Source organism: Gordonia sp. NPDC003585, assembly GCF_040610755.1.
Classification (GTDB): domain Bacteria; phylum Actinomycetota; class Actinomycetes; order Mycobacteriales; family Mycobacteriaceae; genus Gordonia.
On the sequence record NZ_JBEXMX010000037.1, the window covers coordinates 1 to 54,103 of the forward strand.

The following is a 54,103-nucleotide window of genomic DNA, read 5'->3' on the forward strand; positions in this document are numbered from 1 at the left end:
GCCAGCGTGCCGTCGGCCGCGCGGAGCCGGCCGGCCGCCTCGTGCAGGCGTCGACGCTGGATCAGCCACTTCGGCGTCAACCCCAGTCGGCGTCGGGTCAACCGTTGCAGACTTCGTTCGGTGAGATGGAATCGCGCACAGATCTGACCGATCGCGACCACCGACGAATCGTTCTCCACGTAGTCGACGATCTCGTTGATCAGCCGCCCGTCGTCGTCGAGTGGGAGGATCGGACGCAACCAGTCCTCGACCACGCCGGTCGCTGCGCGCTGCGTACTCTCGGCGCTCGGTTCGGTGGCCATCGTCGCGCGCACACGGTCCGCGAGTTCGGCGCCTCGCGCACCGAACACCTCCGACAGTTCGGCGTATCGGTCCGTCCACTCGTCGACCGGACCGTCGAGCACCAGTCCACCGGCCGCCGGCGTGAGCATCACACCGACCGCCCAACCCTGGCCGCTCAGCGTCGTCTCACTCAGACCGGTCGCCACTCCGTAGAACCGGGCGTACTCGTTGCTCACCACCATGAGACAGACGGGATACTGCAAGACCCTCTGCGGTGCTTCGGCGCCGGCCGGCACCGACCAGACCGGCACCCAGAATCGGCGGATCACCTCGGCCAGGTCGGGCGTCGGACCCCAACGGCCGATCTGGAACGACGTGTCGGCGGGGTCGACGAGATGTGCTCGTTCGACGTCGTCGAGGCCGTCTCGCCCCGATCTGTCGCGAATGTTCAATCCCGGACCGCCTTGTTCGCTGTTGACTGACATCATGACCACTTCCACTGACACCACACCAACCATCGCCGACCAGTACGCCGAACTCGCGACCGGTTTCGGCGCCATCCTCGACACCGTCGACGCCGACGCGTGGGCGGCCGCGTCGCCGTGCCCGGGCTGGACCGTCCGCGACGTCGTCGGCCACGTGATCGGCACGCAGCGAGACTTCTTCGGCGGCCACGACGTCGACCTCGGTGCGGCGCCCGACCTCGACGATCCCGCGGCGGCCTGGCGAACACATCGCGAGAAGGTCGAGAGCGCCCTGGCCGACCCGCAGGTCGCCGAGTTGACCTTCGACGGCCACTTCGGCCCGACGACCGTCGGCGAAACACTTCTGCGCTTCTACGGATTCGACATGATCGCCCACCGCTGGGATGTCGCGTCCGCAGCAGGGCTCGACCTTCGATTCACCGACGACGAACTCGCGCAGATGGAGAGCGCCGCCGACGGATTCGGCGACGCCCTCTACAGCGAGGGCGTGTGTGAACGCATCGAGATCCCCGACGACGCCGACCGTCAGACCCGGCTCCTCGCACGTCTCGGTCGACGCAGCGATCAGCGGTAGGCGGCCTCGGGCGAGTCGGAGGGCACGATCTCCGCGCCGAGGGGCAACAGCGAGATCGGCACCATCTTGAAGCTGGCGATCCCCAGCGGAATCCCGATGATGGTGATGCACATCAGGATTCCGGCCGTGATGTGGGCGATGGCGAGCCACCAGCCGGCCACGACGATCCAGATGATGTTGCCGATCAGCGACATCGCACCGGCACCGGGCTTGCGCACGACAGTGCGCCCGAACGGCCAGAGTGCGTAGTTCGCCATCCGGAAGGACGCGATCCCGAACGGGATCGTGATGATCAGGATGAAGCACACGATGCCGGCCAGCACATAGCCAATGGCCAGCCAGATACCGCACAGGATCAGCCAGATCACGTTCAGAATTGTTCGCATGCCCGCATTCTCCCCCGGAAACGTCTCCCAGGCGTCGATATGCTGAGGACATGGCAGGACCGGGACGGGGACGCGAGGTTGCCTGGGCGATCCTGACCACGCTCACCCTGGTCGTCCGGATCCTCGCCACCATCGCCCTCGTGCTCCTCGCGATCGGCTGGGCGGTCGCGTCGATCCGCTCCTCGATCGACAACGACTTCCTCTGGCCCGCGGTCGCGAGCGCCGCCGCCCTGCTCGTCAGCACCTATCTCTACAGTCATCTGCGGGCGCGGTACCCACGCCGAAATGGCTGGATTCCGTGACTCCGATCACCCATCCACCAGGGGTTCGGGGTCCGAATACCGGGCATGACACTCACCGGTGAGCCCGGCCCACGATCGATCGCCGTCATCGGCAGCGGCGTCGCGGGTCTGACGGCGGCACATGTCCTGTCCTCGACCGCTCGCGTCACCCTCTACGAGTCCGACGACCGGCTCGGCGGTCATGCCCACACCCACGCGGTGACGATGCCGTCGGGCGCGACGGTCCCGGTGGACTCCGGCTTCATCGTCCACAACGACCGCACCTACCCGACCCTGCTGCGGCTGTTCGATGAACTCCGCGTCGCGACCCAGCCGACCGACATGTCGATGTCGGTGTCGTCGAGGATCACCGGCCTGGAGTACGCCGGCGCGCTCGGTGTGTCGGGCCTGTTCCCCACCGCGCGGAACCTGACCCGGCCACGGTATGTGCTCATGCTCGCGGAGGTGAAGCGGTTCCATCGGGCGGCGCGAACGCTGCTCGACGAGCCCGACGACTCCGGCCGCGACATCGCGCTCGCCGAGTTCGCCGAGCAACAGGGCTTCTCGACGTACTTTCGCGACAACTTCCTGAACCCGCTGGTTGCTGCCGTGTGGTCGTGCGACGAGTCGGCTGCGGCCCGCTATCCGGCGCGCTACCTGTTCACCTTCCTCGACCACCACGGCATGCTCTCGGTGTTCGGTTCGCCGCAGTGGCGGACGGTGGTCGGCGGGTCGATCAGCTACGTGTCCGCCGTCGCCGACGAGATCGGCTCGCGCGGCGGCGACGTCCGCACCAACGCACCGGTCACCCGCGTCACCGAGTCCGACGGTGGGGTCGAGGTGACCGCCGACGACGGCGCGGGCCCGTCGAGGTTCGACGCGGTGGTGATCGCAACTCACCCGCACCAGGCGCTGGGCATGCTCGCCGACGCGACCCCGCTACGGCGCAAGGTTCTCGGCGACATCACCTACCTGTCCAAACCGGCTGCGCTGCACACGGATACATCGCTCATGCCCCGCGCGCGTCGGGCCTGGGCGTCGTGGAACTACCAGATCCGTTCCGACGGCGACGAGGTCGCGGTGACCTACGACCTGACGCGACTGATGCGGTTGCCGACGACAGACCCGCGGATGCTCGTCACCCTGGGCCGTACCGATCTGATCGACCCCACTCAGATTCGCGCGCAGATGACCTACGAGCATCCGCTGTACACCACCGAATCCGTCGCTGCTCAGGCACTTCTCCCCCAGATCGACTCCGACACCATCGTGTTCGCGGGGGCCTATCACGGTTGGGGCTTCCACGAGGACGGCGCCGCCTCCGGCGCACGTGCCGCCGCTCGACTGGGCGTGACCTGGGGTCCGCACACGGATCGTCGGGTGATGGCATGACGGGCGCCGGGAGCGAAGCGAGCGGGCCCAATGTGACGACCGGCGCCGGGAGCGAAGCGAGCGGGCCCAATGTGATGACCTCCCTGATCAAGCCTTCGCTGGTTCCGTGCACGATCGGCCACACTCGTCGGACGCCGATCCGGCACGCCTTCACCTACCGCAGTTACACCTGGTTCGTCGACATCGACGACTTGCCGCAGCTGCCGCGCCATCTGCGTCCATTTGCCCGCTTCGTCCCCGACGATCACTTCCCCGAACCACCGACTCCCGGTGCGTCCCTGCGTGATCGGCTCGACCGTCACGTGCGTGACGCGGGTGTCGAGCCGGTGGATGGCCGGGTGACCGCGTTGCTCGCGGCGCGCGTCGCCGCGCATGTGTTCAATCCGCTGAGCGTCTTCTGGTGTCATCACGCCGACGGTTCGCTCGCCTATGTGGTCGCCGAAGTGCACAACACCTACGGCCAGCGACACTGCTACATCGTCGCCACCGACACCGCCGGGCGCGCAACCGTCGACAAGCGTTTCTACGTGTCGCCGTTCCATCCGGTCGACGGGCATTACACGCTGTCGCTCCCCGAACCCGATGCGTCGGGCCGGGTGTCGATCTCGGTGACCTTGCACCGCGAGGGCCAGGGACCGTTCGTCGCGACTCTGCGCGGTCGCGCGACGCCGGCCACCCGCCGGGCGATCGTCGCCGCCCAGCTGCGAATGCCGCTCGCGCCGCTGGCGGTCTCGGCACGAATTCGACTGCACGGCATACGACTCTGGTTGCGGCGGCTGCCCGTCGCGTCGCGGCCGACACATCCTGAAACCACCACCGTCCACCTCGAGGAGGTCAACCGATGAGCACCCCCACCCAGAATCACGGCGGCAACCCGACCCCATCCGTCGACGCCGCGCGCTGGCCGGACGTCGCCTCCCTTCCCGGCGGCATCTCGTCGCGCGTGCGAGCGCGCGCGGCCGCAATGCTGTTCCGACGCAATGTAAATGCCCTCGACATCCGCGTAGAGTATCCCGACGGATCGCTCGGCGGACGACGCGCCGACGAGTTGCAGCCGCGGATGATCGTGCGCAGGCCCGACGAGTTCTGGCGCCGGCTCGGCTCCGGTGGTCTGATCGGTTTCGGCGAGGCGTTCATGGCCGGCGATTGGAGCACCGACGACCTGGTCGGCGTCCTGACGCCATTCGCCACCCGTGCGGCCCGGCTGGTTCCTCGCGCACTGCAGCCACTGCGCTCCCTGGTGTTGCCGAGACATCCTGCGGCAGAGGAGAACACGACCGCCAATACGCGCAGCAACATCGCGCGGCACTACGACCTCTCCAACGAGATGTTCGCCACCTTCCTTGACGAGACGATGACCTACTCCAGCGCCGTCTTCGACCAGCTCTCGCCCGAATCACCGCCCGCGTGGGCGGATCTCGCGGATGCGCAGCGCCGCAAGATCGATCGGCTCCTCGACCTGGCGGGCGTCGGGCCCGGCTCCCGCGTCCTCGAGATCGGCACCGGCTGGGGCGAACTGTGCATCCGTGCCGCCCAACGTGGTGCCACCGTGCGATCGGTGACCCTGTCGAGTGAACAGCGCGACCTCGCGCGTCGCCGCGTCGCCGCGGCCGGCTTGTCCGAGCGGGTGCAGATCGATCTCCTCGACTACCGCCATGTGCAGGGCAGCTACGACGCGGTGGTCTCTGTGGAGATGATCGAGGCCGTTGGCGAAAAGTATTGGTCCACATATTTTTCCACCATCGATTCGGTGCTCGCCCCGGGTGGTCGGGTGGCCATCCAGGCGATCACCATGCCGCACGACCGCATGATGGCCTCCCGCAACACGCACACCTGGATCCACAAGTACATCTTCCCCGGTGGCCAGTTGACTTCCGTGCCAGCCTTGCGCGCCGTCGTGCGTCGTCACACGGAACTTGGTCTCACCCATGGGATCTCGCTCGGCCCGCACTATGCGGAGACCCTGCGGCTGTGGCGCGAGCGCTTTCTCGCCCACAGCGACGAGGTCACGCGGCTCGGCTTCGACCAGACGTTCCTGCGCATGTGGCAGTTCTATCTCGCCTACTCCGAGGCCGGATTCCGCGCCGGTTACCTCGACGTGTACCAACTGGTCTTCACCCGGGAGCCGTCCTGATGTCCGGGTGGTCAGGGTTCGTCGTTGTCACCGTCGCCGCACTCCTGCTGCTGACGGTGATCCAGGGTGTGGCGATGCTGATCGGCCATCGCATCGGTCGCTACAACGTCGTCGACGTCGTCTGGGGACTCGGTTTCGTCGGCGTCGCCTGGCTTGCGGTGGCGATCGGCGACGGCGACGCCACCCGTCGCTGGCTGCTGGCGATCCTGACCTCCGTCTGGGGGTTGCGCCTGTCCTGGCACATGCACGTCAAGTCCCGCGGTAGGGGCGAGGACCCGCGCTATACCGCGCTACTCGAACGTGCCGGCGCCGGGAGCGCAGCGAGCGGGCCGAATTTGGCCGGCGCCGGGAGCGCAGCGAGCGGGCCGAATGTAGCCGGCGGCAACGGCCTCGGGATCGTGGCGCGCAAGATCTTCGCGACACAGGGCGCATCGCAATGGTTTGTCTCGTTGCCGATCCAGGTGTCGGCGGTACTGGGATCTGGCGGAACCCTGGCCACGGTCCTGACCGTCGTCGGGACCCTGCTCTGGGTCGGCGGGTTCGGTTTCGAGGCGATCGGCGACGCGCAGTTGCGGCGGTTCAAATCCGACCCCGCCAACAAGGGCGTCATCATGGACCGCGGGCTGTGGTCGTGGACCCGCCACCCCAACTACTTCGGCGACGCGTGCGTCTGGTGGGGCATGTGGATCATCGCCGCGTCGGTGTGGCCGGGCGTGCTCACCCTGCTCTCACCGATCGCAATGACGTACTTCCTCGTGTACGCGACCGGCGCACGGCTCCTCGAGCAGTCGATGAGCAAGCGACCGGGCTATCCCGAGTACCAGGCACGCACGTCGTACTTCTTGCCTCGGCCGCCGCGCAAGGTCACGGCAGCGCCATGATTCTCGCGCCGGGTCTGTTCTCGAGCGTCGTCGGCGCGCCCGCGTTGTTGAGCGCCTCGGGCGGGCGCACTAATGTGACCCTCGATGACCGCGTTGAGATTCGGCCCGCTCGCGTGACCGCACAGTCCTCCACCGAGGTGGCGAGGCTTGCCGGGCTGCTCGCGCGGGTCGCGGCCCGGGATCAGGCGGCATTCGCGGACTTCTACGACGCCACGAGCGACCGGGTGTACGGAATGGTACTGCGCGTACTGCGCGACCCCGGATACAGCGAGGAGACCACCCAAGAGGTGTTTCTGCAGGTCTGGCGCACCGCGGATTCCTACTCCCCCGACGCCGGGTCCCCGCTGTCGTGGCTTCTCACCCTGGCGCACCGTCGCGCGGTCGACCGGGTTCGCAGCGAGACCGCCAGTTCCGCGCGCGAGGCGCGCTATGGCGCGGAGAACTACGAATCCACCTTCGACACGGTGAGCGAGGCGGCCGGGTCGGCCGAGACCACCGAGGCGGTCCTGGGGTGCCTGGACTCGCTGACCGACACGCAGCGCCAGTCCGTCGACCTCGCCTACTACCAGGGACTCACCTATCGGGAGGTCGCCGAGCGGCTCGCGGTCGCGCTGCCGACGGTCAAGAGCCGCATTCGCGACGGTCTCACCCGGCTGCGACGCTGTCTGGGAGATCGTGATGTCTGACGACGAGCTCCTCGAACTAGCACCCGTGGTCGGACTCAACGCGCTGTCCGACGACGAGCTCCGCGAGGTCGAAGCACAACTGGCCGACGCCTCACCCGCGACGCGCGACGAGTTCGCGCGCCAGGTCCGCGCCACCAGGGAGGCGATGGCCTCGGTCAGTTCGGTCACCGCGACCGCACCTCCGTCGACGCTCCGCGACCGAATCCTCTCGTCGGTGACCGAGGGTGACGAAACCGCGACCAGCGAGACGTCGAACGTGGTGTCACTGCCGAATCGGCGCCGACGGATCATCTATTCGGCTGCAGCCGCGGTGGTCGCCATCGCGGTCGGTGCGGTCGGCTGGGCGATCGGGTACTCGATGACCGACGACGACGCGCCGCCACCCGGGCCCGAGCAGGTGTTCGCCGCCAAGGATGTCCAGTCCTCCGCCGGCGCTGTCGCCACCGGAACCGCAACCGTCTACTTCTCGCACAGCACTGATTCCGGTGTCCTGGTCATGAATTCGGTCCCACCGCCCAAACCCGGCACCGTGTACCAGATGTGGCTGGTCGGCCCCGAAGGTGCACGATCGGCCGGCACCATGACCGAGAAGGACGTCCAACCGGTCACCACCGCGGTCATCCCGAACCTGCAATCGGCGACAGCGCTCGCCTTCACCGTCGAACCGCCCGGCGGGTCCGCCAGTCCGACGACTCCGTTCGTCGCGCAACTCCCGCTGAGCTGATCCGACGAGCTTGGTGACCGCCGCGCGAACTGCGGAAATCCGTACCTGGGAGGCGCGCCGAGTCACAATGCATGTGGTCGGGTTGAGGTGTACAGCCATCCGACGGGTCGCGATCTGAATGCGTCGCCCTCGGCAACCACGCTCTTCCCACCTCCACGATCGCCGACGTAGCAACGCTGACTCGAGAGATTCGGTGAGCGACGCTGTGAACTGGGGAAATGCGTCAGCGTCCTGCCGAAAAATCTAGGGGAAGAACTTTCTTCCCCGGGGTTCACAGTCCTCCGCGAGTAATTTCTGGGGGAAGACACCAAGGGTAGGGGACGAATCTTCGTCCCCTAGTTTCCCGGGCGAATCGGTGAGACGACAACGCAGACTCACCACGTTTCGGGGCTGCACAAACACCAGCACTCGCGTTCTCCGATTCGGCACCGGCGACACTTCGCACGCCCCACTTGACACGTGACCTCACGGATCGCACACTTGTTGCGTACACCGCTCTATGTTGCATATGACGCAACTTACCCGTGTCGGACCGCCGCCGATCCGATCACCGTCAATCACGAACATCCGTCACAGAGATTGGTACCCGCTGTCACGATGACCCCTCACCTCGTCTCGAGTGCAGACAGCAGCGTCACACCAGCCACCCAGCGCCTCATCCGCGACCGGGTCGTCGGGCAGAGTCTGCCTGCGCCCTTCTACGTCGACGACGAGTTCTTCACGCTCGATCTCGACGAGGTGTTCTCCAAACGCTGGATCTTCGTCGCCACCGAGGCCGAGATCCGCGAGCCGGGCGACTACGTGACCATCGACTTCGGCACCCGTTCGGTCATCATCGCCCGCGACGACGACGGCCGAATCAAGGCGCACCACAACGTGTGTCGTCACCGCGGGGCCCGACTGCTCACCGAGCCGAGTGGCTCGACCGGCACAATCGTATGCACCTACCACTCCTGGACCTATGGGATGGACGGCCGGCTGATGTTCGCCGAGGCCCAGGCACCGGGCTTCCAGAAGTCCTGCTACACATTGCGTTCGGTCCACGTACGATCGATCGCCGGCCTCATCTTCATCTGCCTGGCTGCGGACCCGCCCACCGACATCGATGATGTCGCCGAGATCGTCGAGCCGTACCTTGCCCCGCACCGTCTCGCCGAGGCGAAGGTCGCAACGCAGACCGACCTCGTCGAAGACGGCAATTGGAAACTCACGATGGAGAACAACCGTGAGTGCTACCACTGCGCGGGGCATCCGGAACTGCTCAACGTCTTCTTCCCGACATGGGGTTACAGCACTGACGACGCAATCCCCGCGCGACTCGAACCCGTCTTCGCTCGCTACCGGAAGGCCACCGCGGAGGCGAGAGAGGTGTGGGATTCCTACGGCCTTCCTCACCCTCGCATCGAGCAGCTGGACACGCGCACAACGGGTTTCCACATCGAGCGTGATGCCATGGACCTCGCCGGAGAGTCGTTCACACTCGATGGCACGGCGGCCTGTACACGTCTGCTGACCGACATGGAAGAAAAGCGCCTCGGGCGGCTGTCGATGCACCTGCAGCCCAACATGTGGTTGCACGTCACGAGTGACCACGCTGTGCTGTTCTCGGCGATCCCGCTCGCCGCGGACAAGACCGTCGTGCGCACCACCTGGCTGGTGCACGCCGACGCGGTGGAAGGCATCGACTACGACCTCGATCGCCTGACCTCCGTGTGGGAGATCACCAACCAGCAGGATGCCGACCTCGTTGCGCTTGCCCAGCAGGGCATCCGCAGCCCCGCCTACGAGCCTGGTCCCTACGGTCCGTCCGAGTTCCAGGTCGAGGCATTCGTCAACTGGTACATCACCACTTTGCGCACCAACCTCGGAATACCCTCCATTGCAGCGCCAACGGGGCAGACCGCGTGACCGGCGCCGGGAGCGAAGCGAGCGGGCCGAATGTCACCGGCGCCGGGAGCGAAGCGAGCGGGCCGAATGGGAACAAGCCACGACCCACCGATCATCTCCTTGCCTGTGTCGATCGCAGCGACACCACCCGAGAGATGGCGACCTTCACTTTCCGGGTTCTCCCACACATCGCGGACGGGGAAGGCGGCGAGGAGGATTCGCAGACGATTGCCTTCGAGCCGGGACAGTTCTTGTCGTTCACCCTCGACATCGACGGACGTTCGGTCCAGCGCTGCTACAGCATCTCATCACCGCCGACGCGGCCGGGTACCCTGTCCATCTCCGTCAAACGTGTTGCCGGTGGCCATGTCTCGAACTGGCTGCACGACAACATGGCACCGGGGATGGTGATCGCGGCCAGCGGCCCCCTGGGCCGGTTCACCTACACTGCCCGTCCTGCCGAGAAGTACCTCTTCATCTCCGCGGGCAGCGGGATCACACCGGTGATGTCGATGGTTCGTGCCATCACCGACGCCAACGCTCCCACCGACATCGTCTTCGTCCACAGCGCGCGCAGTGTCGACGACATCCCGTTCCGCGACGAACTCGAAGACCTCGCCCAGCGGCATCCCAACCTCACTCTCGCGTTCGCCGCCACCCGCATGCCCGACGACGAGCTCCCGGAATGGACCGGTCATCGCGGCCGCGTCGATCGCGCGATGATCGAACGTGTCTGCCCCGAGCTTGCCGATCGCATCGTATTCCTCTGTGGACCAGGACAGTTCCGCAGCGGCGTCCGCTCCGCACTCGTTGCGGCCGGGGGCGACCTCGCACTCATCCACGAGGAGAGTTTCGGCAGCCGGATGCCCACCGTGCCGCCGGACGACGACGCCGGAGTCGTCGTCGACTTCACCCGCCGCGCACGACGTATCACCGTGACTCCAGGCACCACGATCCTCGCCGCGGCGGCCGCGGCAGGTGTCACCCTGCCGTCGACGTGCGGCATGGGTCTGTGCGGATCGTGCAAGGTGGTCAAGTTGTCCGGCGATGTCGTCATGAATCATCAGGGCGGAATCCGCGCCCGTGAGATCTCACAGGGCAAGATCCTGCTCTGCTGCTCCGAACCACTCTCCCCGGTCGAGATCGACTTCTGATGAGAGATCGACTTGTGAAAAGGACGACGATGCAACAGCCCGAACATCCCGGCCACCTGTGGCGCAACCCCGACCCCAAACCCTCCTACGACGTTGTCATCGTCGGCGGCGGAGGACACGGGCTCGCGACCGCGCACTACTTGGCGCGCAACCACGGAATCACCAACGTCGCAGTGCTGGAACGTGGTTGGCTGGCCGGCGGCAACATGGCCCGCAACACGACGCTCATCCGGTCCAACTACCTGTGGGACGAGAGCGCCGGCATCTACGAGCACTCGCTGAAGCTGTGGGAGACACTCGAGGAGGAACTGGGCTACCCGATCCTGTTCAGCCAGCGCGGAGTTCTCAATCTCGCGCACACCGAGCAGGACGTCCGCGATAGCGTCCGACGCGTGGAAGCCAACCGCCTCAACGGAATCGACGCGCAGTGGCTCGATCCCAAGCAGGTCGCCGAGGTGTGTCCGATCGTCAACACCTCGCAGGACATCCGCTACCCCGTGCTGGGCGCGACCTTCCAGCCACGTGGTGGTATCGCCAAGCACGACTATGTCGCTTGGGGATTCGCTCGCCGCGCGAGCGAGGCCGGTGTCGACATCATCCAGAACTGCGAGGTCACCGGGTTCGTCACCGACGGCGGGCGCGTCACCGCGGTCGAGACCAGCCTCGGGCGCATCGGAGCGGGTACCGTCGCCCTGTGCGCCGCCGGGCACACGTCGACACTCACCGACCAACTCGGCATCCCGGTCCCCGTACAGAGCCACCCATTGCAGGCGTTGGTTTCCGAACTGCTCGAACCCGTCCACCCGACGGTCGTCATGTCCAACGCGGTTCATGTCTATGTGTCCCAGGCACACAAGGGCGAGCTGGTCATGGGAGCGGGCGTGGACTCGTACAACGGCTACGGCCAGCGCGGCGCCTTCCACATCATCGAACGTCAGATGGCGGCCGCCGTCGAGTTGTTCCCCATCTTCGGCCGGGCCCGGCTCCTGCGGACCTGGGGTGGCATCGTCGACGTCACACCCGATGCATCTCCGATCGTCGGCGCCACCCCCTTCGACAACGTGTACCTCAATTGTGGCTGGGGAACAGGCGGATTCAAGGCCACCCCTGGTGTGGGCTGGTGCATGGCGCACACCGTCGCCACCGGTCGGCCACACGGCATCAACGCACCTTTCACCCTCGACCGTTTCGTCACCGGCGCACTCATCGACGAACACGGCGCAGCCGCCGTCGCACACTGATCCCCAACGGAGACAACCAGCCATGCAGATGATCCCCTGCCCGCACTGCGGACCACGCGAGGAGACCGAGTTCCATTACGGCGCGGCCGCGGGCATCGCCTATCCGGCCGAACCCGCTGGGCTCGACGACACGGCCTGGGCGCACTACCTGTTCTTCCGCCCCAATCCCAAAGGTGTGCTGCGTGAACGGTGGTGCCACAGCGCCGGATGCCGGCAGTGGTTCACCATCGAGCGAGACACCGTGTCGTACGCAGTCACCGGCCATCCCCTCCCATCGCGCGAGGTGAACCGATGAGCAACCGGTTACGTACCGCGAGCGGCGGCCGTATTGACCGTGACCGTCCGATCGACTTCGTCTTCGACGGCACCACCTACACCGGGTACGCAGGCGACACCCTGGCATCGGCGCTGCTGGCCAACGGGATTCGCCCCGTCACCACCAGTGTGAACCTCGGCCGCCCGCGTGGCATCACCGGATCGTGGGCCGAGGACCCGACAGCGCAGGTCGGCATCGACGCACCTTTTGCCGAACCGATGGTTCCTGCCACGACGGTCGAGTTGTGTCCGGGTCTCGTGGCGCACGGCGTGCCGGGTCGGGGCAAGCTCTCCGCCGATCCCGACAACGCCCGCTACGATGCCCTGCACCACCATCCGGACGTCCTCGTCATCGGTGCGGGCGCAGCGGGTTTGATGGCTGCACTCATCTCGGCTCGCGCGGGCCTCGAGGTGTTACTCGTCGATGATCGGGCCGAACCCGGCGGGGCCACCCCGTGGGCACCGTGGGTCGAGCACGCCGTGGCGGAGTTCGACGCGTTCCCCGAGACGCGCCGACTTGTCCGTACCACTGCATTCGGTGGCTACGAGGACGGATTCGTCCTCGCTGTCGAACGACGCACAGACCACTTCGGTGTCGATGCGCCGACGCATCTGTCCCGGCAGAGGGTGCACCGAATCCGGGCTCGACGCATCATCGTTGCCACGGGTTCGCACGAGCGTCCGATCGTGTTCGCCGACAACGACCTTCCCGGCGTGATGCTGGCCGGTTCGGCTCTCGACCACCTCCGCCGGCACGGTGTGCTGGTCGGCGGTCGCGCCGTTGTGTTCACCGCATGCGATTCCGCCTACGACGCTGCGTTCGCGCTCGCCGAAGCCGGGGTCGAGGTGCCGGCCATCGTCGACGTGCGGCCGGTCGTGTCGGCCGATCTCGTGGAAACCGCGCGGCGACTCGGTATTCCGCTGCACACCGACGCCGTGGCGCGTCGTGCCATCGGCGACGATGCTGTGGTCGGCGCAGAGATCACCGGCGCCGGGAGCGGAGCGAGCGGGCCGAATGTCACCGGCGCCGGGAGCGGAGCGAGCGGGCCGAATGTCACCGGCTCTGGAATCGAGGCGTCCTTCACCATCGACTGCGACACGATCCTGGTCAGCGGTGGATGGAATCCGGCCGCGCACCTGTGGAGCCAGCTGCGTGGTGCCATCGACTTCGACGAGCACTTGGGTGCCTTCGTCCCCACTGGATCTGTACCGAACACCGAGATCGTCGGGGCTGCAGCGGGTCTACTTACGGTCCAGGGTTGCCTCGCCGACGGGCGGCGCGGTGCGCTGGCAACCCTGCTCTCGTTGGGCACGGTGCTCCCCGAGTTCCGTGGGGTCCCCCGCGTCGACGAACGGACCCCTGCGGCCACCGCTGTCTGCTGGCGCGTCCCGGGAGATCCGGACGCCGCGACCACGTCGTTCGTCGACCTGCAGCGTGACGCCACCGTCGCCGACATCGCACGCGCGATCGGTGCCGGTATGCGTTCGGTTGAGCATGTGAAGCGCTACACCACCATCGGGACCGGACACGACCAGGGCAAGACATCGGGCGTCCTCGCCTCGGGTATCGTCGCGGAACTCCTCGGCATCCCCGTCGGAGATGCGGGAACCACCACCTTCCGACCGCCGTACACGCCGGTGTCTTTCGCCGCTCTCGCCGGTCGTGCGCGCGGCGAGCTCTACGATCCGGTGCGCCGAACACCTGTTCATGAGTGGCATGTCGACCGGGGTGCAGTCTTCGAGGACGTCGGTCAGTGGAAGCGGCCCCGCTACTATCCGCGCGGCGGGGAGGATATGGATTCCGCGGTGCTGCGCGAATGTGCCGCTGTCCGAAGCGGAGTCGGCATCCTCGACGGCTCCACCCTGGGTGTCATCGACGTCGCCGGGCCCGATGCCGGCGTCTTCCTGGACCTGCTCTACGCCAACATGATGAGCAGTCTGGCCGTCGGCAAGGTCCGCTACGGCGTGATGTGCGGCCCCGACGGGATGGTGCGCGACGACGGTACCGTGCTCCGCGCCGCCGACGATCGCTACACCGTCTACACGACCACCGGAAACGCGGCCGCCATCCTCGACTGGATGGAGGAATGGCATCAAACCGAATGGCCGCACCTGCGTGTCTTCACCACCTCACTGACCGACCAGGTCGCCACCTTCCCCGTCGTCGGTCCTCGTTCGCGCGACGTCGTCGGGACCGTCTTCGCGGAGCTCGATGTCAGCAACGACGCCTTCGAGTTCATGGGCTGGCGCGACACCACTTTCGGTCGCGTTCCCGTTCGCATCGCTCGGATCAGTTTCTCCGGCGAGCTCGCCTTCGAGGTCAACGTGGATGCCGGCCACGCCAGGGCCGTGTGGGACGCACTCATCACCGCCGGTGAGCCGCATGGGATCACGCCATACGGCACCGAGACGATGCACGTCCTGCGCGCCGAGAAGGGCTATCCGATCATCGGGCAAGACACCGATGGAACGGTCAGCCCGCACGATCTCGGGATGTCCTGGGTGGTGTCGAAGCGCAAGCCCGACTTCATCGGCAAGCGCTCGTTCGCCCGCGCGTCCAACCACGACCCTCGCCGCAAGCAGCTCGTCGGATTGCTCCCCACCGACCGGGTCACGCGGCTACCGGAGGGGTCGCAGATCATCGGCTACTCCGACGACCGCAGATTGCCGCCACCGCCGATTCCGATGCTGGGTCACGTCACGTCGAGCTACCAGAGCGCCGAACTGGGAAGACCGTTCGCGCTCGCACTCCTCCAGGGTGGATCGGCCTTGATCGGTGAGCGCCTCGACGTCCCCATTGGCGATGTCTTGTGCGAAGTCGAGGTCACCTCAACAGTTTTCGTCGATGCGCAAGGAGAACGCCGCGATGGATGAACTCACCATGGCCACCCCGCTGACCGCGTGGGCCGACCGGTTCGCGTCGCACGCCCCGGCGGTACTGCTGGCCGAAACCCCTTGCGCGCAAGTCAGTGTGCGCACCGACGACGCTGAGGCGATCAGTCGGCTCGGACTTCCCGGGGTCTGCCGCATCACACGTGATCGCCGCGGATCGGAAACCGCTGTGTGGCTCGGGCCCGACGAGTGGCTGTTGACGTCGACACACCGGACATCATCAGAGTGGCTCGCCGAGGTGGAGCGTCGTGCCGGAGCGAGCTGCTATGTCGCCGACGTCTCGGGCCAGCGAACACGCGTCGAACTCGGCGGCGCTCATGCGAGAACGATTCTCGCTCACGGTTGCTCCATCGACCTGTCTCCCCGCTCTTTCGCTCCCGACGAGGTGGCGCAGACCCTGATCGCCCAGACCGGAGTCATTCTGCATCGCAGCGAAGACCACGAACGGTTTGTGCTCTATGTGCGCAGCTCGTTTGCCGAGCACCTCGCCGCGTGGCTCGTCGACGCCGCCCACGAGTATGTCCATCCACTACCGACGCCCGGGAGTTGACCATGTCTCACGTGTTCACACTGACACTGCGCTGCCCGTCCCGCGCCGGGATCATGCATGCCATCAGTTCCTTTCTCTACAGCCACGGCTGCGAGGTGATCGATCACCGGCAGTTTGACGACCCGGTGACCCACACCCTGTTCGTGCGAACCGAATTCACGTCAGCGCGCACCTCCACCGGCGCGGAACTCGCCGCCGCCTTCGACTACCTCGCGACCGGGCTCGACGCCACCTACGAGGTCAGCGACAACAGTCCGCAGCGCATCCTGGTGATGGTGTCCACCCTCGGGCACTGCCTCAATGATCTCATCTTCCGCTGGCGCGCAGGCACTCTCGGTGGCGAGCTGGTCGGGGTGGTATCCAATCACACCGAGCTCGCCCCGATGGCCGAATCCGCAGGCCTCCCGTTCCACCACATACCCGTCGCACCGGATACCAAGTCGAGCGCGGAGACCGAGATGCTGAGCCTGGTCGATCGATACGACGCCGACCTGGTGGTGCTGGCCCGATACATGCAGATCCTGTCCGACGAGACCTGCTCGGCGCTACGCGGAAGAGCAATCAACATTCACCATTCGTTCCTCCCGGGATTCAAGGGCGCCAAGCCCTATCACCAGGCACATGAACGCGGCGTCAAGTACGTCGGCGCCACCGCGCATTACGTGACACCGGATCTCGACGAAGGACCGATCATCGAGCAGGAAGTGATCCGCATCGATCACACACACGACCCGCGGCGACTGGCAACTGTCGGAAGCGATGCCGAGGCACTTGCCCTGTCCCGCGCGGTGCGCTGGCACGCCGAGCGTCGCGTCCTCATGAACGGCACCAGCACCGTCGTCTTCAGTTGATCCCGTCTTCAGTTGATCCCGTCTTCAGTTGATCCCGATCCCCCAGAAGGATTCCTCATGACCACACCGAAAGTCGTCATCGTCGGCGCCGGCATCGTCGGGTCGTCACTGGCCGACGAACTGACCGCCCGCGGGTGGACGGACGTGACCGTCCTCGATCGCGGTCCTCTGTTCGCCACCGGCGGTTCGACCTCTCACGCCCCCGGCCTCGTCTTCGCCACCAACCCGTCGAAGACCATGACCGAGCTTGCCTCCTACACGCTCGAGAAGTTCTCGTCCCTGGAGCATCCGGACGGCTGGTGCTTCAACCATGTGGGCGGCCTGGAGGTGGCCACCACCGAGGCACGCTGGACCGACCTGCATCGCAAGGCCGGTTGGGCGGCTTCGCGAGGCGTCGAACACGAGTTGCTCGATCCAGCGGAATGCGTTGCGCTGCATCCGCTCATCGACCCCGACACCATCCTCGGCGGCCTGCACACGCCCCGCGACGGGCTGGCCAAGGCGCTGCGGGCCGTCGAGGCACAGGCCACTCGGGCGATGGCTCGCGGTGCCCGATTCCTACCGCATCAAGACGTCGTCGAGGTGGTCGAGTCCAACGGCGCCGTTCGTGGCGTGCGCACCACCACCGGCATCGTCGACGCCGACATCGTGGTGTGCTGCACCGGATTCTGGGGCCGCGAGTTCGGCCGGCGCGTGGGTCTGACGATCCCGCTGGTCCCGATGGCCCATCAGTACGCGATCACCACCCCGGTCGCCTCCCGAGCGGGCGTGAACTCCCCGCTCGCCGAGGCGTCGCTGCCGATCCTGCGTCACCAGGACCAGGATCTCTACTTCCGCGAGCACGGCGATCGCCTCGGCATCGGTTACTACGGTCACCGACCGATGCCGTCCGACGTCGGTGCACTCGACTACGACGCGGTGATCTCACTCGACGAGATGCCGTCCAAACTTGCTTTCACGCCAGGCGATTTCGAGGAAGCGTGGCTGCAGAGCGCGGCGCTGCTGCCCGAATTGGGCGACGGCAAGGTCGAGGAGGGTTTCAACGGCATCTTCTCCTTCACCCCCGACGGCCACTCGGTCATGGGCGAACACCGTGAGCTGTCGGGGTTCTGGGTCGCCGAGGCGGTGTGGGTCACCCACTCGGCGGGCGTCGCACGGACCATGGCCGAGTGGATGATCGACGGCACGCCCGGCATCGACGTCCACGAGACCGACCTGTACCGCTTCGAGGATGCCGCGCTCACCGACGACTTCATCCTGACGACGAGTTCCCAGTCGTTCGTCGAGGTGTACGACGTCATCCATCCGCACGACCAGCGCCAGGCGCCACGGCAGGTGCGTACCAGTCCGTTCTACGAACGTCAGGTCGCGCTCGGTGCCCAGTTCTGGGAGGCAGGTCTGTGGGAGCGCCCGGCCTGGTTCGAATCCAACGGTGCGCTGCTGGATTCGCTGATCGCAGATGGCCTGGAGATCCCCGCGCGGGACGCGTGGTCGGCGCGACACTGGTCGCCGATCGCGGTGGCCGAGGCCGCGTGGACGCGCAGTCACGTCGCCGCCTACGACATGACGCCGCTGACCCGTTACGAACTCTCGGGACCCGGCGCGCTCGACCTGCTGCAACGGTTGACCACCAACAACCTCGACAAGTCGGTCGGTTCGGTGACGTACACGCTGATGCTCGACGAGAAGGGTGGTGTGCGTTCCGATCTGACCGTCGCGCGCCTTCGTGAACAGACCTTCCAGGTCGGCGCAAACGGTCCCACCGACTTCGACTGGATCAGCCGCCATCTTCCCGACGACGGTTCGGTCTCCCTGCGCGACATCACCGGAGCCACCTGCTGTATCGGACTGTGGGGACCGCTGGCTCGCGATGTGCTGGGTCCGCTGACACCGCTCGATCTCACCAACGACGGATTGCGCTACTTCCGATCGGCCGCGACCACCATCGGGTCGATTCCGGTCACGCTGATGCGGGTGTCCTACGTCGGCGAACTGGGTTGGGAGATCTACACGTCGGCCGAATACGGCCGCGCACTGTGGGATCTGATCTTCGACGCCGGTGCGCCGCACGGCATCATCGCGGCCGGCCGAATCGCGTTCAACAGCTTGCGGATCGAGAAGGGCTACCGTTCGGCGGGTACCGACATGACCATCGAACACACTCCGTCGGCCGCCGGACTCGACTTCGCCGTCCGCATGTCGAAGGACACCTTCATCGGGAAAGAGGCACTTCCGCAGCGTGATTCGACGTCGCAGCTACGCACCCTGCGTCTCGCCGATCCAGCCGCCGTCGTGCTGGGCAAGGAGCCGGTCTCCTTCGGCGACGACGTCGTCGGCTATGTGACCAGTGCGGGCTGGTCGCCGACTGTCGGGGCCTGTCTCGCCTTCGCATGGCTGCCGTCGGACGTCTCCGACGGAACCGAGGTCCACGTCGCCTACCTGGAGACCACCTACCGTGCGACCGTCGTGGCCGATCCGGTGGTGGATCCGGAGATGAAACGCATCCGCCGATGAGCGAACCGGTCGTGGTCCCGGGCTTCGTCAACCGGCGCGGTAGTGTGGGTCTCGCCATGTCTGATGCGTCCGATTCCGAGAAGTCCGCAGGCGGCGCCGTCCAATCGGTTGACCGCGCGCTGCAGTTGCTCGAACTGATCGGACGCGCCGGCTCGGCAGGCGTCACCGAGCTGTCCGTCGAGCTGGGCGTACACAAATCGACTGTGTCGCGCCTGCTGGCGTCGCTCGAGTCCCGCGGGTTTGTCGAGCAGTTGTCCGGTAGCCGCAAGTACCGCATCGGATTCACGGTGGTGCGTCTCGCCGGGTCCACCACGGCCACGCTCGACTTGGCGCGGCACGGTCAGGACATCTGCGACGCCCTGGCGATGACGACCGGGGAGACGACCAACCTGGCGGTGCTCGGCGGCCCGCAAGCGATCAACGTGGTGGAGGCGCAGGGGTCGTCCAGCGTCGCGTTGCAGACGTGGGTCGGACAGTCGTCGCCGGCGCACGCCACGTCGTCGGGCAAGGTGTTGCTCAGCGCCCTGACCGCAGCGGAACTGCGCAAGACGCTGCCACGGAAACTGCCGCAGTACACCGAGCACACCATCACCGATTTCGACGCCCTGGTGACCGACCTCGCGACCATCACCGAACGCGGCTGGGCCATCGCCGAAGAGGAGTTGGAGGTGGGACTCGTCGCCGTCGCCGCGCCCGTGCGCGACCAGGCCGGCCGCGTGGTGTCTGCACTGAGCGTCTCCGGCCCGCGCTATCGCCTCGACCCCGACGACGCCCCCGACCTCGCCGACAGCATCATGCGGTCGGCCGCCGAACTGAGCGCCCGGTTCGGGTATCACGGCTCGCGCAAAATCTAGGGGAAGAAGTTTCTTCCCCTATCCTTGGAGTCCTCCCCACCAATTTTCGCGGGGAGGACTTGGAACTTGGGGGAAGAAGTTTCTTCCCCTAGATTTTGCGGGCAGGACACTGACGCATTTCCGCAGGTCAGCGGGATTGGACTCCTAGCCCTTCGTGTCAGAGCCTCTCCAGTTGATCATTTGAGCAACCCCCGAATCGTCTCGATCGTGTCCGCTTGATCAGCGGTCTTGTCCGGGCGATACCGCACCACCCGCGCGAAGCGCAGCGCCACCCCGCCCGGATAGCGCGAACTGCGTTGCACGCCATCGAGTTCGATCTCGACGACGATCTCCGGCCGAAGATAGACGGTGTGATCGTCCCGTCGGATTTCGTGTCGTGGGAATTCCTCTGTCTGCCAACGCAACAGCTCGTCGGTCAGTCCTTTGAAGGTCTTGCCCACCATGATCGGGGTGTCTGGACTCGCTGAATCTCGCGCTCCCAGATGGAGATTCGACAACCAGCCGCGCCGCCTGCCCGAGCCCCACTCCGCGGCAAGGACGACGAGGTCGAAGGTGTGGACCGGCTTCACCTTCTGCCACGCCTTACCGCGTCGGCCCGCAGTGTAGGTTCCCGACAGCGACTTCACCATCACGCCTTCGTGCCCGTCGGCAAGTGCCGCGTCGAAGTGGGTGCGTGCCTCGTCGGGAGTCGGTGCGGTCACCGACGGAATGCGCAGCGCGGGCGCGATCGAGTCGATGGCGGCGAGCCGTTCTGACAGTGGGCGGTCGATGAGGTCGGCACCGTCGAGGTGCAGACAGTCGAAGAAGAACGGCCGCAGCACACGTTGCACGTCGGCCTCTGCGCCGTCGGCGAATCCGGATCCGAAGCGGCTCATCGTCTCCTGGAACGGACGGGGCCGACCGTCAACATCCAGGGTCAGCGTCTCACCATCGAGAATGACTGATTCACAAGATAATTCGGCCACGACGGCGACGATGTCGGGAACCCGCTCCGTCACGTCGTGCAGCGTACGGGTGAAGACCTTGATGTCGGAACCCTGCCGATGAACCTGCACCCGGGCACCGTCGAGTTTGTAGTCGACCACGACGTCGGTGCCGAGCACAGCGAGCGCGTCGTCGAGGTTCTCGGCGGGTGTCGCCAGCATCGGTTGCACTCCGCGACCCACCTGCAGAGTTACCCCGGCCAACGCGTCGGCACCACCGAGAACAGCGAGACCGGCGGTCGCCGGCAGCGATCCGGTCAGCATGTGGGCCCGACGGACAAGCGCAAGGGGTTGGTGTGACGCCTTGGCGATGGCATCGGTCATCACACCCGCCAGCGCGCCCTGCCGAAGTTCCCCGGTCAGAAGCGCGATGAGGAATCTCTGTTCGGACTCGGTGGCGGCCGACATCAGCCCGCGCAAGGTCTCTGTGCGGCGCCCCGCCGAGCCGGCGCCGGTCGCCGTCGCCAGTGCGGTCAGCGCCGCGTCGACCTCTGTCACCGTGAGCGTCGGCGCGTCGCCCGGGGTGGCGTCGAGCTTGGCGATCGAACGCCACCCGACCCCCAGCCGTCCCTGCGGTATCTCGCCCGACAGCCAGGCCACCACTACCGGGAGTTCGGCAGCGCCGGCAGCAGACAACAGCTCGGCGAGCACCCCGGTTTTGCGCAGTCGCGACCGGTCCTGTGCAACACTCGCCGACGCGAGGACGACGTCGTCCAGATTCACCGAGAGCCTCCCTCGTCGATAGGCCGCACGATACGCCGCTCCGCCGACAGCAGCACTCGACCGCTCAGAGCAGCACCTGCGCGCAGTCGCCGGCTGCGCGATCCACGCTGGGCACATGAGTGACACACGACCGCATGTCCTGCGGAAACGCACAGCCGACAATCTGATCAATCAACGCATCCTGATGCTCGACACCGCACTCGACGACGAGATCGGCAGTCTGCTGTGCGCGCAGATGGTGATGCTCTCCGCCGAGGACCCGGTCGCCGACATCTCGCTCTGGATCAACTCGCCCGGCGGATCGGTGCCCGCGATGCTCGCCATCATGGACACCATGCGGTTGATCCCGAACGACGTCGTCACCGTCAACCTCGGCATGGCCTACAGCGCCGGACAATTCCTGCTCTGCACGGGGACCCGAGGCAAGCGGTACATCCTCCCGCACGCCAAAGTGCTTCTGCATCAAGGATCGGCAGGGATCGGCGGGTTCGCGCCCGACATCGAACTACAGGCCGACGACCTACGGCACGTCCGCGACACGGTGCTCGGCATCATCGCCGATCAGACCGGCCAACCGCTCGAGCGCATCTTCGACGACTCGCTGCGCGATCACGTGTTCACCGCCGCCGAGTCCGTCGAGTACGGCTTCGTCGATCACATCGTCGACAACCTCGCCCAGATACGCCCGCGCGCAACAGCTCCCACCGGATTTGGGGTGAAAACCGCATGAGCACCTACACCATCCCGAATGTCATCACCCGGACTCCGCAGGGCGAGCGGGTGATGGATGTCTACAGCCGGCTGCTCGATGATCGAATCCTGTACTTGGGAACCGAGATCGACGACGGGGTGGCCAACGCGCTGATCGCCCAGATCCTGCATCTCGACTCCGACAACCCCGAGACGCCCATCGAGCTGTACATCAATTCGCCAGGAGGGTCGGTGACCGCGACCTTTGCGCTCTACGACACCATGCAGTACTGCCACGCACCGATCGCGACCACCTGTGTGGGACAGGCGTTGTCGTCGACAGCGCTGCTACTGGCCGCCGGCGAACCCGGGCGTCGGTCGGTGCTGCCACATGCGCGGGTTCTGCTCCACCAACCGTCGGGTCAGGGGCGAGGCACCATTCCCGATCTGATCTTGGCCGCCGAAGAGATCCTGCGCATCCGCGCGGAGATCGAGACCGCGCTCAGTCATCACACCGGTCAGGATCTCGAAACCCTGCGGCGTGACACCGATCGTGATCGGGTTCTGCGTGCTGACGAGATCGTCGCCTACGGCCTCGCCGACCAGATCATCGACGCGCGTGCGCCGCTGGCGCGGACCTGACGTCGCGGGTCATCGACCGCTCCCGCTCCAAAGGGTGATCTCTTCCACTCCCGCTCCAAAGGCGCGGGATCCCTTCCGCTCCCTGAGGTGCTCGAGGCGCTAGCCGAGAGCCTCGAAGGGCTCGGCAAGACAAGGCAATTCGGCGACCAAGTAACGACGGTCACCAGGGCTTCGAGGCTCGTCGCTTGCGCTCCTCACACCTCAGCCATCGGGTGGGATCACGCGGCAAGCGCAACTGGTCCGCGGAAACCGTTGTGCGGCATATACCTCGGGCCGACCGTCGTGGTGGAGCGCAGCCGGACCGGGACCAACGACGACGCCCGGCTCAGTTCGGCGGCGACCTCCCGCGTCAGGTCCAGCAAGGTCAATTCGAGGGCACCTGCCACGGCGATCAGCAACTCTGACGACGCGTCCTTGCGACCACGTTCGAGCTCGGAGAGGTACTGGCTCGACACCCCGGCACGTCGGGCAGTCTCCACGAGTCGCTCGCCACGCTCATGTCGATGACGGCGCAGGACGCGCCCGGTCACTTCCCGCCAGAGGGGTTCGGGCTGCGGCGCATGGTCGACTGCCATGTGCACGATGGTATGCCTCCCTCATTCGGGTGGCTGCGGGTTCTGCTCTGAGCAGAACGCTTTCGTGGGCGGTTGTTCAGCTGCCGAGAGCCTCGGGGAACGCCTCCTCAAACGCGCGCACCGCAGCTCCAACAGTCGGATACACATGGTCGGGGTTGAGATCGGCGAGCACGCCATCACTGCGCAGTGCCGCAGAGAGTTCCGGGTCGACGCCGGCCAGCACGAAATGGGCGTTGCGGGAATGCACGAACTTGATCAGGTTGCTCAGCACCGTCGACGCCGAGTAGTCGACGTCGCCGATCACCGTGCAGTCGAGCACCAGCCAGCGCAACGGGTCCGGGGCCTGGCGAACCAGCGCACTGACGTCGTCGGCGAATCGACTTGCGTTGGCGTAGAACAGGTCCGCGTCGTACCGGAACACGATCAGACCGGGTAGCGACTGCAATCCCGGCTCCGCCGGTTGGTATCGGCGGTTGCGGCCGTGGTCGCTGACGCCGACCACGAACCGCTCCGGTCGATACTGGCGGCGGATGATCTCGAGCAGTGAGACCCCCATCGCCGTGATGATGCCAGTTTGCACACCGAACGCGATCACGACCACTGCCGTGACGATCGCGATACCGAACTCGATCCGCCGGACCTGCCAGATCCGTTTCAACGCATGCACATCGATCAAATTGACGGCGATGAGGAACACGATCGACGACAGCACCGCATGCGGGAGGTTGGCCAGCGCCGAATCGAGGAACACCACCACGAGCAGCGTCACACCAGCCATCGTGATGTTGGCGACCTGCGTCCGAGCGCGCTGCTCCTCGAGGATCTGCGTCTTGGTGGGACTGCCGTTGACCACGAACGTACCCGACACACCGGCAAGGGCATTCGCGCCGGTAAGGCCGAAGATGTCCCGGTTGACATCGGCAACGTCACCGTTCCGCTGGGCGAATCCTCGTGCCGTGGCGGCGCTTTGCGCCAAGATCACGATCGCGCAGCCGATGGCGACGGTCGCCGCCTTGGGGACCTCCGACCATCCGAGGCCATCCGGGAGGCCCAGTGGGGGCAGACCGCCGTCGAGGGCTCCTACAACGGCGAGATCGTCGGACCAGCCGAGCACCGAGACGAGCACGATCGACCCCACGACCACGATGATCGCCGCCGGAAGCTTGGGCGCAAACCGGCGCGCGCCCACCATGATTGCCAGTGTCGCCACCGCGAAACCGAGCGACCACGGATCGATGTCGCCGAGGTGCCGAAGGATCTGCCACCACCGGTCGACGAGCGAACCCTCCGAACCCTCGATGCCGAGCATGTCCGGGACCTGACCCGTGAGGACGGTGATTCCGGTGCCGGCGAGAAAGCCCACGAGTACCGCCGTCGACAGGAAGTCACCGAGGAACCCGAGCCTCAGCAGCCACGCCACCCCCAGCATGCCCGCGGTGACCAGGGCGATGAGACCGGCCCACGCCAGCCACTGTTGGCTGTCGGGTGCCAGACCCGCGATACCGAGCCCCGCGATGCCCGATGCAAGGAGGGCCGCAGTCGCCGAATCCGCCCCCACCACCATCAACTTGGAGGAGCCGAGAATCGCAAAGGCAAGTGCCGGCAAGATGATCGAGTACAGACCGGCGACGATCGGGACGTGGGCGATCGAGCTGTAGCCCATGCATTCCGGAATCGCCACGGCCGCCAGCGTCACGCCGGCGAGCACATCGGTCCGCAGCCACGCAGCTCGATATCCCACCAGCGCAGGCGGCACGAGCCGGGCCATCTTCTGCGCGGTGCTGCGATGCGTCGGCGGTGGTGTCACCGATCAAGAATAGGCGCGCAACCTAGTGGTCACCGACATTCTCGGCTCGCCAGGTTTCGATACGCGTCAGGCGGTTCCTGAGTAGCGAGCTTGCGAGCGTATCGAAGGGCGCAAGCTCGCGTGACGCCACTCAACCAGCAGATGAATTCCGCAGTTCAGAGGCGTCGGCTACCGGCCCTTTCGATTCAACTGCCGCGCTTGATCCATTCCTCCAGATGCGGCGACTCGGTGCCGACGGTGGTCCCGTCGCCATGCCCGGTGTAGACCTGGGTCTCCGGGTCGAGGGTGAAGATCTTCTCCTGGATGGACGCGATGATCGTCGGGAAGCTGGAGTAGCTGCGTCCCGTCGCGCCCGGGCCGCCGGAGAACAGGGTGTCGCCGGAGAAGAGGACACCGGCCTCCGGCACGTAGATCACCGACGACCCCGGTGAGTGCCCGGGAGTGTTGATCACCTTGAGACCGGTTCCGGCCACCGAGATCTCTTGTCCGTCTTCGAGATCGCCATGCTCGACGTCGGGATGCGTGTCGTTCCACAGCATGTCGTCACCGGGGTGCAGCAGGATCGGTGCACCCGTCTGCTCGGAAAGCTCAGGGGCGACGGTGATGTGGTCGTTGTGCCCGTGGGTCAGCACGATCGCCTTGACGGTGCGATCACCCACGCCGGCCAGGATCGGCGCGGCGGAATGCGCCGCGTCGATGATCACCACCTCGTCGTCGTCGCCGATCAGCCAGATGTTGTTGTCGACGTCCCACGTCCCGCCGTCGAGCGAGAACGTGCCGGACGTGACGACATTGTCGATGCGAAGTTCACCACTCATGTCAGATCAGATCTCCACCACGGAGCGCAGCACCTTGCCCGCGTGCATCGCCTCGAAGGCGGCCTCGATGTCGTTCAACCCGATGCGCTCGGTGACGAACTTCTCCAGCGGCAGACGGCCCTGTTCGTAGAGGTCGACGAGCATCGGGAAGTCGCGTTCGGGCAGGCAGTCGCCGTACCACGAGGACTTGAGTGCACCACCGCGAGAGAAGAAGTCGACCAGCGGCATCTCCAACGTCATCTCCGGTGTCGGCACCCCGACCAGAACCACGACGCCGGCGAGATCTCGCGCGTAGAAGGCCTGCTTGTAGGTTTCCGGCCGACCCACCGCGTCCACCACCACGTCGACGCCGAATCCGTCGGTGAGATCCTGCACGGCGGTGACGACGTCGTCGACCTCGCTCCCGTTGATGGTGTGCGTGGCACCAAGATCCTTCGCCCACTCGAGTTTGGCGTCGTCGCGGTCGATCGCGATGATCTTGGTCGCGCCCGCCAGCCGGGCACCGGCGATGGCCGCGTCACCCACACCGCCGCAACCGATTACGGCGACCGAGTCACCGCGTCCGACGTTACCGGTGTTCATGGCGGCACCGAGTCCGGCCATCACGCCGCAGCCCAGCAGGCCGGCCACGGCCGGGTCGGTCTCGGGATTGACCTTGGTGCACTGCAATTCGTGAATGAGGGTCTTCTCCGCGAACGCTCCGATACCCAGCGCCGGGGTGAGCTCGGTGCCGTCGGTCAGCGTCATCGGGACACTGGCGTTGAAAGTGTCGAAGCAGTACCACGGACGGCCGCGCTTACACGCCCGACACTGTCCGCAGACCGCACGCCAGTTGAGGACCACGAAGTCGCCGACCTCGACGTGTGTCACGTCCGAGCCCACCGACTCGACCACGCCGGCGGCCTCATGGCCGAGGAGGAACGGGTACTCGTCATTGATACCGCCCTCGCGGTAGGCGAGGTCGGTGTGGCAGACGCCGCACGCCTTGATCGCGACCACCACGTCGCGAGCGCCGGGATCGGGGATCACCACGTCGACGACCTCGGTCGGCGCCTTCTTGCTGCGTGAGATGACGCCCTTGACTGTCTGCGACATGTGCTGGAACTCCTGTGCGATCGGTCCATCAGTTCTCTTCACGCCGGGCACAACCCTGGCGTGGCCACCCATAAGAATGGTGCCATCTGACCACCCCGTCACCTAGACGATTGGCGGGGAAAACCTGGCCGTTGGTACGGTCGATGGGTGACCACAAGCTCCAAGCAGCCCGACGATTGGGCGCTGTTGCTGTCGGTCATCGACGGACCCCTGCCGGAGATCGCCAAGCGCTTCTCGCAGTTCCTCGCACCCCGGATCGCCCACGACGCCCTGGTGATCTTCACTCGCGAATGCACCGGACGACCACGCAAGGTCGCCGGTCGTACCAACATCGTGGAGCGGGTGACAGTCGACGAACTTGAGGTCGTGAAGAACGCCGTCGACGTCGGCGGTCCGATCACCATGACCGCGCGCGTCGCCGGCGAGCAGCGGCGCCTGCGCGTGGTACGCGACGCGACCGACACCTTGCTCGTTCTGATCCCGCGTCAGGAGACCGCGCGTCTGCCTGACCTGATCGACTCCTGGTTTGCCCTGGTGGCCATGTCGATTCGACATCGCGTCGCGCAGGCCAGCCCCGACTACCTGGCCGAATCGCGAGCCGCGTCGTCGGAGCGCGCCCGCACCATCACGCAGCTGACCGAGATGCACGAGTCAACCCTGACCTCGATTCTCGGCACCCTGCGCTCCCCCGACCTCGACGATCGCACCGCCCGCGTCATCGCGAGTGGGTCGGCGTCGGACGCGTTGATCGCCCTGCGTAGCGTCGGCGATGCCGATCGCGAACTGTCGGAGGAATCCCTCGATGCGACGATCGATCGGATCCAGACCGAGCTGATGCCACTGGTGCGGCATGCCGGGGTCGACGTCGAGCACGCCCGACCACCAGCGGCCGGGCAGTCCCTGCCGGGTGAAACCGCGCACGCCGTGCGCGCCATCGTTCGTGCGGTGACCGCGGCGTTCCTCGCGCAACCCACGCCAGCGCGCATGCGGATCGGATGGTCGGCCGACGGCGAGAGCCTGCTGGTGGAGATACGCGATCACGGCAGCGGCAAGGTGGATGGCAACGCTCTCCGACGGCAACTGGGCGGTCGGCTCCAGGCGCTCGACGGACACCTCGATGTCGAGGTGATCGACGACTGGGGCAGCCGCGTCACGGTGCGACTCCCGCTCGATTCACCGACGAGGAGTCCCGACGAACCGCTAGTCTCGACCCTCAACCCGCGTGAGCTCGAAGTGCTCGGCCATCTGGGAATGGGTAAGCGTAACAAGGCAATTGCCGCCGAACTGGGCGTCAGCGAATCGACGATCAAGTTCCACGTGACCGGCGTCCTGCAGAAGCTGCAGGTGTCCTCGCGCAGCGAGGCCGGACTGATCGCGGTGCGGGCGGGCATCGCTCCGCCACCCGCTCGATGACCCACCCCTGAGCTGAGGTGCCCGGCTCCGCCGGCTGATCCGAAGAGTTGGTGACCGACGCTCTGACCTGGGCAAACGCCGCAGTGCTCTGTCCCTGAAAATAGGGGAAGAACTTCTTCCCCGGGGTTCACAGTCGTCCCCTAGAAATTCCTAGGGGAGGACTCCAAGAGTAGGGGACGAGTTTTCTTCCCCTAGTTTCTTGGCGGCAAAGAGCGCTTTCTGTGCTCGACGACGATGTTCGGAGTCCGAGGTCTGCGCTCGAGGTGGACCTCGGTGAGGGTTGACCGCGACGGCGGCTTCGCCGACCTCCGAGGCGCGTCGTCGGCGTGTCGTGGTTTGAGAAACCGCGTGTCTGTTCAGAAACCCGTGGCGCACCAGCGGTTTCTGGCCACATCAGCGGTTTCTGGCGACCAATGCGGTTTCTGCGATGAGGCCGCACTCTTCCCGCCTTCACGATCGTCGGCAACGCCGACGGAGGGACGCTGACTCGACGAGCCTGATGTAAGGCATCGAAGGAGTTCGCAACGCTAACGAACAAGTCTCCACCGTCGATATCACCCCTGTACCGATTGGTCGGGCCACAACCCGAGGAGATCCGCATGGCTCACCCCGCTGTTCGCCGCTTGTCCGTCGCCGCCGCTACATCGGTCGCTGCGCTCACCGCCGTCATCCCGGCCACCGCCTTGGCTGCGCCCCACCCAACACCTGCCGGAACCTCCGGCGGCGGCGCGTGTCTGTCGGTCTCGTCGTCGGAGGTGCAGCGCGCCCTCCGGGTGATCGGTCCGCCGCTGGGCCGGCGCGATCTGCACTGGATTCTGCGATCCAAGTCGACCGCGCGGACGCCGAATTGCCCGCCGGTGATGTGGGCGGCCTTCGACACCTCGCGCGGCACCGTGTCGTCGCCGACGGCGGTGTTGCTGTTCCGCCCGGGGAAGTTCCTCGGCCCGACGACCCGAAAGACCGCGGGCTACGTGCAGGTCACCGGGTCGACACCGTTCAGCGTCACCGTCACCTACCGATGGCCCAAGCCGCAGGACGCCAATGCGAACCCGACAGGTGGGCCGGTATCGTCGACCTTTGTCGCACTGGGCGACTCGGTCTTCCGCTTCGGCGAGCTGCCGCCCGGGATCTACTGAGTCAGCCCAGCGCGTCGAGCAACTGCGCCTTGGTCATCGTCGAATAGCCCTTGAGGCCCTTCTCCTTTGCCTGTGCGCGTAGTTCGACGACGGTCGGACCCTTCGGCGCCGCAACCTTCTTGGCGGCGGGCTTGGTTGCGGGAGCCGCCTTCTTTGCTGTGGCCCTGCTCGCGGGAACTGCCGGGGCAGCGGGTTTTGTGGTTGCGGGTTTGGTGGTCGCGGGCTTCTGTGCGGGCGCCTTCGACTCTGCTGTCACCGTCTCTGCCACAACCTGTTTCGGGGCCAATTCCTCGAGGGCCTCGGTCTCGATCTCGTCCTCGGACGCCGTGGGCTTCTTGGCCTTGTTGGTTGCCTTGCTCACGAGCTTGAGCACCTCTTTGCGGAGAGCGGCAGCGTCCTTCTCTGCCTTCTTCACGCGCTTCTTGGCCTCTTTGTCGAGGCGCGCCAGCTCCTCGGAAAGGCGACCGACTTCGGCTTCCAGCCGCTCGACCAGTTCCTTCTTCTTGCCCATGAAAACCACCCGTCCTCGTCGTCAGACCGATAGTCACCCTACCCGGTAGGGTCGAACCTGAGGCTGAAGTCAGCGGCCGATCCGACGTCACGTCAGGAGGCTGACATGCCACAACGCGAACCCGGACCATCGGTCAAGGACGACGAGCTTTACGAAAAGCTGCGCGACGAAGGCAACTCCAAGGAGAAGTCCGCGCGCATAGCCAATGCCGCCGCCAACACCTCCCGATCGAAGGTCGGCAAGAAGGGCGGACGCTCCGCGTCGTACGAAGACTGGACCGTCACCGAACTACGTTCGCGTGCAAAGGAGCTCGGGCTCAGCGGTTACTCCTCGTTACGCAAGGGTGAACTCATCGACAAGTTGCGAGAACACTGAGACGCCCTAGGGCAACAGCCCGGCACGACGCGCCGTCACGACCGCCTCGAACCGCGTCGCGGCGTCGAGTTTGCGCATCGCCGCCTTGACGTAGCCCTTCGTCGTCTCCACGGTGATGCCCAACTCGGCGGCGATGCGCGCGTTGGGATATCCGAGCGCGGCAAGCGACAACACATCCTGCTCCCGCGAAGTCAGGCTCGGAAAAACCTGTGCGGAAACCGGATTCGAGGCCAAGTCGTCGGTGATGCGGTCCAGCTCCTCGGCAAGACGACGGTCACCGCTCGTCGCCGCGAGGACACGGAGGCGCGCGTATGCGGCTGCGACGCTGTCTCCGGCCGCGTCGGCACGATCCGCCGCAGCTTCCATTCGAATGCGCGCGGCGACGATCTCCTGCTCCACGGCCCGCGCCTCCATGGCCAGGACATCGAGGGTTCGACCGCCGATCGGGTCGGCCGCGCGCAAGGCGCCGTAGAGCACGGCGACCGGCTTGCGGTCGACGATCACCGGTGCCGCGGCCATCGCCCGGAGCCCTTCCCGCGCGATGATCGTGTTGTAGCGGTGGGTGATGCGAGGCGTCTTGAGATAGTCGTCGACCACCATCGGCCGGTTGACCGCGACGACCTTGCCGCCGAGTCCGTGACCGATGTCGACGGATACGCCATTCAGTGCTCCGACGGTGTCACCGGCGAAGTGGTCGAGTCGCAGGGCGCGTGGCCCGAGGACCACTCCACCGAAGGCCAGCGGCACACCGCTGTCGCGCTTGATCCGGCGCAGCGCGGCGACGACCGAGCCCGACAACGCGTCGCCCACTCGATCACCTCCGGTCCGACCCCTCTTCGGGGGGTGGTCAGCGGATGCCGACCGGTTCACACTGTGACCCAGCTTACTGCCCTGAATCTGGAGGTCGACGATGACACAAACCGCCACCACTCCCCTGGAGACGGTGACCCAATGGTTGGAGATGTACGGCGCCGGCGACGCCAACGCGGCGCACCTCCTCGTCGACCGCCACGATCCGACGGCCGTCGCGTTCACCACCATCGACGTCGACGACGCCGGCAACCCTCTGACCAGCGATATCACCTATGGCGAGCTTGCCGATCAGTCGAAGCGCTTCGCGTCGGCTCTGGCCCAGATGGGCGTCGGACGAGGCGACACGGTCGGCGTTCTCATGGGCAAGCGGACCGAACTCGTCGTCGCGCTTCTGGCCATCGCGCGCCTCGGCGCGGTCTACATCCCGCTGTTCACCGCGTTCGCGACCCCGGCCATCGAGATGCGGTTGCGTGCGGGCAACGCGTCGGTCGTCGTCACCGAACCGAGCCAGGCGAGCAAGCTCGACGGTCTCGACGGGATCACGACCGTGGTCGCAGGCGAGCAGTTCGACGGGCTCGTCACCGACAGCGCCCCCATCGAGGAGTCGGTCGCGGTCGGCGGCGACGGCGCGCTGATCCTGCTCTTCACCAGCGGTACGACGGGCGCACCCAAGGGCGTTCCGGTGCCGGTCAAGGCGCTGGCGTCGTTCGTCACCTACATGCACTACGGCCTCGACGTGTCGGCCGACGACGTGTTCTGGAATGCCGCCGACCCGGGCTGGGCGTACGGCCTGTACTACGGGGTGCTCGGTCCGCTCGCGATCGGCCGACCCAACCTGCTGCTGCACGCCGGCTTCTCCGCCGACCTCACCGCCCGCATCCTCACCGACCTCGAGGTCACCAACTTCGCCGCCGCCCCGACCGTCTATCGGACGCTCAGCAAGGACCCGAAGATCGACGGTTTCGCGCTGCGCCGGGCGTCGTCGGCCGGTGAGCCGTTGACGCCCGACGTGATCGAGTGGGCGAAGACGGCGCTCGGCACCGAGGTGCGCGACCACTACGGACAGACCGAGCACGGCATGTTCATCAACAATCACTGGCACGACGACGTCCGCGAGCCGCTCATCCCGGGCTCGATGGGTAAACCGATGCCGGGCTTCGCCGCGGGGATCGTCGAGGGCCAGATCGCGATCGACGTCCCGGCCAGCCCGCTGATGTGGTTCACCGGTTACCTCGACGCCCCGGAGAAGACCGCCGCCCGATTCACCGAGGACAAGCGGTGGTACCTGACCGGCGACACCGGCCGAGTTGACGACGAGGGTCGCTACTTTTTCACCGCCCGCGACGACGACGTGATCATCATGGCCGGCTACCGCATCGGACCGTTCGACGTCGAGAGCGTCCTCATCACCCACCCGTCGGTGATCGACGTCGCGGTGGTCGGACGCCCGGATCAGTTGCGCGGCGAGGTTCTCGAGGCGTTCGTCGTGCTCGCCGACGGTATGGCCGGCACCGACGAGCTGGAAACCGAACTGCAGCAACTGGTCAAAACCGAGTTCGCCGCACACGCCTACCCGCGGACGGTCCACTTCGTCGATTCACTGCCCAAGACCCCGAGCGGCAAGATTCAGCGGTTCATTCTACGTAAGAAGTGAAGTCTCGCTGATCGAGCCGACACCGAGCCCCCTGGGGCGAGGCGTCGTGTCGAGATCCGCCGGATCGAGCCGACACCGAGCGCAGCGAGGCGTCGTGTCGAGATCCGCCGGATCGAGCCGACACCGAGCGCAGCGAGGCGTCGTGTCGAGATCACACCAACCGCCGCACCGACTCCGGCACTTCGCCATCCGAGTAGCCGATCGGTTCGTCGAACACGGTTCGGACCGGTACGACGCCGGTCCATCCGTCGACGTCGACCCCGGGTCCGCCGGTGCGCGCCTTGGCCAGCCACTGACCGTCGACGATGGGCAGTCGCAGGGTGATGGTTGCGGCGATCTCCTTGGCCGTGGCGGCGGGGACTTCGGCAACGCGGCCGGGAATCATCTTGTCGGACATCATCTCCAGGACGTGGCGCGAGTCGTCGACCTTTACGCAGGTGCCTCGCACCACCGCCGACCGGTAGTTCGCGGAGTGGTTGAACAGCGTGTCGGCGATGACGATCCCGTCGAGTACGAACACCGTGAACGCGACGGGCGCACCAGCGGCGATGTGTCGGAGCAGTCCGGCTCCGGATGAGCCGTGCAGGAGGATGTCGTCGCCGTCGCGGGCGAACAGCATCGGCACCGACCAGGGCAGACGGTCGACGACGGTGGACAGGGTGCCGACCCGTGCCTCGTCGAGCACGCTGTCGAGGACTTCGCGGTCACCCGCACGGTCGGGTTTGCGTGTGAGGGCGACCAGCGGATCCGGGTGTGAGGGCATGCGGCAATGGTGGGCGCTGCGGGGTTCTCGCTCAAGGCATTTTCACGCGCTCGAGAATTGCGGACTGAAGCTGTCCGCAAAACGCCATAGCGTCGTTCTCAATCACCCCCACCACGAAAGAGGACATCATGGCCGGCACGTACACACCCGTTGAGTTGACCGTCACCGTGGACGGCGAGCGCGAGGACATCCTGACTCTCCTCGCAGATCAGCGCGCACTCTTCCGCGTCACACTCCGTGGACTCACCGACGATCAGGCCCGCACGAAGAGCACCGTCAGCGCGCTGACCCTCGGCGGACTCCTCAAGCACCTCGCGATGGGTGAGCGGGCGGCGGTCGGCGTGATCACCGAGCGCGACGAGAACGCCGAGTTCGACATGGAGGCAGCAGCTTTCGCCTATGAGCTGCTGCCGGACGAGACCGTGGAGTACTGGCTCGCCGAATACGAAGCTGCCGCCGAAGCATACGACCGTCTCGTCGCGGAAGCCGACAGCCTTGACGAGCTGATCCCGCAGCCGACCGCGCCGTGGCAGCCGGAGCGCGAGTGGTGGTCGATCCGCCGGATGGTGCTGCACAACCTGCGCGAGACCGCCCACCACAGCGGTCATGCCGACATCATCCGCGAGGCCCTCGACGGGCAGAGCACGATGGCCGCCATCTCCGAGGGCGCGGACTGGGCGGAGGGCTGGGCCGAGTAGCCCTCCCACAGACGAGGGTGCCCCACCACCCTCCCGCTGCGTGATCCGAAGAGTTCGGTGACCACCGCGCTGACCTGGGGAGATGCAGTCTGCCGCAGAGTCGCTCCGGACACTCTGTGTCCTGTTGGAGAATCTGTGTGCTGCAGCACACAGGTAAGCCGATTCGGCACAGGGTGTGGTCTGAGGGCACCCCAGGGCACATCACCGACCAGGTCGGGCGCGGACTGGGCTTGTGCCTGGTCACCTCATGCGTCGAACTGCGAGAACTCGAGTTGAGTTGGAGAATGCGAGTGCTGCAGCACTCGCATTCTCCAATTCGGCACTGGTTGTCGCGGTGCCGACCGCGCGGAAGCTCCCTGGCCGCTTGGTGGGCACGTTCTTCCCGCCTCCACGATCGCCGACGACGTCGTCGGGGTGGGTCGCTGATCCGCAAATGGGTCGGCTGAACTACTCGACGCGCAGCACCCGACTGTGCCAGCCGGTGGCGCCGTCGGGGATCGGTGCGACGCGCCGCTCGGGCTGCACGGCACCGGTCGCATCGGTGGCCCGACAGTAGAGCGTGTGCTGCCCCGGGGTGGCGTCCCACGTCCAATGCCATTGCCGCCACGTATCTGTCGAGTACTGGGTAGCCAGCGTCGCCTTCTGCCAGGGACCTTCGTCGACGCGGACCTCGACGGCCCGGATTCCGCGGTGCTGTGCCCAGGCCGTACCAGCCACCACCACCGGACCGGGCGGTGAGGTCGACAACGGAGCCGGCCGGTCGATGCGGGAGGCGGTCTTGATCGGCGCCTGCTCACCCCACCCTCGTTTCGTCCAGTACGCCGACGCCCTGTCGAATCGGGTTATCTCCCAGTCGATCACCCATTTGCACGCGGAGACGAAGCCATACAATCCGGGAACCACCTGTCGTACCGGGTAGCCGTGTTCCAGCGGAAGCGGCTCCCCGTTCATGCCGACGACGAGCAACGCATCACGACCATCGGTGACCGCCGACAAGGGAGTCCCCGACGTCCAGCCATCGACGCTGGTCGACAGCAGCATGTCGGCATCGGGCCGAATTCCAGCTCGCGACAAGATGTCCCGCATCGGATAGCCCAGCCAGCGCGCATTTCCGGCCAAGTCGCCGCCGACCTCGTTGGAGACACACGTCAGCGTGATGATGCGTTCCACCGCCGGGATGTCCATGAGGTCGTCCCACGTGAGCGTGAACTCCTCGTCGACCATCCCGTGGACATGCAGCTGCCAGTCGTCGGTGCTGAGCTGTGGCACCTGCAGTGCGGTGTCGATGCGGTAAAAGGCCGCGTTGGTTGTCTGAAAGGGCGTGACCCCGGGAACGGCCAAATCGGTGCCGTCGGGGATCGCCGGACTCGGCGATGCGGCCGTCGGGAGCCGCAGCTTCGCCCGCTCACGCAACACGCCGCCGGCCTCGGCAATCTGACGGGCCACCACAGCGGCCGTTCCGGCCGCGACCACCAGCAGGCCCACGACGCCGACGAACTTGCGGCGCGACCACTCCGGCGTCCCGGTCTCGTCGCCTTCTGTTGTCGCTCTTCGGCCGCCCCGGCACAGCACGACGAGGACGATCACCGCGACGACACCCGCCACCACGGACGGGATCGCGTACGCCAGGTCGGCGGTCGGCCGTGTCATGGCCGCGACGACGCCCACCGCGCCAAAACACGCGACCACCAGCGCACCGAGTGGCGGCCGACGTGCTTGCAACACCCCGGCCACGACCGTGATGAGCAGGATTCCGATCGCCATACCCACCAGTAGTGCGGTCTTGTCGGCGGTGCCGAAGCGTTCGATCGCGAACTCCCGCGCCCAGGCCGGTGAGTGGTCGACGAGAAACGCGCCCACCGCCCGATAGGGTGAGGCGAACGGCGATATCGCGGCGGCAACCAACTCGCCGACGGCCAGCCCCACCCCGACGGCGGCCACCCCGGAAATCGCTGCTCTGACATACTTTTCGCGATCCATCGGAACTGCTGCCTCTCATCAAAGACCATGCTCGCGGAAGGCGAGCGCTCAGAAGGGCATTCGCGCCACGGCGTCTATCGGATTGCCTCCGCACCCATCCGGTACCGGCCCCGCCGCGAATGACCTATGAGGACGGCCACTCGGCCGGCTCTATTGCCTACAGATTGGACCGATCATGGCCACCACAAGAGTTCCCCGGATCGCCGTTGCCCTGACGGGTCTCGCGCTGGCTGCCGGGGTTGTCGCCGGCTGTTCCAGCGACTCCGATTCCAGCAGTTCGAGTATGACGTCGGGCATGAGCTCGATGCCCGGAATGAGCAGTGGGACAATGGCTCCGGCTGCCGGTCCGGTAGGACCCGGCTGCGCTGCCTACGCGTCGGCCAACCCGAGCGGCCCCGGTTCCGTCGACGGTATGGCGACCGCACCCGTAGCGACCGCCGCAGCCGCCAATCCTGAACTGAGCACGCTCACCCAGGCGCTCTCAGGACAGCTGAATCCGCAGGTGAACCTGGTGGATACGCTCAACAACGGTCAGTACACCGTGTTCGCGCCGACCAACGCTGCGTTCGCAGCGCTACCTCCGGCGACTCTCGAGCAACTCAAGACCGACTCGGCGATGCTGACCAAAATCCTGACCTACCACGTGGTTTCGGGTCAGGCAGCACCCGACGCGGTGGTCGGCACACACAAGACGCTCGAAGGTCAGGACGTGACCGTCTCCGGCACGCCTGAGGCCCTCAAGGTCAACACTGCCAGCGTGGTCTGCGGCGGCGTGAAGACCGCGAACGCGCAGGTCTACATGATCGACGCAGTACTGACACCGCCGGCTTCCTGATCGGCAGCGCTGCGCTCCTGCGCAATCCCCGTCACCTCGATCGGCACACCGGTCATGTTCGCCATGCCCGCGAGCCGTTCGAGGTCGGCGGGGTCGGAGGAGATGAGTGCGTTGACGTTGGCGCCACCGGATCCGAGGTCGTTGCCTGCCGCGGCGTTGGCCTGGGTCCAACCGCCGGAACCGTTGTGTCCCCAGCCATGTGGGATCGCGGCCACGCCCGGTTTGATGTCGTCGATCAGCATGACCGGCAGCGAGATACGACCGTGACGTGAAGCGACGGTGACGAGTTCACCCTCGGCGATCCCGCGTTCGGCGGCATCGCGTGGGTGCATGCGAGCCGCGTGAACACGACCACCCCGCAACAGTAACGGCGCGTTGTGCTGCCAACTGTTCTCCGACCGGATCTCGCGCATCCCGATGAGCCGCAACGGGAAGTCCGGTAGCACCGCCGGTTGGATGCGATCGAGCTCGGCCAGCAATTCGGGTGCGTCGAGCCGGATCTTGCGGTCGCGGAAGGTGATGATCTTCGACAGCTGCCCGGGCGCGAGGTTGTCGGCGACCACCACACCGTGCGGGTGGTCCTCAACCAGCCGCCGATACGTGAGACCACCGCGTCGCAGTCCAAAGCGATTGCCACCCATTCCGATCCGCACCACAAGATCGGATACTCGACGCGGGGTGGCCGGGACACCCAAACGCTGTGACATCAGGTTACCGACGTGCATCAACCCGACCAGCGGATTGCGGCGTGCCAGCACGGCGATCAGCTCGTTGATCACCGTCCATTCCTCGCGGGCCTCGCCCTGCGCCGGGATCACCGCCTCGGTGGCCTGCTTGAACGGCGTGGTGAACAGCATCTGGAACGGAAGGAGAAAGTCGGACCGTTCGTACATCGTGGTCGCGGGCAGGATGTAGTCCGCGTGCGCGTTGGTCTCGTTGCGGTAGATGTCCAGCGACACCATCAGGTCGAGTTCGTCGAGGGCCGAACGTAATTCGTCGCCGTTGGGCACCGAGAGCACTGGGTTGCCCGCGCTGACGAACAACGCGCGGAGCTGTCCGTCGCCACGGGTGGTGATCTTCTTGGCCATCACCGACGCCGGGGACGTTCCGAGCACCTGGGGCAGGTCACCCACCCGGCTGCGTCGGCCGGCGTAGGCGAAGCTCGAGACACGCTGCAGCGCAGCCACACCCAATCGCTGACCAGGAATCCCGAGGTCACCGAACATCGACCCACCGACGACGTCGAGATTCCCGGCCACCAGATTCACCATGTCCAGCAGCGCGGTGGTGAGGGTTCCGGTGCGTCCGAGTGACGTCCCGATCCGGCCGTAGACAGCGGCCCGTTCGGTGGTCGCGAGCGCACGAGCAATCTCTCGCACACGGTCGGCGGGGATGTCGGTGTGGGGTGCGGTCTCCTCTGGCGAATACTCCGCGACGATCGTCTTCCAGCGGTCGAGACCCCTGGTGCGCTTGCGCAGATATGTCTCGTCGGCGAGACCCTCGTCGAACATGACGTGCAGCAGTGACAGCAGGAAGAGCGCATCGGTGTCGGGGGTGATGGGCAGCCAGTCGAATTCGCGTGCCGTCTCGGTGTGTCGGGGGTCGACCACGGTGACCGCGCCGCCGCGCTTGGTGATCGCCCGCAAGCCGTCACGGATCCGCGGTGAACTCATCACACTGCCGTGCGACACAATGGGATTCGCACCGATCACCAACAGATACTCGACGCGGTTGATGTCCGGGATGGGCGCCGCCACCGGGTTGCCGTAGAGGAAGTGGCTGGCGACGAACCGGTTGTTCACGTCCTGGGAGCCGGCCGAGTACACGTGCTGCGTGCCGAGCAGCGACATGAATACACCCGTCCACAGGGTGTGACCGGTGGAGAAGGTCGCCGGGTTGCCGAATTACCAGCCGATGGACTTGCTGCCGTGCCGTCGCTGGACATCGACCAACCGCTCACCGATCTCGCCGAGCGCGGTCTCCCACGAGATCTGGTCGAACCCGCCGTCGGACCGTCGTCGCAGCGGGTGCAGCACCCGGTCGGGGTCGTTGACGATCTCGGTGAACGCGATGCCCTTGGGGCAGGCGAATCCCTTGGAGAGTGGATGCTCCTTGTCGGGTCGCAGCGCGATCAGCTTGTCGTCCTCGACCGTCGCGATCATCCCGCACAGCGGCTCGCAGATCCGGCAGTAGGTGGGCTTGTCCTCCCGCATGGGCACTCCCTGGTCGGCGTTGGAGTTGTCGGCGATGGATCTCCAGCCGGGCTGCGGCTGTGATTCCGTTCACATCTGAGCACAAGTGTTGCATGATGACAGGGCCTGATGCGAACGCTGCCAAGGAGGTCTCGCGTGACCGAAACCAACCCCGACGTCACTGCCGTCTCTGACGTCACAGCGGACACCGACGTCATCATCATCGGCGCCGGGTTGTCGGGTATCGATTGCGCCTACCGGTTGCGCGAGGAGAACCCGGACGTCGAGTACACGATCCTGGAACGACGCAGCGGGATGGGTGGCACGTGGGATTTGTTTCGCTACCCCGGCGTCCGGTCAGACAGCGACATCTACACCCTGAGCTATCCGTTCGAGCCGTGGCGCAAACCCAATGCCCTGGCCGACGGTGAGGACATCCGGCACTACATCGAGCACACCGCCCGTAAGTTCGGCATCGACCGCCACATCCGGTTCGACCGGCACGTGGTGTCCGCGGACTGGGATTCGACCGTCGACAAGTGGACCCTGGCGGTCAAGAACGGCGACGGGTCGTCGGAGACCTATCGCTGCCGGTTCGTCATCTTCGCGACCGGCTACTACAACTACGACGACCCGTACACACCGGTGTTCGCCGGCTCCGACGAGTTCACCGGGCAGATCGTGCATCCCCAGCATTGGCCCGAAGATCTCGACTACGCGGGCAAGAAGGTGGTGGTCATCGGAAGCGGTGCGACCGCCGTCAGCCTCGTCCCACCGTTGGCCCGCGACGCGGAACACGTGGTGATGCTGCAGCGCTCGCCCAGCTACATCTTCTCGTCCAAGCAGAAGCAGTACTTCGCACCCGCCGTGCGAAAGGTGTTGCCGGCCAAGGCCGCACATCAGGTCGTGCGGGCGCGGTACGCCGCGCAGACGGCGGCGATCGTGCATCTGACGCATCGGTTCCCGAAGCTGGGACGCAAGATGATCCGCTCCAACGTCGCGAAGAACCTGCCCGAGGATTACCCGATCGACGTGCACTTCAACCCGCGCTACAACCCGTGGGATCAGCGGATGTGCATGGTGCCCGACGCGGATCTGTTCGAGGACATCAAGAGCGGTGCAGCCGAGATGGTCACCGACCACATCGATCGTTTCGACGCCACCGGCATCACGCTGACGTCGGGCCGCCACCTCGACGCCGACATCATCGTCACCGCCACTGGCCTGCAACTGCAGGGCTTTGGCGGCACCACGATTCGCGTCGACGGTGCTGAGATCAAGCCGCACGATCGCTTCGTCTTCAAGAGCCACCTGCTCGAGGACGTCCCCAATCTGGCCTGGTCGGTGGGCTACACCAACGCGTCGTGGACACTGCGCGCCGACATGACCGCGCGATCGGTGGCCGATTTGATCAAGTACATGCGCGATCACGGCTACACAAACGCTCATCCGCATCTCGGCGACGAATCGATGCCGTCGAAGCCACTCTGGGATCTGACGGCGGGCTATGTCCAGCGTTCACCCGAGGCGCTGCCCAAGTCGGGAACACACGGGCACTGGCAGGTGCGTCACAACTACTACCGCGACGCCATCGACCATCGGCTCGACAAGGTCGAGGAAGGCATGGTGTTCGGCCGAGTCTGAACGCTATTAGGGTTGAGGCCGGGGGACGTACGTCGAACCGGAGGAGACCTGCCGCATGGAACGTCGAATTCCCAAGGTGCGTGACCTCGCACCGCTGATGCAGTTCAAGAAGCCCGAGTTCAACGCCAAGAAACGGCGGCTCGACGCGGCGCTGACCATCGAAGATCTCCGGAAGATCGCCAAGCGTCGCACACCGAAGGCCGCCTTCGACTACACCGACGGCTCAGCGGAGGCCGAACTGTCGATCGAACGCGCACGACAAGCGTTCCGCGACATCGAGTTTCATCCCGCGATCCTGCGTGACGTGGCCAAGGTGGACACCAGCTGCACCATTGCGGGCGGTCGGAGCGAACTCCCGTTCGGCATCGCGCCCACCGGCTTCACCCGGATGATGCAGACCGAGGGCGAGTATGCGGGCGCCCGAGCCGCCGCGCGGGCCGGCATCCCGTTCTCGCTGTCCACCATGGGCACGGCGTCGATCGAAGACGTGAAGGCCGCAAACCCGTCGGGCCGCAACTGGTTTCAGCTCTACATGTGGAAAGACCGGGATCGGTCGATGGCGCTGGTGGACCGCGCGGCGAAAGCCGGCTACGACACGTTGCTCGCGACGGTAGACGTCCCGGTCGCCGGAGCCCGGCTGCGCGACAAACGCAACGGCATGTCGATTCCGCCGGCGCTCACCTTCGGAACGGTCATCAATGCGCTCCCCCGGCCACAGTGGTGGATCGACTTCCTCACCACCGAACCACTCGCCTTCGCATCGCTGGATCGGTGGTCGGGGACGGTCGCCGAACTACTGGACACCATATTCGACCCCACCGTCACCTTCGACGACCTCGCCTGGATCAAGTCCCAGTGGCCGGGGAAGCTCGTGGTCAAGGGCATCCAGACGCTCGACGACGCGAAGGCCGTGGTCGACCTCGGCGTCGACGGGATCGTGCTGTCGAATCACGGCGGCCGCCAGCTCGACCGCGCGCCCATCCCGTTCCACCTGCTGCCCAGCGTTGCCGCCGAGCTCGGTGAGCGCACCGAGATCATCCTGGATACCGGAATCATGTCGGGCGCCGACATCGTCGCCGCCATCGCACTGGGCGCCGACTTCACGCTCGTCGGCCGCGCCTATCTGTACGGGCTGATGGCCGGCGGCGAGGCGGGTGTCGACCGGATGATCGCGATCCTGACCGAGCAGATCGAACGCACCATGCGCCTGCTCGGCGTCGCAACGCTCGACGACCTGAACCCCGGTCACGTCACCCAGCTGATGCGGCTCATCCCGCGGACCGACACCTCTCGGTAGTGACTCGAAGAGTTCCCTCCGCACCCTGAGGCCCCGCCGCTCCGCGAGGCTCCCGTGGGTGGATCCTGTGTATATCGCTCCCCGGAGCTGCGACGTTACGCGGCTGTAGTCCGTTCGGGTGTTTTTGCAATCAATGCGCCGAGCTGGGCCGATACGGGTTGCCCGATCCCGTCGCGCGCCACAATACTGAGTTCTCACGTGTGCGCGAGTCGGTCCCAAGGAGTGTGTTCTCGATGTCGTACTACCCGCCGGGCCCACCGACGTCACCCTCGGGCGCATTCACCGGACCGATGGCTACTCCGCCGCGCAATCGACGAGCACTGACCTTTGTACTGTCGGCCATCGTCGTGGTTCTGGCGTTGGTGCTCGCCGCAGGCGTGGTGCTCGTCGTGAAGGCCCGGGATGGCAGCATCCAGATCCCCGGACTCACACTCACCTCCGCCGAGGACCGCGGCGTCGACCCGTTCACCACCGCAGTCGCCGTCGCCAAGCCGTCGTCGCTGGGGAACGTCAAGCTCTCGGCGCAGGTCGGGTATCCGACTCAGGGCACGGTGACGGTCAACGGTTCGCAGCCCGGGCTCTATGGCGTCTACCCCGCCGAGACCGGTGCGTCGTCGATCCCCAACCAGCTGTCGCGCCAGTACGCAGCCAAGCCCGCGGCAGGCCGCGCGTTCGGTAAGGCCAACGGCATCAGCGAGGCCGCGGTGCCCTACTACCTGAACACCCTCACCCCGGTGGTGCTGACCCGCGACACCTGGGTCACCGATCACCGCTACGCCAACGAATCGGCATCGCCCTATCAGGCGGTACTCGAGGCCGGTACGTGCGTGCTGGTCGACCCGGCCGGGGTCCCGCGCGTCCGCTGCATCAGCGGCAGTCCGCTCGGGCCGCCCGCGGCCGCACCCGTCGGCGGCTACCGCCTCGAAGGCAACAGGTGGGACGGGTACGAGACCGAACGGGTCACCCGCATCTGCTACCAGAATCAGTACGTCACCACGATCAACAACACGACGACGATCATCGAACGCCCCGCTCCCGGCCCGCAGAATGGCCCGCGCCGTGGCGTCCTCGAGGTCGTCGACGTTCGGACCGGCATCGTGGCGCCCCGACCGGTCGGCGGCGGCGTCGACCTTTATGGGCTGCCCCCACTGCCGGCACCACTTCCCGACCCCTTCGTCGCCAACACCCCCTTCGTCGCCACGGACGAGGCACAGGCCAAGGACAACGGCCTCGCTCGCCCGGGCAGCCCGCTTCCCGCGACCGAGGTCACCGAACGGGCCACTGCGAACCGCGGAGTTCCGGAAGGTGCACCGGAGTCCGAGACGAGCGCGGCGCGGTCGAGTTCCCTCGAGGTGACCAGCACGCCGGGTGGCCTCGAGTCCACCGCCGTGTCGACGACGACGTCGGTGCCCGCGTTCCCGCGCGGACCGCTGACGACTCCGACAACGACCACGACGGAGACCACGACTCCGACGACCACCACCGAAACCACAACGCCCACAACGACGGTCGAGACCACGACACCTACCACGACCATCGAGACCACAACGCCCACCACAACCGAGACCACCACCACGGAAACAACCACCACCGAGACGACGACCACCGAGACCACAACCGAGACCACCACGACGGAAACGACGACCACCACGACTGAACCGGTGTCCTAGCGACAAGCGCGCCGGCGGACGGGATCGTCCGCCGTCGTTCGATCGGAGTAGATCGACTCCTCATGTCGGTTCATGATCCGACATCCGATTGCCCGTCGGCACACCTCGCCCCGATACTCGAAGCACGAACACTTGCCCCGCGGCGAGCGCCGCAGGCCGTAGGAGCGTGCCGAATGTCGTACTACTCGCCGCCTGGTCCACCGACCTACCCACCGGGGCCCTACAGCGGAGCCCAGCCCGCTGCTCCTCGTCCTCGCCGCGGTCTCACCTACGCCCTGGCTGCCATAGTGGTGGTACTGGCCCTCGTGCTCGTGGCGGGATTCATCTTCGTCACCAAGTCCGAGGACGACAACTTCACGATTCCCGGCCTCACACTCACTTCTGCGAATGAACCCGGCATCGATCCGTTCACCACACCGGCCAACGTGGCTCAACGGACATCGCTCGACAAGGTGCATCTGTCGGCACAGGTGGGCGCACCTAAGGACGGCAGCAGGCAGGTGAACGGCACCCAGCCTGGCCTCTACGCTCGCGGTGGACCGACCTGCGACACGAATGCGTTGGCACGCAACCTGACTGCCGATCAGAGGGCGGCGACAGCATGGGCCGGCGTCTTCGGGATCCGCACATCGTCGATTCCGCACTACTTGAACACCCTGTCGTCGGTGTCACTGACCGCGGACACCTGGGTCACCGACCACGCGTACAAGGACGGCAGCGCTCGGCCATATCAGGCGGTCCTGCAAAACGGTACGTCCGTACTCATCGACAGTGCCGGTGTTCCCCGCGTACGCTGCGCGGGCGGCAACCCCCTGACCCCGCCCGCCGAAACCCCGGTCGGCGGTTACCGACTCGAAGGCAGACAGTGGGAGGAATACCAGACCAAACTGGTCACCCGCGTCTGCCCCAACGATCGTCGCGTCGACACGGTCGACAACAAGCCGATGATCTTGCCCGTCCCGCCACCACCACCGCCCGGACCCGACGGCAATCAGCTGCCCGGGCAAGGCTTCTTGACGCTCGTCGACCCGCTGACGGGCAACACATACGGTCTCTACCTCCGACCCGAGATCAACGACATCTCCCTCTACCCTCCGCTGGAGGAGACTCTGCCGGACCCCATCCGCATCAACGTTCCGTTCGTGCCCGCCGACGAGGAGCAAGCTCGCGACAACGGCCTGGCGCGAGCGGGCAGCCCGTTGCCCGCCGACCATCTCCTCAGGGTCGCATCGGAGCAGCAGAATGTGCCGCAGGGCGCCCCCGATTCCGAGTCGAGCGAGCCGAACCAATCATCCTCGGAGTCAACCGAACCCAACCCCTCAGACATCTCGACCGAACCATCACCGTCAGAGGTCTCCACGGAACCGTCGACCGAACCCACCACCACGACGGAAGCGACCACTACGACCACCACGACCGAACCGACCGTCGAACAGACAACAGAGCAGACCACCGTGGAGACGACCCAGCCGACAACCGAACCGACCGTCGAACAGACGACTCAGCCGGAGGCGGTGCCCGAGGACACCGGTGCGGTAACCACAACGGCACCGGCGTCTTAGTGGTCCTGTCCACAAATTCGCCGGGGGTCTTCGGCGAATTTCTGAACAGCACCACTTAGCGGTCACACGGATACCGCAGGTGCCGCGTACTGCGCGGTGGTGGTGAAACGCAGGTTATCGTCGACGAGTTCGCCACTGCGCAAACGACGTTGGTCCTCGTAGTAGTTCATCGACATCGTCCACGGACCCTCGATACCCTGCTTGGGCAGGTCGGCGAGCGCTCGCTTGACGTAGCCGGCGGCGAAGTCGAGTACCGGCTTGGTCTCCATCGCGGGGTCGGCCTCGGCGCGGACGGCGGCGTAGCCGTGTTCGTCCATGTAGCCGATCAGTTTGCACAGGTACTCGCAGAGCAGGCCGACCTTGAGGGTCCACGACGAATTGGTGTAGCCGATCGCCATCGCGAGGTTGGGCACGCCGTCGAGCATCAGCCCGCGGTAGACGACGTGGTCGGGCAGCGCGACCGGCTCACCGTCGACGCTCAGTTCCATTCCGCCGAGCAGTTGCAGGTTGAGACCCGTTGCGGTGACAATGATGTCGGCCTCGAGTTCGCGGCCACTCTCCAACAGGATGCCGTTCTCGGTGAAGGTCGCGATGCGGTCGGTCACCACCGACGTCTTGCCCTCGCGGATCGTCTTGAACAGGTCGCCGTTGGGCACCGCGCACAGACGCTGATCCCATGGGTCGTAGGGCGGGTTGAAGTGCTCGTCGACCGGGAATCCCGCCGGCAGGAACTTGGCGTTCACCGAGCGGATGACCCGCCGTGCGGCCTTCGGAAACCGTTGGCAGAACGTGAAAACGAGTCTCTGCTGCGCGATGTTCTTACGTCGCGCCCACTGATAACCGCGCTCGTCGCCGAGCAGTCGGCGCAGGGTGTTCGCGATCGCATCCTCGCGGGGAATCGGCATGATGTACGACGGCGTGCGTTGCAGCATCGTCACATGCCCGGCCTGCTCGGCCATCGCCGGCAGCAACGTGACAGCTGTTGCGCCACTTCCGATCACCACGACCCGCTTCCCGGAGTACTCGAGATCCTCCGGCCAGTGCTGTGGGTGGATGATCTGTCCGCGGAACCGGTCCCGCCCTTCGAAATGCGGGGTGAACCCCTCGTCGTAGCGGTAATAGCCTGAGCCACAGAAGATCCAGCTCGCCTTGATCTGGATCCGCGCGTTGTCCTCGGACCGGTCGATCTCGACCGTCCACTGCGATTCGTCCGACGACCACGCCGCCGACACAACTCGATGGCCGTACCGAATGTGCTCGGAGAGACCGTCCTCGTCGATCGCCTCGTGCAGATACGACAGAATCCGCGGCGCGTCGGCGATGGACTGCTTGTCTCGCCACGGCTTGAACTCGTACCCGAACGTGTGGAGATCGCTGTCGGAGCGGATGCCGGGGTAGCGGAACAGGTCCCAGGTGCCGCCCGCGGCGTCGCGCGCCTCGATGATCGTGAAGGTCTTCGACGGCAGTTCGGTGGTCAGGTAGTGCCCCGCGCCGATGCCGGAGATGCCGGCGCCGATCACGAGAACATCGACCGTGTCGACCGGGTTGCTGGTGGGCACTGGATTTGTTGTTGGCACTGGATCTGTTGTTGGCACTGTGCCTCCTTGGGCTGGCTGTTGCGTCCACAATCCCCTCGGGCGACACCAATAGCCAGTGACAGAACGCACCAGAATCGGTCCCATGAGGTGCATAATGACCACATGGAGAGCGACTGGCCACAGGTATCGGCCGCCGTGGGAGATGTGATCCGCCAGGGCTCCCAGCTGGTGCTCAACGCGCGCGACGATTGGGTGTCCGCCATGCACGACGCCGCGCTGGGCAGTGTTCGGATGGCCGCCGTGGCCGAGGACCCCGTGCTCGCCGAGGGCACCCGGCGGACCAACCTGGCCAACATCATGCACTGGGCCGCCGCCAATGTGTCGAGGCCCGGCGAACGGGTGTCGGTGAACATGACGCCGGAGATCGTGAACGCGACCCGCGATCTCGTCCGGCGCGGCCTCGACGAGTCCGCGCTCGATTCGTTCCGGACCGCGCAAAGCGTCGCCTGGCAGTTGTGGATGGAGATCTGCTTCGGGCTCACCGACGACACAAAGGTGCTGCATGAGCTGTTGAGCGTGACCTCGAGGTCGATCTCCACCTTCATCGACGACACCGTCGAGGCGATGACCAAGAGCATGGCCGCCGAACGCGCCGACCTCGCGCGCGGCACGCACGCGCAGCGTCGCACCACCGTGGCATTGCTCCTCGAAGGCGCGCCGATCCCCCGGGCTCGCGCCGAAGCGCAACTCGGCTATCGGCTGTCCGGCCGGCACACCGCCGTCGTGCTGTGGTCCGACGGACCCGACCCGGCGGCCGAACTCGAGGCGGCAGCCGCGGACCTCGGCCGGGTGACCGACCGATTCGGGCTGTCGGTCATCGCCAGTGCGTCGTCGTGGTGGTTGTGGCTGCCGACCGACTCGTCGTCGATCCCCGACCGACTCGATGCACATCCCACGATCGGCATGGCGGTGGGCCGAACCGGCAACGACGTCGAAGGCTTCCGTACCAGTCACTTTCAGGCGCTGACAGTTCAGCGTGTGCTCTCGCGTATGACGTCCGGACGTCGGATTGCACGGTTCGACGACGTACGGCTGGTCTCACTGCTCGACACCGACCGGCCCGCCGTCGACGAGTTCGTGACCGATGTCCTCGGCGACCTCCACCAAGCACCGCGCGAACTCCAGGCCACCCTCCGCACGTGGATTGGTCTGCAGTGCAACACAGTTCGGACCGCACAGGAGACGTATACGCACCGCAACACCATCGTCCGCCGACTCGCCCGCGCCGAGAGTCTGCTACCGAGGCCCCTCACCGAGAATCTCGTCGACGTCGCCGTGTGCCTGGAAGTCCTCGAGTGGCGAGGCAAGTGAGGCTGAGCAGCTCACCCCCGCCTGAGGTGCGAGTACCCACCGCCCGCCGGCTGAGGCGCGAGCTCGCGAGCTAGCGCTCCTCACACCTCAGGCAGCGGTAGGGATTCCACCCCCGCCGGCTAGCGCTCCTCACACCTCAGGCAGCGGTGGGGATTCCACCCCCGCCGGCTTGCGCTCCTCGCACCTCGGGCAGCGGTAGGGATTCCACCCCCGCCGGCTTGCGCTCCTCGCACCTCAGCTCAGGGAGCAGTTGGGATCAGCGCGCGCGAACGCGCTCGGCCAGGCCGGCGCGGTCGGGCACGTCGACCTTCATGCATGCCCGGTAGATGTGGCCCTCCACGGTTCGCGTCGACAACGTGAGGCGCTCGCCGATCTCGCGGTTCGACAGACCCGCAGCAACGAGATTCGCGATTTCGCGCTCACGCGGCGTCAGCGGAAGCGGATCGGCCATGGCGGTGAGCGCCGGTGTCGTCAAGCCCCCGCACTCGGCAGCGAGCCGATAAGCGGCCGAGGCACTGCGCGTCGAGGCTCGGTTGTCGCCGGCCGCCGCATAGAACACCGCCGCTTGCGCCGCCGAGTCGGCGGCGCAGGCGAGTGCCCCGGTGGTCTCGAACTCCGCAGAGCAAAGCTCCAGTGCCGCAGCATCTCTTGATTCGACGGCGACCGCGTGCCGCACATATGCCTGCACGAGTTCGCCGTCGATGGACGCAGCGAGCTTCGCCAGTGGCTTGGCCGCGTCGGTGTCGCCCAGGCGAGCCGCCGCATGCAGGGCCTCGGCCGCCACGCTGCGTTGGGTGGACGCAGCAGCGAAGTCGGCGGTCTCGTGCGCCACGCAGATCGCTTCGGAGACTTGTCCTTCGGCGGCGGCGAGCCACACCCCGGCCAGCCGCAGAAGTGGCTCGAACACGGCGACGTGCGGACGCAGATCCTTGCGAACAGCGTCGGCCAGCGCCCGCGACTCGTCGATCTCGCCGAGCTGCGCGAGTACGGTCGCCAATGCCATTCGCGCCGGAAATCCCCATGCGGACATGACATCCGAGGCCATGGCGGCGGTGGCTTGCCGTAATGTCGCCGCCGCCCGATCCAACCGTCCTTGCGCCGCCTCGACGACGCCGGTGAAGGTCTGCACCATGCCCCAGGCCAGATACTGGCCGGGACTCGAGAACTCGGCGTAGCTCGCGGCGAACTCGCGCGCTCGAGCGAGCCGGCCCGCATAGACCAGCGCCTGCAGTTCACCGAACACCGCCGAATACCGCACCAACCCGTCCATGCTCGGCGGGATCTCGACCGCCCGCGCGATCGCGAACACCTCGTCGGCCTCACCCATCAAGCACAGCGAGCGCTCGGCCGCGAACGCCGCCCAGTACGACGCAGCCGGGATGGCGGCGTCGTTGCCCAACACCTTTCGAGCGCGTTCTGCGGCGGCCACCAGGTTGTTGGCCTGCATGTCGCGCACTGCGGCAGCGGCATCCACCATGTCGACCAGTGCCGGCGTGCTGATCCGCGCCTGCAGGAGGGCCAGCATCTCGTCGCCCCGCTCGCCGTCGCCCATGGCGAAGTCGAAGTTCCACAGACGTGTCATTCCCCAACGGAGAACATCGAGTTCGTCGAGCGTGTCCGGATCGATGGCGACCATCACCTGCTCGCCCTCGTCGGGGCGGCCCTGCCAGAGCAGCGCTCGCGCAAGGAGATCCGCCGCATCCAGTCCACCGCCCCGCTCGATGGCGGCCCGGGCGAACCGCTCTGCCGCAGCGACATCCGACAGCGCGATGGCGCTGCGCGCCGCGTCGAGCATGACCTTCTGATCGGTCTCCTGGTCGCTGTCGATTGCCAAGTCCGCCAGCCTGATTCGACCCTGACCAGACTTGGGCCTGCCGCGTTGCGCGAGTGCGGTCACGAGTTCGCCACGCAGGCGGCGGGCACGCAGACGACCGATGCGTCCGCGCACCACATCGCCGAGCAGCGGATGCGCAAACCGCGCCAACAGGACCCGGCCGTCCTGGGTGATCCGGATCAGCCCACGCCGCTCGGCCTCTTCGACCTCTGCCTCGCCGGCAACCTCGACCAGCAGGTCGGCCTCGATGGGCTCACAGAGGCTTAGCAGATTGAGCGCGTTGGTCACGCCGTCGGGGAGAGCCGCGATACGACTTTCCAGCAACGACGCGAACTCCGTGGTGACCGAGGCGTTTCCGCGAAGCTGCCAGATCCCGCCCTCGCATCGCAGACTGCCCGATTCGCGGGCCCCGGTGACGAGGTGGTGCAGGAAGAGGGCGTTGCCGCCGGACGCCTTCCACATCAGCTCCGCCGAGAGTCCTTCCACCTGACCGCCAAGGGTCTGCTCGAGCAGGTCGACGCTCTGTTCGCGGGTGAACGCGTCGAGTTCGATCCGATCGAGGTAGCGGTCCTTCCACAGCGACATCACGGCGTCGGGCACCCGTTCACCGCTGCGAATGGTGGCGATGATGCGGGCATCCCCGTCGATCGCGAGCTGATGCAGCAGGGTTGCCGACAGTGGGTCGAGGAGATGCGCGTCGTCGACGCCGAGGATCACCTCACCCGCGTCGAGCAGCGATTCGCGTGCCGCGGAAAGGTAACCGACGGCGTCCTTGGCGGTCGACGGTGGTACGACCGGCGCGAAGGCGCCAAGCGGGATGGATCGCGCCGACTCACTACCGACCACCCATCGCACATTGGGGAGCGTTTCGGTGACCTGACGGGCGAGCGTCGTCTTGCCGACGCCGGCCGAACCGGTGAGGACGATGCCGCGGCTGTGACCGTCGCTCGTCAGCAGCGCATTTCGCGCGGCGTCGAACTCGACGCGACGCTCGACGAGGGCCCACGTTCCCGACACGGCCCAATCGTACGACCGTCAAGCGCTGGTGGGAACCGGTTATCCGACCGACCGGCACTCGCCTCAGTCGGCCGGACCGTAGGAGAGGTGCAGGACGCCGTTGTCGAAAACGTCGTGGTCCACCAGGCGCAGGCCCGTCTTGCTCATGTCCTCGAACAGTCGCGCGCCGGTGCCGAGCACAACCGGATAGACCAACAGATGCAGCTCGTCGACGAGGCCGTCGGCGAGCATTGCCCGCACGAGTGTCCCGCTGCCGCTGACGTAGAGGTTCTCGGCACTCTTGAGCTCGCGGATCCGGTCGGCGTCGTAGGTGCCGAGTACCTGCGAGTTCTGCCAGCTGTCGACCTCCGACGCGGAGGTCACCACGTACTTGGTGCTGTCGTTGAAGAACGGTGCACCCGGGTCTTCGTCGGCCGTCCGCGTCGACCACGCTGGGGCAAACATCTCAAAGGTGTTACGCCCCAGCAGAATTCCTGTGCACTCCGACATGAACGACGACAAGACCGCGCCCTGCGCCTCCGGAAATCCGTACGGCATGGTGAATCTCGGGTCTTCGAAGACACCGTCGAGACTGACGAACTCGTGAACGTGGATCTTGCCCATGATAATTGGCCTTTCGCTGTATCAAGGATGCGGAGCTACTCGCACAGTTCGACCCAGCGTGAGGGCAAAACTCATCGGTGACCTAGGCGGCCGCGGCAAGGAGGGGAAGCACCACCAGCAACAGCAGAAGTAAAATGAACGGGATCACGAACAGCGCGATCGCCGGGACGACGCCGTTATAGGGCTGCGGAGCCGGTCCGATCGAGCCGGGACTGAACACGAACACCGGCATCCGATACTCGAGCGGCACCACCTGACCAGGAGCCACGTTGATCGTTGTGTCGACCGGTCCCACCTTGGTCGGGATCAGGTACGGCGCATGGACATGCACGTGGTGCTGCCCGGGCGGCAGCGGGATGTTGTTGACGCCCCACTCACCGGTCGGATACTCGTGCCCGTCGATCGAGATCTTGGGTTTGATCAGGAAGAAGATCCACATCAGCGGGAAGAACTTCGCGTCCAGCGACAATCCCTGTCCGCCACCCGGCGCCGACTGGTGCTGGGGAGCCTGGTGTTGCGGTGCTTGGTGCTGCGGCGCTTGGTGTTGAGGTGGCGGCTGGTGCTGCGCGGGCTGGTAGGCCGGTCGCGCCGGCGGAGCACCGTATCCCTGTGGCACGCCGCCGGGACCCTGCGGGTAACCCGGTGGCGGCCCGTATCCCGGTGGCGGCCCGTAACCCGGCTGGGGCGGGCGCGGACCCTGCTGGCCTGGCGGCGGATACTGCGGCTGTCCGAACGGCGGTTGTGGTGCATTCACGATCATCGACCCCTGATGTTCCCCGAAAGTTGGCTCGTCGAAGCACTGTAACCCGATAGGTGTACCGCGGTCGCCCCGCACTCATGCGTTTGAACACCCCCCTCGGTGACGACAGAACCCCGCCGGGCCGAAGCCAGACGGGGTTCATCATCGCGAAGATCGGGCGATCAGGTCACGCGAGCGCAGCGACGAGGCAGTGTCACTGCCAGACCCAGATCCACCGGCGGCCGCGCGGGTCCCAGCGACGGATGCGACGACGACGACGCGGGTGCGGCTGCGGGTGCCGGGGCTGCGGACCCTGCGGTTGCTGCGGGTGCTGAGGGTTGTGCGGGGGGTTCGGCATTGGACGCCCTTTCATCTCTGGTCTCGAACCGGCACGCCGGTTCTCCTGACAGCGATGACTCTGCACACCGAAGCTTGGGAGAACTTCCCGTCTTCCTGGGAGGTTGCTGGTCGTCCGTACCCGCCGGGATGGTCCCGCCAGCCAGCTGAGGCTCGTCGCACCTCGGGGAGCAGTAGGATTCCTGCAGGTCAGAGCGCTGGCCGCCAAACTCTCTCGGATCAGCGACCCACCCGCCGACGTCGTCGGCAATCGTGGAGGCGGGAAGAGTGCGGCCTCATCGCAGAAACCGCACTTGTCGCCAGAAACCGCAGGTGTGGCCAGAAACCGCTGGTGCGCCACGGGTTTCTGACCAGACACGCGGTTTCTGAAATCGCGACACGCCGACGACGCGCGTGGGAGGTCGGCGAAGCCGCCGTCGCGGTCAACCCTCACCGAGGTCCACCTCGAGCGCAGACCTCGGACTCCGAACATCATCGTCGAGCACAGAAAGCGCTCTTTGCCGCCAAGAAACTAGGGGAAGAAAACTCGTCCCCTACTCTTGGAGTCCTCCCCCAAGAACTTCTAGGGGACGACTGTGAACCCCGGGGAAGGGAGAGTCCCAGGGGGTGGTGGGGTTTCGGTCCTGACGTCAGCTGAGCCGGTCGTGACTGGTCCGGCGTGTCGTGGGGGCTTGGGGTGGGCCAT

45 protein-coding genes and 1 pseudogene are annotated in these 54,103 nt (G+C 66.2%); 30 read left to right on the forward strand and 16 right to left on the reverse strand.

Translation table 11 applies throughout. The features are described from left to right. Positions 1-770 (reverse strand): helix-turn-helix domain-containing protein (locus tag ABZW74_RS12145; RefSeq protein ID WP_355276447.1); only part of this gene is annotated, 770 nt, incomplete at its 3' end. Here ABZW74_RS12145 and ABZW74_RS12150 point away from each other — a divergent pair. Continuing rightward, positions 769-1,341 carry a TIGR03086 family metal-binding protein gene (locus tag ABZW74_RS12150; protein ID WP_355276449.1) on the forward strand — a complete coding sequence of 191 codons (573 nt, stop codon included), beginning with the start codon at positions 769-771 and terminating at the stop codon, positions 1,339-1,341. The two genes, ABZW74_RS12145 and ABZW74_RS12150, sit on opposite strands and share 2 nt — an antisense overlap. Here the strand turns inward: ABZW74_RS12150 and ABZW74_RS12155 are convergent. Then, positions 1,332-1,727 (reverse strand): YccF domain-containing protein, encoded by a 396-nt coding sequence (locus tag ABZW74_RS12155; protein WP_240857423.1) that lies wholly within the window; start codon positions 1,725-1,727, stop codon positions 1,332-1,334. The two genes, ABZW74_RS12150 and ABZW74_RS12155, sit on opposite strands and share 10 nt — an antisense overlap. Before the next feature lie 50 nt (positions 1,728-1,777). Here ABZW74_RS12155 and ABZW74_RS12160 point away from each other — a divergent pair, with 50 nt between their 5' ends. From ABZW74_RS12160 to ABZW74_RS12235, 16 genes are all read left to right on the forward strand, one after another. Continuing rightward, positions 1,778-2,029 carry a hypothetical protein gene (locus tag ABZW74_RS12160; RefSeq protein WP_355276451.1) on the forward strand — a complete coding sequence of 84 codons (252 nt, stop codon included), beginning with the start codon at positions 1,778-1,780 and terminating at the stop codon, positions 2,027-2,029. Between the two features lie 45 nt (positions 2,030-2,074). Then, positions 2,075-3,400: an FAD-dependent oxidoreductase gene (locus tag ABZW74_RS12165; RefSeq protein WP_355276453.1), complete on the forward strand. Its 1,326-nt coding sequence runs from the start codon at positions 2,075-2,077 to the stop codon at positions 3,398-3,400. A 74-nt stretch (positions 3,401-3,474) separates the two neighbouring features. Beyond that, entirely contained in the window at positions 3,475-4,245 is a 771-nt protein-coding gene (locus ABZW74_RS12170; RefSeq protein ID WP_355276518.1) for a DUF1365 domain-containing protein, read from the forward strand. Next, positions 4,242-5,534, forward strand: a complete 1,293-nt coding sequence (locus ABZW74_RS12175) for a cyclopropane-fatty-acyl-phospholipid synthase family protein (protein WP_355276455.1) — start codon at positions 4,242-4,244, stop codon at positions 5,532-5,534. The genes ABZW74_RS12170 and ABZW74_RS12175 overlap by 4 nt, the downstream gene beginning before the upstream one ends. Beyond that, the gene (locus tag ABZW74_RS12180; RefSeq protein WP_355276457.1) at positions 5,534-6,415 is read left to right on the forward strand and encodes a DUF1295 domain-containing protein; all 882 of its coding nucleotides are present in this window, start codon (positions 5,534-5,536) and stop codon (positions 6,413-6,415) included. Before ABZW74_RS12175 ends, ABZW74_RS12180 begins: the two co-directional genes overlap by 1 nt. Further along, positions 6,412-7,101, forward strand: coding sequence for an ECF RNA polymerase sigma factor SigK (gene sigK, locus ABZW74_RS12185; protein WP_240857429.1), 690 nt, complete (start codon positions 6,412-6,414; stop codon positions 7,099-7,101). Before ABZW74_RS12180 ends, sigK begins: the two co-directional genes overlap by 4 nt. Further along, on the forward strand, positions 7,094-7,825 hold the full coding sequence (locus ABZW74_RS12190; RefSeq protein WP_355276459.1) for an anti-sigma factor: 732 nt from the start codon (positions 7,094-7,096) through the stop codon (positions 7,823-7,825). Before sigK ends, ABZW74_RS12190 begins: the two co-directional genes overlap by 8 nt. Before the next feature lie 597 nt (positions 7,826-8,422). Further along, positions 8,423-9,733 carry an aromatic ring-hydroxylating dioxygenase subunit alpha gene (locus ABZW74_RS12195; RefSeq protein ID WP_355276461.1) on the forward strand — a complete coding sequence of 437 codons (1,311 nt, stop codon included), beginning with the start codon at positions 8,423-8,425 and terminating at the stop codon, positions 9,731-9,733. Between the two features lie 134 nt (positions 9,734-9,867). After that, the gene (locus ABZW74_RS12200; protein ID WP_240857474.1) at positions 9,868-10,866 is read left to right on the forward strand and encodes a hybrid-cluster NAD(P)-dependent oxidoreductase; all 999 of its coding nucleotides are present in this window, start codon (positions 9,868-9,870) and stop codon (positions 10,864-10,866) included. 29 nt (positions 10,867-10,895) lie between these two features. After that, positions 10,896-12,107 carry a sarcosine oxidase subunit beta family protein gene (locus tag ABZW74_RS12205; protein ID WP_355276463.1) on the forward strand — a complete coding sequence of 404 codons (1,212 nt, stop codon included), beginning with the start codon at positions 10,896-10,898 and terminating at the stop codon, positions 12,105-12,107. 22 nt (positions 12,108-12,129) lie between these two features. Further along, entirely contained in the window at positions 12,130-12,402 is a 273-nt protein-coding gene (locus tag ABZW74_RS12210; protein WP_355276465.1) for a sarcosine oxidase subunit delta, read from the forward strand. Continuing rightward, positions 12,399-15,296 carry an FAD-dependent oxidoreductase gene (locus tag ABZW74_RS12215; protein ID WP_355276467.1) on the forward strand — a complete coding sequence of 966 codons (2,898 nt, stop codon included), beginning with the start codon at positions 12,399-12,401 and terminating at the stop codon, positions 15,294-15,296. Before ABZW74_RS12210 ends, ABZW74_RS12215 begins: the two co-directional genes overlap by 4 nt. Further along, positions 15,289-15,864, forward strand: a complete 576-nt coding sequence (locus tag ABZW74_RS12220; RefSeq protein WP_355276469.1) for a sarcosine oxidase subunit gamma family protein — start codon at positions 15,289-15,291, stop codon at positions 15,862-15,864. Before ABZW74_RS12215 ends, ABZW74_RS12220 begins: the two co-directional genes overlap by 8 nt. A gap of 2 nt (positions 15,865-15,866) precedes the next feature. Beyond that, positions 15,867-16,715, forward strand: a complete 849-nt coding sequence (purU, locus tag ABZW74_RS12225) for a formyltetrahydrofolate deformylase (RefSeq protein WP_355276471.1) — start codon at positions 15,867-15,869, stop codon at positions 16,713-16,715. A 57-nt stretch (positions 16,716-16,772) separates the two neighbouring features. Further along, positions 16,773-19,229 (forward strand): FAD-dependent oxidoreductase, encoded by a 2,457-nt coding sequence (locus ABZW74_RS12230; RefSeq protein WP_355276473.1) that lies wholly within the window; start codon positions 16,773-16,775, stop codon positions 19,227-19,229. Positions 19,230-19,285: 56 nt separating this feature from the next. Continuing rightward, positions 19,286-20,083 carry an IclR family transcriptional regulator gene (locus ABZW74_RS12235; RefSeq protein ID WP_355276520.1) on the forward strand — a complete coding sequence of 266 codons (798 nt, stop codon included), beginning with the start codon at positions 19,286-19,288 and terminating at the stop codon, positions 20,081-20,083. A gap of 176 nt (positions 20,084-20,259) precedes the next feature. Here ABZW74_RS12235 and ABZW74_RS12240 read toward each other — a convergent pair whose 3' ends face one another. Then, positions 20,260-21,789, reverse strand: a complete 1,530-nt coding sequence (locus ABZW74_RS12240) for an ATP-dependent DNA ligase (RefSeq protein WP_355276475.1) — start codon at positions 21,787-21,789, stop codon at positions 20,260-20,262. Between the two features lie 115 nt (positions 21,790-21,904). Here ABZW74_RS12240 and ABZW74_RS12245 point away from each other — a divergent pair, with 115 nt between their 5' ends. Both ABZW74_RS12245 and ABZW74_RS12250 read left to right on the forward strand, forming a co-directional pair. Then, positions 21,905-22,519, forward strand: coding sequence for an ATP-dependent Clp protease proteolytic subunit (locus ABZW74_RS12245; protein ID WP_355276477.1), 615 nt, complete (start codon positions 21,905-21,907; stop codon positions 22,517-22,519). Beyond that, positions 22,516-23,121: an ATP-dependent Clp protease proteolytic subunit gene (locus tag ABZW74_RS12250; protein WP_240857440.1), complete on the forward strand. Its 606-nt coding sequence runs from the start codon at positions 22,516-22,518 to the stop codon at positions 23,119-23,121. The genes ABZW74_RS12245 and ABZW74_RS12250 overlap by 4 nt, the downstream gene beginning before the upstream one ends. A 218-nt stretch (positions 23,122-23,339) precedes the next feature. Here ABZW74_RS12250 and ABZW74_RS12255 read toward each other — a convergent pair whose 3' ends face one another. From ABZW74_RS12255 to ABZW74_RS12270, 4 genes are all read right to left on the reverse strand, one after another. Further along, positions 23,340-23,696, reverse strand: coding sequence for a helix-turn-helix transcriptional regulator (locus tag ABZW74_RS12255; RefSeq protein WP_355276479.1), 357 nt, complete (start codon positions 23,694-23,696; stop codon positions 23,340-23,342). 76 nt (positions 23,697-23,772) lie between these two features. Next, the gene (locus tag ABZW74_RS12260; RefSeq protein ID WP_240857476.1) at positions 23,773-25,464 is read right to left on the reverse strand and encodes a SulP family inorganic anion transporter; all 1,692 of its coding nucleotides are present in this window, start codon (positions 25,462-25,464) and stop codon (positions 23,773-23,775) included. Between the two features lie 224 nt (positions 25,465-25,688). After that, the gene (locus ABZW74_RS12265) at positions 25,689-26,321 is read right to left on the reverse strand and encodes an MBL fold metallo-hydrolase (protein ID WP_355276481.1); all 633 of its coding nucleotides are present in this window, start codon (positions 26,319-26,321) and stop codon (positions 25,689-25,691) included. 6 nt (positions 26,322-26,327) lie between these two features. Further along, the gene (locus ABZW74_RS12270) at positions 26,328-27,416 is read right to left on the reverse strand and encodes an S-(hydroxymethyl)mycothiol dehydrogenase (RefSeq protein WP_355276483.1); all 1,089 of its coding nucleotides are present in this window, start codon (positions 27,414-27,416) and stop codon (positions 26,328-26,330) included. 147 nt (positions 27,417-27,563) lie between these two features. On the opposite strand from ABZW74_RS12270, the gene ABZW74_RS12275 reads away from it, so the two are divergent. Further along, positions 27,564-28,829, forward strand: coding sequence for a LuxR C-terminal-related transcriptional regulator (locus tag ABZW74_RS12275; protein ID WP_355276485.1), 1,266 nt, complete (start codon positions 27,564-27,566; stop codon positions 28,827-28,829). Positions 28,830-29,428: 599 nt separating this feature from the next. Continuing rightward, positions 29,429-29,965, forward strand: a complete 537-nt coding sequence (locus ABZW74_RS12280; RefSeq protein WP_355276487.1) for an LppP/LprE family lipoprotein — start codon at positions 29,429-29,431, stop codon at positions 29,963-29,965. A gap of 1 nt (position 29,966) precedes the next feature. Here the strand turns inward: ABZW74_RS12280 and ABZW74_RS12285 are convergent, their stop codons facing one another. Next, the gene (locus ABZW74_RS12285; RefSeq protein WP_355276489.1) at positions 29,967-30,476 is read right to left on the reverse strand and encodes a Rho termination factor N-terminal domain-containing protein; all 510 of its coding nucleotides are present in this window, start codon (positions 30,474-30,476) and stop codon (positions 29,967-29,969) included. A gap of 105 nt (positions 30,477-30,581) precedes the next feature. On the opposite strand from ABZW74_RS12285, the gene ABZW74_RS12290 reads away from it, so the two are divergent. After that, positions 30,582-30,851, forward strand: a complete 270-nt coding sequence (locus tag ABZW74_RS12290; protein ID WP_240857447.1) for a Rho termination factor N-terminal domain-containing protein — start codon at positions 30,582-30,584, stop codon at positions 30,849-30,851. Between the two features lie 6 nt (positions 30,852-30,857). Here the strand turns inward: ABZW74_RS12290 and ABZW74_RS12295 are convergent, their stop codons facing one another. After that, the gene (locus ABZW74_RS12295; protein ID WP_355276491.1) at positions 30,858-31,661 is read right to left on the reverse strand and encodes a LuxR C-terminal-related transcriptional regulator; all 804 of its coding nucleotides are present in this window, start codon (positions 31,659-31,661) and stop codon (positions 30,858-30,860) included. 100 nt (positions 31,662-31,761) lie between these two features. Here ABZW74_RS12295 and ABZW74_RS12300 point away from each other — a divergent pair, with 100 nt between their 5' ends. After that, complete coding sequence (locus ABZW74_RS12300; protein ID WP_355276493.1) at positions 31,762-33,318, forward strand: AMP-binding protein; 1,557 nt, start codon at positions 31,762-31,764, stop codon at positions 33,316-33,318. 151 nt (positions 33,319-33,469) lie between these two features. Here the strand turns inward: ABZW74_RS12300 and ABZW74_RS12305 are convergent, their stop codons facing one another. Then, positions 33,470-34,081 (reverse strand): pyridoxamine 5'-phosphate oxidase family protein, encoded by a 612-nt coding sequence (locus ABZW74_RS12305; protein WP_240857450.1) that lies wholly within the window; start codon positions 34,079-34,081, stop codon positions 33,470-33,472. 128 nt (positions 34,082-34,209) lie between these two features. Here ABZW74_RS12305 and ABZW74_RS12310 point away from each other — a divergent pair, with 128 nt between their 5' ends. Next, on the forward strand, positions 34,210-34,779 hold the full coding sequence (locus ABZW74_RS12310; protein ID WP_355276496.1) for a DUF664 domain-containing protein: 570 nt from the start codon (positions 34,210-34,212) through the stop codon (positions 34,777-34,779). A 447-nt stretch (positions 34,780-35,226) separates the two neighbouring features. On the opposite strand, the gene ABZW74_RS12315 is transcribed toward ABZW74_RS12310, so the two are convergent. Beyond that, positions 35,227-36,759 (reverse strand): molybdopterin-dependent oxidoreductase, encoded by a 1,533-nt coding sequence (locus ABZW74_RS12315; RefSeq protein WP_355276498.1) that lies wholly within the window; start codon positions 36,757-36,759, stop codon positions 35,227-35,229. Positions 36,760-36,934: 175 nt separating this feature from the next. On the opposite strand from ABZW74_RS12315, the gene ABZW74_RS12320 reads away from it, so the two are divergent. Further along, a complete protein-coding gene (locus ABZW74_RS12320; protein WP_355276500.1) occupies positions 36,935-37,594 on the forward strand; it encodes a fasciclin domain-containing protein in 660 nt (219 codons plus the stop codon). Here ABZW74_RS12320 and ABZW74_RS12325 read toward each other — a convergent pair. After that, positions 37,555-39,807: pseudogene (locus ABZW74_RS12325) on the reverse strand (molybdopterin-dependent oxidoreductase). The gene ABZW74_RS12320 and the pseudogene ABZW74_RS12325 sit on opposite strands and share 40 nt — an antisense overlap. A 135-nt stretch (positions 39,808-39,942) precedes the next feature. Here ABZW74_RS12325 and ABZW74_RS12330 point away from each other — a divergent pair. From ABZW74_RS12330 to ABZW74_RS12345, 4 genes are all read left to right on the forward strand, one after another. Continuing rightward, on the forward strand, positions 39,943-41,430 hold the full coding sequence (locus ABZW74_RS12330; protein WP_355276502.1) for an NAD(P)/FAD-dependent oxidoreductase: 1,488 nt from the start codon (positions 39,943-39,945) through the stop codon (positions 41,428-41,430). A gap of 55 nt (positions 41,431-41,485) precedes the next feature. Then, positions 41,486-42,727 carry an alpha-hydroxy acid oxidase gene (locus ABZW74_RS12335; protein ID WP_355276504.1) on the forward strand — a complete coding sequence of 414 codons (1,242 nt, stop codon included), beginning with the start codon at positions 41,486-41,488 and terminating at the stop codon, positions 42,725-42,727. A 233-nt stretch (positions 42,728-42,960) separates the two neighbouring features. After that, positions 42,961-44,397 (forward strand): DUF6777 domain-containing protein, encoded by a 1,437-nt coding sequence (locus tag ABZW74_RS12340; protein ID WP_355276506.1) that lies wholly within the window; start codon positions 42,961-42,963, stop codon positions 44,395-44,397. A gap of 173 nt (positions 44,398-44,570) precedes the next feature. Then, positions 44,571-45,959: a DUF6777 domain-containing protein gene (locus ABZW74_RS12345; RefSeq protein WP_355276508.1), complete on the forward strand. Its 1,389-nt coding sequence runs from the start codon at positions 44,571-44,573 to the stop codon at positions 45,957-45,959. A 62-nt stretch (positions 45,960-46,021) separates the two neighbouring features. Here the strand turns inward: ABZW74_RS12345 and ABZW74_RS12350 are convergent, their stop codons facing one another. After that, positions 46,022-47,518 (reverse strand): NAD(P)/FAD-dependent oxidoreductase, encoded by a 1,497-nt coding sequence (locus tag ABZW74_RS12350; RefSeq protein ID WP_355276510.1) that lies wholly within the window; start codon positions 47,516-47,518, stop codon positions 46,022-46,024. Positions 47,519-47,659: 141 nt separating this feature from the next. Between ABZW74_RS12350 and ABZW74_RS12355 the strand changes: the two genes are divergently transcribed. Beyond that, positions 47,660-48,868, forward strand: a complete 1,209-nt coding sequence (locus ABZW74_RS12355) for a helix-turn-helix domain-containing protein (protein ID WP_355276512.1) — start codon at positions 47,660-47,662, stop codon at positions 48,866-48,868. A gap of 256 nt (positions 48,869-49,124) precedes the next feature. Here the strand turns inward: ABZW74_RS12355 and ABZW74_RS12360 are convergent, their stop codons facing one another. From ABZW74_RS12360 to ABZW74_RS12370, 3 genes are all read right to left on the reverse strand, one after another. Then, positions 49,125-51,719 carry a LuxR C-terminal-related transcriptional regulator gene (locus ABZW74_RS12360; RefSeq protein WP_355276514.1) on the reverse strand — a complete coding sequence of 865 codons (2,595 nt, stop codon included), beginning with the start codon at positions 51,717-51,719 and terminating at the stop codon, positions 49,125-49,127. Positions 51,720-51,782: 63 nt separating this feature from the next. Next, the gene (locus ABZW74_RS12365) at positions 51,783-52,322 is read right to left on the reverse strand and encodes a dihydrofolate reductase family protein (RefSeq protein WP_240857463.1); all 540 of its coding nucleotides are present in this window, start codon (positions 52,320-52,322) and stop codon (positions 51,783-51,785) included. Between the two features lie 82 nt (positions 52,323-52,404). Continuing rightward, positions 52,405-53,076, reverse strand: coding sequence for a hypothetical protein (locus ABZW74_RS12370; RefSeq protein ID WP_355276516.1), 672 nt, complete (start codon positions 53,074-53,076; stop codon positions 52,405-52,407). Between the last annotated feature and the right edge of the window lie 1,027 nt (positions 53,077-54,103).

What these genes read in the sequence shown, in the direction of transcription:
- ABZW74_RS12150 (WP_355276449.1), top strand. Translation starts at nt 769, where the DNA reads ATGACCACTTCCACTGACACCACACCAACCATCGCCGACCAGTACGCC.
- ABZW74_RS12155 (WP_240857423.1), bottom strand. Translation starts at nt 1,727, where the DNA reads ATGCGAACAATTCTGAACGTGATCTGGCTGATCCTGTGCGGTATCTGG.
- ABZW74_RS12160 (WP_355276451.1), top strand. Translation starts at nt 1,778, where the DNA reads ATGGCAGGACCGGGACGGGGACGCGAGGTTGCCTGGGCGATCCTGACC.
- ABZW74_RS12165 (WP_355276453.1), top strand. Translation starts at nt 2,075, where the DNA reads ATGACACTCACCGGTGAGCCCGGCCCACGATCGATCGCCGTCATCGGC.
- ABZW74_RS12170 (WP_355276518.1), top strand. Translation starts at nt 3,475, where the DNA reads ATGACCTCCCTGATCAAGCCTTCGCTGGTTCCGTGCACGATCGGCCAC.
- ABZW74_RS12175 (WP_355276455.1), top strand. Translation starts at nt 4,242, where the DNA reads ATGAGCACCCCCACCCAGAATCACGGCGGCAACCCGACCCCATCCGTC.
- ABZW74_RS12180 (WP_355276457.1), top strand. Translation starts at nt 5,534, where the DNA reads ATGTCCGGGTGGTCAGGGTTCGTCGTTGTCACCGTCGCCGCACTCCTG.
- sigK (WP_240857429.1), top strand. Translation starts at nt 6,412, where the DNA reads ATGATTCTCGCGCCGGGTCTGTTCTCGAGCGTCGTCGGCGCGCCCGCG.
- ABZW74_RS12190 (WP_355276459.1), top strand. Translation starts at nt 7,094, where the DNA reads ATGTCTGACGACGAGCTCCTCGAACTAGCACCCGTGGTCGGACTCAAC.
- ABZW74_RS12195 (WP_355276461.1), top strand. Translation starts at nt 8,423, where the DNA reads ATGACCCCTCACCTCGTCTCGAGTGCAGACAGCAGCGTCACACCAGCC.
- ABZW74_RS12200 (WP_240857474.1), top strand. Translation starts at nt 9,868, where the DNA reads ATGGCGACCTTCACTTTCCGGGTTCTCCCACACATCGCGGACGGGGAA.
- ABZW74_RS12205 (WP_355276463.1), top strand. Translation starts at nt 10,896, where the DNA reads ATGCAACAGCCCGAACATCCCGGCCACCTGTGGCGCAACCCCGACCCC.
- ABZW74_RS12210 (WP_355276465.1), top strand. Translation starts at nt 12,130, where the DNA reads ATGCAGATGATCCCCTGCCCGCACTGCGGACCACGCGAGGAGACCGAG.
- ABZW74_RS12215 (WP_355276467.1), top strand. Translation starts at nt 12,399, where the DNA reads ATGAGCAACCGGTTACGTACCGCGAGCGGCGGCCGTATTGACCGTGAC.
- ABZW74_RS12220 (WP_355276469.1), top strand. Translation starts at nt 15,289, where the DNA reads ATGGATGAACTCACCATGGCCACCCCGCTGACCGCGTGGGCCGACCGG.
- purU (WP_355276471.1), top strand. Translation starts at nt 15,867, where the DNA reads ATGTCTCACGTGTTCACACTGACACTGCGCTGCCCGTCCCGCGCCGGG.
- ABZW74_RS12230 (WP_355276473.1), top strand. Translation starts at nt 16,773, where the DNA reads ATGACCACACCGAAAGTCGTCATCGTCGGCGCCGGCATCGTCGGGTCG.
- ABZW74_RS12235 (WP_355276520.1), top strand. Translation starts at nt 19,286, where the DNA reads ATGTCTGATGCGTCCGATTCCGAGAAGTCCGCAGGCGGCGCCGTCCAA.
- ABZW74_RS12245 (WP_355276477.1), top strand. Translation starts at nt 21,905, where the DNA reads ATGAGTGACACACGACCGCATGTCCTGCGGAAACGCACAGCCGACAAT.
- ABZW74_RS12250 (WP_240857440.1), top strand. Translation starts at nt 22,516, where the DNA reads ATGAGCACCTACACCATCCCGAATGTCATCACCCGGACTCCGCAGGGC.
- ABZW74_RS12255 (WP_355276479.1), bottom strand. Translation starts at nt 23,696, where the DNA reads ATGGCAGTCGACCATGCGCCGCAGCCCGAACCCCTCTGGCGGGAAGTG.
- ABZW74_RS12260 (WP_240857476.1), bottom strand. Translation starts at nt 25,464, where the DNA reads ATGGCCCGGCTCGTGCCGCCTGCGCTGGTGGGATATCGAGCTGCGTGG.
- ABZW74_RS12265 (WP_355276481.1), bottom strand. Translation starts at nt 26,321, where the DNA reads ATGAGTGGTGAACTTCGCATCGACAATGTCGTCACGTCCGGCACGTTC.
- ABZW74_RS12270 (WP_355276483.1), bottom strand. Translation starts at nt 27,416, where the DNA reads ATGTCGCAGACAGTCAAGGGCGTCATCTCACGCAGCAAGAAGGCGCCG.
- ABZW74_RS12280 (WP_355276487.1), top strand. Translation starts at nt 29,429, where the DNA reads ATGGCTCACCCCGCTGTTCGCCGCTTGTCCGTCGCCGCCGCTACATCG.
- ABZW74_RS12285 (WP_355276489.1), bottom strand. Translation starts at nt 30,476, where the DNA reads ATGGGCAAGAAGAAGGAACTGGTCGAGCGGCTGGAAGCCGAAGTCGGT.
- ABZW74_RS12290 (WP_240857447.1), top strand. Translation starts at nt 30,582, where the DNA reads ATGCCACAACGCGAACCCGGACCATCGGTCAAGGACGACGAGCTTTAC.
- ABZW74_RS12300 (WP_355276493.1), top strand. Translation starts at nt 31,762, where the DNA reads ATGACACAAACCGCCACCACTCCCCTGGAGACGGTGACCCAATGGTTG.
- ABZW74_RS12305 (WP_240857450.1), bottom strand. Translation starts at nt 34,081, where the DNA reads ATGCCCTCACACCCGGATCCGCTGGTCGCCCTCACACGCAAACCCGAC.
- ABZW74_RS12310 (WP_355276496.1), top strand. Translation starts at nt 34,210, where the DNA reads ATGGCCGGCACGTACACACCCGTTGAGTTGACCGTCACCGTGGACGGC.
- ABZW74_RS12315 (WP_355276498.1), bottom strand. Translation starts at nt 36,759, where the DNA reads ATGGATCGCGAAAAGTATGTCAGAGCAGCGATTTCCGGGGTGGCCGCC.
- ABZW74_RS12320 (WP_355276500.1), top strand. Translation starts at nt 36,935, where the DNA reads ATGGCCACCACAAGAGTTCCCCGGATCGCCGTTGCCCTGACGGGTCTC.
- ABZW74_RS12335 (WP_355276504.1), top strand. Translation starts at nt 41,486, where the DNA reads ATGGAACGTCGAATTCCCAAGGTGCGTGACCTCGCACCGCTGATGCAG.
- ABZW74_RS12340 (WP_355276506.1), top strand. Translation starts at nt 42,961, where the DNA reads ATGTCGTACTACCCGCCGGGCCCACCGACGTCACCCTCGGGCGCATTC.
- ABZW74_RS12345 (WP_355276508.1), top strand. Translation starts at nt 44,571, where the DNA reads ATGTCGTACTACTCGCCGCCTGGTCCACCGACCTACCCACCGGGGCCC.
- ABZW74_RS12355 (WP_355276512.1), top strand. Translation starts at nt 47,660, where the DNA reads ATGGAGAGCGACTGGCCACAGGTATCGGCCGCCGTGGGAGATGTGATC.
- ABZW74_RS12365 (WP_240857463.1), bottom strand. Translation starts at nt 52,322, where the DNA reads ATGGGCAAGATCCACGTTCACGAGTTCGTCAGTCTCGACGGTGTCTTC.